Origin of the sequence: Streptomyces nogalater (genome assembly GCF_039532885.1) — a bacterium.
In the GTDB taxonomy this organism is placed as follows: Bacteria; Actinomycetota; Actinomycetes; order Streptomycetales; family Streptomycetaceae; genus Streptomyces; species Streptomyces nogalater.
This window is the reverse complement of sequence record NZ_BAAASM010000056.1, coordinates 1-56456: the sequence shown is the minus strand read 5'-3', so window position 1 is coordinate 56456 and position 56456 is coordinate 1. Positions and strand designations below refer to the sequence as shown.

At 70.6% G+C, this 56456-nt stretch carries 55 protein-coding genes and 1 pseudogene; 33 read left to right on the top strand and 23 right to left on the bottom strand.

Features of this window, described 5'->3' with window-relative positions; all coding sequences use genetic code 11:
• The first annotated feature begins 73 nt into the window (after positions 1 to 73).
• The 6 genes from ABD350_RS30880 (at position 74) to ABD350_RS30855 (ending at position 5341) form a co-directional block, all read left to right on the top strand.
• The gene (locus tag ABD350_RS30880) at positions 74 to 523 is read left to right on the top strand and encodes an ATP-binding protein (protein ID WP_344352224.1); all 450 of its coding nucleotides are present in this window, start codon (positions 74 to 76) and stop codon (positions 521 to 523) included.
• Positions 520 to 978 (top strand): hypothetical protein, encoded by a 459-nt coding sequence (locus ABD350_RS30875; RefSeq protein ID WP_344352223.1) that lies wholly within the window; start codon positions 520 to 522, stop codon positions 976 to 978. Before ABD350_RS30880 ends, ABD350_RS30875 begins: the two co-directional genes overlap by 4 nt.
• A gap of 30 nt (positions 979 to 1008) precedes the next feature.
• Complete coding sequence (locus ABD350_RS30870; RefSeq protein WP_344352222.1) at positions 1009 to 2223, top strand: phosphotransferase; 1215 nt, start codon at positions 1009 to 1011, stop codon at positions 2221 to 2223.
• Positions 2220 to 3155, top strand: a complete 936-nt coding sequence (locus tag ABD350_RS30865; RefSeq protein WP_344352221.1) for a lactate/malate family dehydrogenase — start codon at positions 2220 to 2222, stop codon at positions 3153 to 3155. The genes ABD350_RS30870 and ABD350_RS30865 overlap by 4 nt, the downstream gene beginning before the upstream one ends.
• Positions 3152 to 4282: a phosphoenolpyruvate carboxykinase (ATP) gene (locus ABD350_RS30860; RefSeq protein WP_344352220.1), complete on the top strand. Its 1131-nt coding sequence runs from the start codon at positions 3152 to 3154 to the stop codon at positions 4280 to 4282. Before ABD350_RS30865 ends, ABD350_RS30860 begins: the two co-directional genes overlap by 4 nt.
• A 168-nt stretch (positions 4283 to 4450) precedes the next feature.
• Positions 4451 to 5341: a DUF6602 domain-containing protein gene (locus ABD350_RS30855; protein WP_344352219.1), complete on the top strand. Its 891-nt coding sequence runs from the start codon at positions 4451 to 4453 to the stop codon at positions 5339 to 5341.
• Positions 5342 to 5454: 113 nt separating this feature from the next.
• On the opposite strand, the gene ABD350_RS30850 is transcribed toward ABD350_RS30855, so the two are convergent.
• Entirely contained in the window at positions 5455 to 5793 is a 339-nt protein-coding gene (locus ABD350_RS30850) for a hypothetical protein (protein WP_344352218.1), read from the bottom strand.
• Positions 5794 to 6007: 214 nt separating this feature from the next.
• On the opposite strand from ABD350_RS30850, the gene ABD350_RS30845 reads away from it, so the two are divergent.
• On the top strand, positions 6008 to 6685 hold the full coding sequence (locus ABD350_RS30845) for a YdcF family protein (RefSeq protein ID WP_344352217.1): 678 nt from the start codon (positions 6008 to 6010) through the stop codon (positions 6683 to 6685).
• Here ABD350_RS30845 and ABD350_RS30840 read toward each other — a convergent pair.
• The 3 genes from ABD350_RS30840 to ABD350_RS30830 form a co-directional block, all read right to left on the bottom strand.
• A complete protein-coding gene (locus ABD350_RS30840; RefSeq protein WP_344352216.1) occupies positions 6674 to 7315 on the bottom strand; it encodes a hypothetical protein in 642 nt (213 codons plus the stop codon). The genes ABD350_RS30845 and ABD350_RS30840 overlap by 12 nt on opposite strands.
• Before the next feature lie 92 nt (positions 7316 to 7407).
• Positions 7408 to 7800, bottom strand: coding sequence for a hypothetical protein (locus ABD350_RS30835; RefSeq protein WP_344352215.1), 393 nt, complete (start codon positions 7798 to 7800; stop codon positions 7408 to 7410).
• Positions 7797 to 8615 (bottom strand): GntR family transcriptional regulator, encoded by an 819-nt coding sequence (locus ABD350_RS30830; protein WP_344352214.1) that lies wholly within the window; start codon positions 8613 to 8615, stop codon positions 7797 to 7799. The genes ABD350_RS30835 and ABD350_RS30830 overlap by 4 nt, the downstream gene beginning before the upstream one ends.
• Positions 8616 to 8953: 338 nt before the next feature.
• Here ABD350_RS30830 and ABD350_RS30825 point away from each other — a divergent pair, with 338 nt between their 5' ends.
• The 17 genes from ABD350_RS30825 (at position 8954) to ABD350_RS30745 (ending at position 25125) form a co-directional block, all read left to right on the top strand.
• The gene (locus ABD350_RS30825; RefSeq protein ID WP_344352213.1) at positions 8954 to 9235 is read left to right on the top strand and encodes a WhiB family transcriptional regulator; all 282 of its coding nucleotides are present in this window, start codon (positions 8954 to 8956) and stop codon (positions 9233 to 9235) included.
• Positions 9232 to 9771 (top strand): hypothetical protein, encoded by a 540-nt coding sequence (locus ABD350_RS30820; RefSeq protein ID WP_344352212.1) that lies wholly within the window; start codon positions 9232 to 9234, stop codon positions 9769 to 9771. The genes ABD350_RS30825 and ABD350_RS30820 overlap by 4 nt, the downstream gene beginning before the upstream one ends.
• Positions 9771 to 9977 (top strand): hypothetical protein, encoded by a 207-nt coding sequence (locus tag ABD350_RS30815; protein WP_344352211.1) that lies wholly within the window; start codon positions 9771 to 9773, stop codon positions 9975 to 9977. Before ABD350_RS30820 ends, ABD350_RS30815 begins: the two co-directional genes overlap by 1 nt.
• The gene (locus ABD350_RS30810; protein WP_344352210.1) at positions 9974 to 10153 is read left to right on the top strand and encodes a hypothetical protein; all 180 of its coding nucleotides are present in this window, start codon (positions 9974 to 9976) and stop codon (positions 10151 to 10153) included. The genes ABD350_RS30815 and ABD350_RS30810 overlap by 4 nt, the downstream gene beginning before the upstream one ends.
• Positions 10150 to 11730 carry a hypothetical protein gene (locus ABD350_RS30805; protein ID WP_344352209.1) on the top strand — a complete coding sequence of 527 codons (1581 nt, stop codon included), beginning with the start codon at positions 10150 to 10152 and terminating at the stop codon, positions 11728 to 11730. Before ABD350_RS30810 ends, ABD350_RS30805 begins: the two co-directional genes overlap by 4 nt.
• The gene (locus tag ABD350_RS30800) at positions 11730 to 11930 is read left to right on the top strand and encodes a hypothetical protein (RefSeq protein ID WP_344352208.1); all 201 of its coding nucleotides are present in this window, start codon (positions 11730 to 11732) and stop codon (positions 11928 to 11930) included. Before ABD350_RS30805 ends, ABD350_RS30800 begins: the two co-directional genes overlap by 1 nt.
• Positions 11918 to 12610, top strand: a complete 693-nt coding sequence (locus tag ABD350_RS30795) for a hypothetical protein (RefSeq protein ID WP_344352207.1) — start codon at positions 11918 to 11920, stop codon at positions 12608 to 12610. The genes ABD350_RS30800 and ABD350_RS30795 overlap by 13 nt, the downstream gene beginning before the upstream one ends.
• Before the next feature lie 2 nt (positions 12611 to 12612).
• Positions 12613 to 13113, top strand: a complete 501-nt coding sequence (locus ABD350_RS30790; protein WP_344352206.1) for a hypothetical protein — start codon at positions 12613 to 12615, stop codon at positions 13111 to 13113.
• Positions 13114 to 13208: 95 nt separating this feature from the next.
• Positions 13209 to 15512, top strand: coding sequence for a hypothetical protein (locus ABD350_RS30785; RefSeq protein WP_344352205.1), 2304 nt, complete (start codon positions 13209 to 13211; stop codon positions 15510 to 15512).
• A gap of 222 nt (positions 15513 to 15734) precedes the next feature.
• Positions 15735 to 16184, top strand: a complete 450-nt coding sequence (locus ABD350_RS30780) for a hypothetical protein (protein WP_344352204.1) — start codon at positions 15735 to 15737, stop codon at positions 16182 to 16184.
• A gap of 6 nt (positions 16185 to 16190) precedes the next feature.
• Entirely contained in the window at positions 16191 to 16421 is a 231-nt protein-coding gene (locus ABD350_RS30775; protein ID WP_344352203.1) for a hypothetical protein, read from the top strand.
• Between the two features lie 103 nt (positions 16422 to 16524).
• A complete protein-coding gene (locus ABD350_RS30770) occupies positions 16525 to 17670 on the top strand; it encodes a hypothetical protein (protein WP_344352202.1) in 1146 nt (381 codons plus the stop codon).
• 66 nt (positions 17671 to 17736) lie between these two features.
• Positions 17737 to 19206, top strand: a complete 1470-nt coding sequence (locus ABD350_RS30765; RefSeq protein ID WP_344352201.1) for a site-specific integrase — start codon at positions 17737 to 17739, stop codon at positions 19204 to 19206.
• Positions 19203 to 21131 carry a hypothetical protein gene (locus ABD350_RS30760; protein WP_344352200.1) on the top strand — a complete coding sequence of 643 codons (1929 nt, stop codon included), beginning with the start codon at positions 19203 to 19205 and terminating at the stop codon, positions 21129 to 21131. The genes ABD350_RS30765 and ABD350_RS30760 overlap by 4 nt, the downstream gene beginning before the upstream one ends.
• Positions 21128 to 23230, top strand: coding sequence for a hypothetical protein (locus tag ABD350_RS30755; protein WP_344352199.1), 2103 nt, complete (start codon positions 21128 to 21130; stop codon positions 23228 to 23230). Before ABD350_RS30760 ends, ABD350_RS30755 begins: the two co-directional genes overlap by 4 nt.
• On the top strand, positions 23227 to 23628 hold the full coding sequence (locus ABD350_RS30750) for a hypothetical protein (RefSeq protein ID WP_344352197.1): 402 nt from the start codon (positions 23227 to 23229) through the stop codon (positions 23626 to 23628). The genes ABD350_RS30755 and ABD350_RS30750 overlap by 4 nt, the downstream gene beginning before the upstream one ends.
• Positions 23629 to 23787: 159 nt before the next feature.
• A complete protein-coding gene (locus ABD350_RS30745; RefSeq protein WP_344352195.1) occupies positions 23788 to 25125 on the top strand; it encodes a HEPN/Toprim-associated domain-containing protein in 1338 nt (445 codons plus the stop codon).
• A gap of 31 nt (positions 25126 to 25156) precedes the next feature.
• Here ABD350_RS30745 and ABD350_RS30740 read toward each other — a convergent pair whose 3' ends face one another.
• Complete coding sequence (locus ABD350_RS30740) at positions 25157 to 26248, bottom strand: ATP-binding protein (protein ID WP_344352194.1); 1092 nt, start codon at positions 26246 to 26248, stop codon at positions 25157 to 25159.
• Between the two features lie 608 nt (positions 26249 to 26856).
• On the opposite strand from ABD350_RS30740, the gene ABD350_RS30735 reads away from it, so the two are divergent.
• Positions 26857 to 28092, top strand: coding sequence for a hypothetical protein (locus ABD350_RS30735; protein WP_344352192.1), 1236 nt, complete (start codon positions 26857 to 26859; stop codon positions 28090 to 28092).
• 114 nt (positions 28093 to 28206) lie between these two features.
• Positions 28207 to 29208, top strand: a pseudogene (locus ABD350_RS30730) (DUF2637 domain-containing protein); the annotation flags it as partial.
• Between the two features lie 39 nt (positions 29209 to 29247).
• Here ABD350_RS30730 and ABD350_RS30725 read toward each other — a convergent pair.
• Both ABD350_RS30725 and lysS read right to left on the bottom strand, forming a co-directional pair.
• Complete coding sequence (locus ABD350_RS30725) at positions 29248 to 30285, bottom strand: alpha/beta hydrolase family protein (RefSeq protein WP_344352190.1); 1038 nt, start codon at positions 30283 to 30285, stop codon at positions 29248 to 29250.
• 106 nt (positions 30286 to 30391) lie between these two features.
• Positions 30392 to 32131, bottom strand: a complete 1740-nt coding sequence (gene lysS / locus ABD350_RS30720) for a lysine--tRNA ligase (RefSeq protein ID WP_344352189.1) — start codon at positions 32129 to 32131, stop codon at positions 30392 to 30394.
• A 126-nt stretch (positions 32132 to 32257) separates the two neighbouring features.
• Here lysS and argS point away from each other — a divergent pair, with 126 nt between their 5' ends.
• Together argS and ABD350_RS30710 are read left to right on the top strand one after the other, a co-directional pair.
• Positions 32258 to 34021, top strand: coding sequence for an arginine--tRNA ligase (gene argS, locus ABD350_RS30715; protein WP_344352187.1), 1764 nt, complete (start codon positions 32258 to 32260; stop codon positions 34019 to 34021).
• A gap of 425 nt (positions 34022 to 34446) precedes the next feature.
• Positions 34447 to 35271: a DUF4253 domain-containing protein gene (locus ABD350_RS30710; protein ID WP_344352185.1), complete on the top strand. Its 825-nt coding sequence runs from the start codon at positions 34447 to 34449 to the stop codon at positions 35269 to 35271.
• Between the two features lie 11 nt (positions 35272 to 35282).
• Here ABD350_RS30710 and ABD350_RS30705 read toward each other — a convergent pair whose 3' ends face one another.
• The gene (locus ABD350_RS30705) at positions 35283 to 36701 is read right to left on the bottom strand and encodes a helix-turn-helix domain-containing protein (protein ID WP_344352184.1); all 1419 of its coding nucleotides are present in this window, start codon (positions 36699 to 36701) and stop codon (positions 35283 to 35285) included.
• Between the two features lie 191 nt (positions 36702 to 36892).
• Between ABD350_RS30705 and ABD350_RS30700 the strand changes: the two genes are divergently transcribed.
• Positions 36893 to 37603: a DUF4232 domain-containing protein gene (locus tag ABD350_RS30700; RefSeq protein ID WP_344352182.1), complete on the top strand. Its 711-nt coding sequence runs from the start codon at positions 36893 to 36895 to the stop codon at positions 37601 to 37603.
• Between the two features lie 200 nt (positions 37604 to 37803).
• Positions 37804 to 38268 (top strand): RICIN domain-containing protein, encoded by a 465-nt coding sequence (locus ABD350_RS30695; RefSeq protein WP_344352180.1) that lies wholly within the window; start codon positions 37804 to 37806, stop codon positions 38266 to 38268.
• Between the two features lie 3 nt (positions 38269 to 38271).
• Here ABD350_RS30695 and hemB read toward each other — a convergent pair whose 3' ends face one another.
• The 6 genes from hemB to ABD350_RS30665 all read right to left on the bottom strand — a co-directional run bounded on the left by hemB (position 38272) and on the right by ABD350_RS30665 (position 45050).
• A complete protein-coding gene (hemB, locus tag ABD350_RS30690; protein WP_344352178.1) occupies positions 38272 to 39264 on the bottom strand; it encodes a porphobilinogen synthase in 993 nt (330 codons plus the stop codon).
• A 122-nt stretch (positions 39265 to 39386) separates the two neighbouring features.
• Positions 39387 to 41099 (bottom strand): bifunctional uroporphyrinogen-III C-methyltransferase/uroporphyrinogen-III synthase, encoded by a 1713-nt coding sequence (locus tag ABD350_RS30685; protein WP_344352176.1) that lies wholly within the window; start codon positions 41097 to 41099, stop codon positions 39387 to 39389.
• Positions 41096 to 42055, bottom strand: coding sequence for a hydroxymethylbilane synthase (gene hemC, locus ABD350_RS30680; RefSeq protein ID WP_344352174.1), 960 nt, complete (start codon positions 42053 to 42055; stop codon positions 41096 to 41098). The genes ABD350_RS30685 and hemC overlap by 4 nt, the downstream gene beginning before the upstream one ends.
• Positions 42048 to 43736 carry a glutamyl-tRNA reductase gene (locus ABD350_RS30675; RefSeq protein WP_344352172.1) on the bottom strand — a complete coding sequence of 563 codons (1689 nt, stop codon included), beginning with the start codon at positions 43734 to 43736 and terminating at the stop codon, positions 42048 to 42050. The genes hemC and ABD350_RS30675 overlap by 8 nt, the downstream gene beginning before the upstream one ends.
• Positions 43733 to 44497 (bottom strand): redox-sensing transcriptional repressor Rex, encoded by a 765-nt coding sequence (locus ABD350_RS30670; protein ID WP_344352170.1) that lies wholly within the window; start codon positions 44495 to 44497, stop codon positions 43733 to 43735. Before ABD350_RS30670 ends, ABD350_RS30675 begins: the two co-directional genes overlap by 4 nt.
• A 280-nt stretch (positions 44498 to 44777) precedes the next feature.
• Positions 44778 to 45050 carry a glutaredoxin family protein gene (locus ABD350_RS30665; RefSeq protein WP_382466875.1) on the bottom strand — a complete coding sequence of 91 codons (273 nt, stop codon included), beginning with the start codon at positions 45048 to 45050 and terminating at the stop codon, positions 44778 to 44780.
• Between the two features lie 102 nt (positions 45051 to 45152).
• Here ABD350_RS30665 and ABD350_RS30660 point away from each other — a divergent pair, with 102 nt between their 5' ends.
• From ABD350_RS30660 to ABD350_RS30650, 3 genes are all read left to right on the top strand, one after another.
• A complete protein-coding gene (locus ABD350_RS30660) occupies positions 45153 to 46067 on the top strand; it encodes an HAD family hydrolase (protein ID WP_344352166.1) in 915 nt (304 codons plus the stop codon).
• Between the two features lie 295 nt (positions 46068 to 46362).
• Positions 46363 to 47142, top strand: coding sequence for an ECF subfamily RNA polymerase sigma factor, BldN family (locus ABD350_RS30655; protein ID WP_344352164.1), 780 nt, complete (start codon positions 46363 to 46365; stop codon positions 47140 to 47142).
• Between the two features lie 235 nt (positions 47143 to 47377).
• A complete protein-coding gene (locus ABD350_RS30650) occupies positions 47378 to 48613 on the top strand; it encodes a DUF5667 domain-containing protein (protein ID WP_344352162.1) in 1236 nt (411 codons plus the stop codon).
• 90 nt (positions 48614 to 48703) lie between these two features.
• On the opposite strand, the gene ABD350_RS30645 is transcribed toward ABD350_RS30650, so the two are convergent.
• The 9 genes from ABD350_RS30645 to ABD350_RS30605 form a co-directional block, all read right to left on the bottom strand.
• Positions 48704 to 49768 carry a lysophospholipid acyltransferase family protein gene (locus ABD350_RS30645; protein ID WP_344352160.1) on the bottom strand — a complete coding sequence of 355 codons (1065 nt, stop codon included), beginning with the start codon at positions 49766 to 49768 and terminating at the stop codon, positions 48704 to 48706.
• A 12-nt stretch (positions 49769 to 49780) separates the two neighbouring features.
• Positions 49781 to 50842, bottom strand: coding sequence for an NAD-dependent epimerase/dehydratase family protein (locus ABD350_RS30640; protein WP_344352158.1), 1062 nt, complete (start codon positions 50840 to 50842; stop codon positions 49781 to 49783).
• A 261-nt stretch (positions 50843 to 51103) separates the two neighbouring features.
• On the bottom strand, positions 51104 to 51202 hold the full coding sequence (locus ABD350_RS30635) for a 30S ribosomal protein bS22 (RefSeq protein ID WP_003948845.1): 99 nt from the start codon (positions 51200 to 51202) through the stop codon (positions 51104 to 51106).
• Between the two features lie 136 nt (positions 51203 to 51338).
• Positions 51339 to 51551: a helix-turn-helix domain-containing protein gene (locus ABD350_RS30630; protein ID WP_157847082.1), complete on the bottom strand. Its 213-nt coding sequence runs from the start codon at positions 51549 to 51551 to the stop codon at positions 51339 to 51341.
• Between the two features lie 129 nt (positions 51552 to 51680).
• Positions 51681 to 52496, bottom strand: a complete 816-nt coding sequence (locus ABD350_RS30625; RefSeq protein WP_344352155.1) for a phosphatase — start codon at positions 52494 to 52496, stop codon at positions 51681 to 51683.
• Between the two features lie 143 nt (positions 52497 to 52639).
• Positions 52640 to 53812 carry an acetoin utilization protein AcuC gene (locus ABD350_RS30620; RefSeq protein WP_344352153.1) on the bottom strand — a complete coding sequence of 391 codons (1173 nt, stop codon included), beginning with the start codon at positions 53810 to 53812 and terminating at the stop codon, positions 52640 to 52642.
• Positions 53763 to 54986, bottom strand: coding sequence for an MFS transporter (locus tag ABD350_RS30615; protein WP_344352237.1), 1224 nt, complete (start codon positions 54984 to 54986; stop codon positions 53763 to 53765). Before ABD350_RS30615 ends, ABD350_RS30620 begins: the two co-directional genes overlap by 50 nt.
• 157 nt (positions 54987 to 55143) lie before the next feature.
• Positions 55144 to 55611 (bottom strand): VC0807 family protein, encoded by a 468-nt coding sequence (locus ABD350_RS30610; RefSeq protein ID WP_344352151.1) that lies wholly within the window; start codon positions 55609 to 55611, stop codon positions 55144 to 55146.
• Positions 55612 to 55703: 92 nt separating this feature from the next.
• Positions 55704 to 56348, bottom strand: coding sequence for an HAD family hydrolase (locus ABD350_RS30605; protein ID WP_344352149.1), 645 nt, complete (start codon positions 56346 to 56348; stop codon positions 55704 to 55706).
• Positions 56349 to 56456: the final 108 nt, after the last annotated feature.

The following is a 56456-nucleotide window of genomic DNA, read 5'->3' as shown; positions in this document are numbered from 1 at the left end:
CTCCGCTTCACTAGCGAACTTGGTTCGCGGTGTCGCCCGTTCCCGCCGACGTACCTCGGGGTGATGCAGCGTCATGCGTCTGACTACCCATACCGATCCAGGCCTGACACAGGCCGGTTCCTCCGCCGCCACGGTCCGGGCCCTGGAGATAAGCATCGCTGCGGACGGGGCGCTGGTCGCCGAGGTACGGCACTCGGTGCGGGCGACGCTGACGTCCTGGGGCGCAGGCGCCATCGCCGACGACATGGCGGTGGTGGCGTCCGAGCTGGCCTCCAACGCGCTCAAGCACGCCGGCAGTGACGCCACCGTGCGGTTGCAGCTGGTGGGGGGCCAGGCGCTGCTGGAGGTCGATGACAGCTCCATGCAGCGGCCGGTACCGCGCCGGGTCGGCGCGGAGGTCGAGGAAGGCCGCGGCCTGTTCCTGGTGCAGGCCCTGGCCGCCGAGTGGGGCTGGAGATATCGCAAGGGCGACGGCAAGACGGTGTGGGCGTCGCTTCCCGCACCCGCGGGGTGTGCGGCATGACGGCGTCTCCCCACGGCAGCGGGCCGCTGGCCGCCGCCGGCGCGCGGCCGGGGTTCTGGTGCGAGTGCCTGCTGACTTCGGCGGAGTCGGACAGCACGGTGCTGGTCGGTTCCTTCGACGCCTATGCCGCCCGCGATGCGGTGCGCTGGATCCGCATCGCCGTGCGCATGTTGGTCTCCGTGGTCGACGCGGCCGAGGCCGAGCCGGCCCACGAGTGGCTGCTGTTCGGTTCGAATCCCACCGCCGCCGCGCTGGAGCGCGGCGAGCCGTTCGCCATCGCGCTGCGGCACGAGCAGCTGCGGCTGGTCTGGAGTGCGCGGCCCGTCGGCTTCCTGCCGCTGGCCCACCGCACCGGCCGTGCACTGCCGCCGTGCGCGTCGGAGCGGGCCCAGCCCGCCGCGCTGCGGGCAGCCCTGACGGCTTCGCAGAACCCCCATCTGCCCGCACGCCGCTGACGCGGCCTGCCGAGTGCGAAGGAGTCATTCGTGAGCACAGCCGCAGCACATACCTCCCCAGGGCCGGTGCCGGACGTGGCCGAGGTCTTCGCCTTCGCCCAGGACGAGATCCGCTCGGCCGCCGCCGAACTGTGGCCCGGCGCCCGCGTGGAGCTGTCCTCCCACATCCCGAGCGTCACCGGCTACGTGCACCGCATCCGGGTGGGCGGCCGGGCGCTGTACGCCAAGCACTCCTTCCTCGGGATGTCGCTGGTGTCGATCCTGCGCGGCGTTGCCGGTGACTGGGCCGAGGTGCAGCGCGCCCAGGCCGTGTATGTCCAGCGGCCGGATGCGCTGCTGGCGCGGGAGGCCGCGCAGCTGCGGCTGCTGGCCGACCTGGGCAAGCCCCGGGTGTGCGAGGTCGCCGGCCTTGCGCGCGGGGTGCTGTTCACCGCGCCCGTGCCCGGGCCGACGCTGGCCGCCCTGCTGTTACGGGACCCGGCGAGCACGGCCGCGGTGTTCGAGTCTGTCTTCGCCGACCTGCACCGGCTGCACCGCTCGCGGACCGCCCAGCGGCTGGCACCGGCCGAGGCGATCTCCGAGCGGAGTGTGGCGGCGACGTTCCAGCGGAAGTTCAACGGCATCAGCGGCCAGACCTACCTCACCCGTCTGGGCGCTGAGCGGTGCACGGAGGCCGAGCGGGCCGAGGTGGCCGGGCTGCTGCGGGCGGTGGTCGCCCGGCTGCACCGGATGCGGCCAACCGTGCTCGCGCCGGGACAGGCCGTGCTGACGTATGGCGACCTCAAGCCCGAGCACCTGGTGTTCCCCGACGGACCCGGCGGACGCCCCGTGCTCATCGATCCCGGCCTGTTGAGGGCAAGGTCCTCGGTGGACGCCGCCAAGCTGACCAGCCGCACCGTGCTCCTGCTCGCCACTGCCCGCCCCGGTGCCGCGGTGGCCGAGCAGATCGCGGACGGGCTGGGGGTGTTCGCCGAGCAGCGGATGCGGCCAATGGCGCCCAAGGCAGCCCGCTCGTGGCTGCGCGAGCTGCTGATCGTGTGGCTGATGGACACCGTCAACATCCTCACCACCTTCCTGTCGGCCCCGGCCACGCTTCCCCTGCCGCCGCGCGGACGTCACCTGGTGGAGCGGGCCGTGGCGGTGTGCACCATGGCCGACCGCATCAGCACCGCCCTGGGCGGTGGGATGGACACGCACCGCGTGTGGGACACCGCACTCGGCGAGGCCAAGGCTGTGGCCGGATGAGCCGGACACCCGCCGTGGGCGCGGTCGGCATCGTCGGGGCGGGGGCGGTCGGTCAAGCCGTGGCCACCACGCTGTGCATGGCCGGCTTCTGCCGCCGCCTGCTGATCGCCAGCCGCACGGCGGAGCAGGCCGCCGCCCTGGCCGCGGACATCGACGACATGCGGCAGACCACTGCCTCACCCGTGCACCCCCGCGCCGGCCGAGTGGTCGACCTGGCCGACTGCCAGGCAGTGGTCATCGTCGTGCGCGCCTCCTTCACCAACACCCGGAACACCGACGTCCGCATGGGCGGCGCGGTCGCCAACGCGCCCGCGATCGGCCAGCTGGCTGCCGCGCTGCACGGCTACACCGGGACAGTGCTGGTGGTGACCAACCCGGTCGACGTGATGAGCAGGCTGTTCGCCGAACTCTCCGGCTGCGAGCGGGTGTTCGGCATCGGCTCCAACCTGGACAGCGCCCGCTACCGGGCCGCCCTCGCCCGCCACCTGCACGTCCCAGCCACCGCGGTGGCCGGGCACGTGATCGGTGAGCACGGGGACGCCGCCGTGGTGTGCGCGTCGGCCACCACGGTCAACGACCAGCGGGTCCCGCTGCCGCTGCAGCAGCTCCGTGACGAGCTCACCACGCGGGCCGGGCTCATCAGTGCGGGCATCGGCCGCACCCGCTCCGGGCCCGCCGGCGCCGTGCTCTCCGCCCTACACAAGACGCTGGCGGTGGACGACGGAATCGAGGAGCTCTCCGCCCCGTATGAGGGCGGCTGGCTTGGAATTCCGTTGCGTTTCACCCGGGGCCAGCCCGTAGCGTGCCTGCCCTCCCTCGACGCGGCCGAACAGCGGCAGTTCACCACGGCCGACACCAAGCTCCGCACCGCATACCAGGCCGTGCGGTCCCTGCCCGAACTGGAATCTCCTGACAGCGAAAGGGCTTCATGAACACCGTCACCGCGACGCGGCTGCATGCCGCGGACGTCAACATCACGATGATCAGCAACACCCCTGCGGTCACCGACTACGCTCGCCGCTACTTCGGCTCGTGGTGGAACGCCTTCGAGGTGCTGCCCGCCAGTGTGTGCGCCGAACCGGTGGTCTTCGCCGACATCGACGCCGACCAGTACGCCACGCTGCAAGCCCTGGTGGAGACGTGCCCGCATGAGAAGACCACCTACGCCAAGGCTGCCACGCTCGTGGCCCGCGACACCGAGGGCACGATCACTGCGGTCAGCCCCACGCAGCAGCTCGCCTACCGGCACGAGCCAGCCACCGGCCGCCTGTCCGTGATCGGCACCGAGAGTGAGCCCGTGGCGCTGGCCGCCGCGCGGATCGCCCGGGATGCCATGCGCGGCCTGCTGCTGCGGGACGGCTGGACGCTGCTGCACGCCTCCGCCGTAACCGACAACTGCCGCACCGTGCTGACCTTCGGCGAAAAGGGCGCGGGGAAGACCACAACCGCACTCGCCCTGGCGAACCTTGGCTGGCAGCTGCTGGCCAACGACCGGATCTTCGTCCGGCCGGACGAGGGCGGGCAGTTGCGCGTCCTGCCCTGGCCGTCGGCCGCCGCGATCGGCCTCGGCCTGCTGGACGCGCTGGGCTGGCACGACGTCGCCCGCAAGCGTCTTGAGGCTGGCGAGGCCCTCCACCCCACCCAGCACCCGGAGGTCACCGACGCTGTTCTGGCCGGGCGGCGCGAACCGCTGTGGGAGCCCGGCGGCAAGCGCGAGCGCAAGGTGCAGGTCTACCCCGACCAGTTCGCCCACTGGTTCGGCCTCAAGCTAGCCACCGGCGGCCTCGCCCAGGTCGTACTCTTCCCGCGGATCCGGCGAGACGCCACCCCGGCCGTCGAAGGCTGCCGCCGCACGCTCGGGGACGCCGACTTCATGCACGGCGCGACCGAGGACCGCTACTCCGACATCCTCGGCCTCGCCCCGGCCGGCGGAAGCGGAAGCAGCGACGCCCGGCAGAGCGTCGCCTACCACCTCGACAAGCTGCCCCAGCACACCGTGGTCCTCGGCCACGACCTGGCGGCAAATGCCGCCTTCCTGCACAGGCTGCTCAGCGAGTAGGCCGCAGGCACCCGCCGGGCGTTGACCTCCCCGCCCGGCGGGACGTACTCCACCGTTCCGTCGGGCATCGCGGAGAAATCGCTCCCCAGCGAGCCAACTGCGAAACTCATTGTCAGTGTGCGTGGTTACCCTCCCGACGGAATGTAGGCAGCATCTTCGGGAGAGGCAGTGCAGAGCACACTGGACATCCTGGACGGGTTCCTACGGGACGCCGTGCTCTTGAACGATACGTTCAAGGAGACCTCGGCGCTGCGGCACCCCACTGACCAGGGCAATGAACGGGAACACGCCTTCCGAACTGTGGTGGGCAAGTACATGAAGCGCCACGCCAAGGTATACAAGCGTGCCGGTGTTGAAGACTCCAGTACCAGGGAGTGGTTCCGCCAGCAGGATGTGGTGCTGGCCGACCCCAGGGTGGAGCCGCACCGGATCCTGAAGGATGACGGGCGGGTGTACATCGACCCGTCAGCTGTCCACACAGTCCTTGAGGTCAAAAGCGTCCTGAACAAGACCGTTCTGGAGACCGCGATGGAGTCGATCGCCGATGTCCAGACGGCGCCTCGCCGCAGGCAGGCGGATGTCCACCATGTGCGGTTCCCTATCAGCACCGGGCAGTTGGAATACATTCCCGTATCCGGCGGGGTGTTCGCCTATAGCTCCACGTCCAAGCGCACGAGGACCGTATCCCGGTGGATCGAGGCATGGTGCCAGGGACGCTCTCCGGAGCAGTGGCCTAAATTCGTCACCATCGCCGATCTCGGGCACTTTGAGTGGTGTGACCCCGAAACTGGATCTTGCGTGCCCTGGCCGTGCAAGGGCACCGAAGTCCTCATGTGTTTCCAGGCCAAGCGACCTCATCATCCGCTGGTTGCGATGTCCGCGCACCTGAACTACCTGTCCCGACTCTGGTGGGTTCCTGGCACGGAGTTCCGTCTGGGTGACGCCACCATCGCTCACGGCCTGAGCGTGGGAGAGCCGATCTATCCGAGCGGTGTCACGGCTCCGCCGGACACCTGTAATCATCCGTGCGTGGAGTGCCAACGCTTCGGACCGAGCTGAACTGCAGATTCGGACGAGACCACTGAGCCGGACCCGCCTACGAAAGTTGATCAATAATTCTGCGCCTCGCGGAACGACGCGCTTCAGCACGAGGCGGTGAAGGTACCCGGGGTTCAGCGCCCTCGCACATCCTGTGCAACCTCGTGCGCGCGGCGGAGCTGGTCGGTGAGGTTCGTGGCGGTGGTGGCGGCCTCGCCGATGACACGAGCCACGCTGGTGGCGTCGTCCCGGTCACGGGCCATCCGGTCCACCGCGGCGGAGGTCTGCAGCAGGATCTGAGGCAGGTGCTCGGCAAGCTCGTGGAGGTCGCGTAGGACGCGGGCCGCGCTGCGCGGGCTGTCGTACTCAGCCTTGCCGCTATCGAGGTCTTGGGCGATGTCGCGCAGCGTCTTCGCGGCGTCCCGTGACAGAGGGCTGGGGTCGTACGGCACCGGCTGGTTCCTCCCGATCACGGTGGGCAGAGTCTCATTCTGCCGCCGCTGACCTGCCCGTACAGCCGGATTCGCGAAGTTGGCGGGGCAGGAGGCGGGCTCGTGCCCGGCGCACCCTCCCCGCATGAGCGTTCACTAATGTACTCACCGAGGGGGTTCGGGCCCGCCGCCGATCACCATGCGGCGGCAGGATGCGCCGTACACCGGTAGCAGGATCGATCAGGGAGTGGCGGCCGTGGCAGACGCCGAAGGACAGCAGCACGTGATCTCCGCCCAGGAGTGGCGGGATGCGGAGCTGATCTGGGACTTCCACCAGATGCATCACGAGCTGCGCCCGTGCTCGGCGGGGATCGGGCTGGGCAGCCACGATCTGGGGGTCGCCTCGCGCACTGTGGATCTCTACCGGCAGGGCCTGTTCCCGGTGATGGTGTTCACCGGGGGCAACAGCCCGACGACGAAGGCACGTTTCCCACGGGGTGAGGCGGTGCACTACCGCGAGCACGCGCTGGAGCTCGGCGTCCCGGAGGGGGCGGTGCTGGTGGAGCCGAAGGCGGCGAACACCGGGCAGAACGCCATCTTCTCCCGCCAGGTGCTGGCCGAGGCCGACATCGTGCCGGAGTCGGTGCTGGTGGTGTGCAAGCCGTACGAGGAGCGCCGCTCGTACGCGACGTTCAAGAAAGTGTGGCCCGAGGTCGAGGTGCTGTGCGCTTCGGAGCCGGTAGGCCTCTCGGAGTACGCCAAGGGCATTGGGGACGCGAAGCTAGTCATCGACATGCTCGTGGGTGCGCTGCAGCGGGTCACGGAGTACCCCAAGCAGGGCTTCACCGTCCCCCAGGACGTCCCGGAAGAGGTGGCCGCGGCCTTCAAGCGGCTCGCCGACAGCGGCTTCGACAGCCGTCTCCTACCGCGCTGACCTGCCCAGAAAGGTCTGCAAGAGCGGACTGACCCCGCCGTCAGCGTCGGTGAGGCTTCGTTCGGCAGCCCATGGGTCGCGCAGGGGTGCCTCACCGTTGAGGTGCCGGCGGGCCACCCTGCTGAAGATGGCCATGGCCCGTATGACTCGGGTATCCGCCTCCCTGCTCTCGAAGGCGTCCAGGTTCATCTGCGTGAGCTCTTCGGTGCTGCCCGTGCCTATGACGGCGGCGTCATCGTGGACGGCGTGAGCGCGGCGGACGACCTCGCCGGCCACTGCCACCAGATGCGCCGGCCCTTCGAGGGTGACCACGATGTTCGTGAGGTGCAGAGTGCCGATGCTGACGCCGATCCGGAGTTCGGCGGCACGGCGATGGATGCGCTCGGTGTCCGGCGACGTTCCTGATTCGGTTAACTCGCGTTCGGCCCGGGCCACGCAGGACCGCCAGGAAGACAACCTACTGAAGTCATACGCCGCTTCGAGGAACTGGGCGTATGCATCGCGTTGGGCCTGGCGGCGTACGGCGTCGAGGCTGGCGCGTCCCTGTGCCTTCCCCGCAGCGTAGGCAGCTGCGGCGGCCAGAACAGCTGTCGGTGCGGAGACGAGTGCGGCGATGACGGCGGGATCCATGAGGGCTGATCATGCCGCACGACCGCAAATGGCCGGTGCCCCATGAAGGAAACATTCCTTCACAGGGCACCGGTACGTGCAGGCAGCGAGTGCTATCCGGCCAGTTGGAGAGCCTCGGCGCGGTCGGGCTCGTCGAGGCCTGCCGCCCAGGCGGTGTAGGCGACGCGGGCCTGTTCGACGGTGAGGCCGGCAGCCGTGGAGATATCGCTCCAGGTGCGGCCGTGCTGCAGGGCCTGGCGCATCAGGGGCGGCTGCTCGTCTCCGAGCTGCACGGTGATCGCGGTGCCCAGGACTAGGGCGGCGATCGCGTCGGAGCCGTCGGCGGTGGCGGTCTCCTGCGAGGGCAAGCCTCGGACGGTGCCCGCGAGACGGTCCTGGTGCCGCTGGCGGCGGTGAGCCATCTCGACCACGTCGGCGGCGGGCACATCCGCCGGGGTGGTGAGCTCGGCGGTGTCGAGCGCACGGGGCTTTCCTTCACTGGTCATGGTTCCTGCCTTTCGGCCTGGTCACGGGCGGAGTCGGGCATCTGAAAGCTGTAGCTCCAGCTGAAGCGGCTGGCGGCATGGACGCCGAGGGCGTACTCGATCACAGTCTCGTCGGCGGTGTAGGTGGTGCGTTTGAGGATCACGACCGGTTCGCCGGGCGGCAGCTCCAGCTGCTCTGTCTCGGCGGGGGTGGGCATGCGGGCCCGCAGTTCCTCGGTCATGTGGTCGGGTTCCAGGCCGAGTTCGTAGAACACGCGGAAGCCCCCGCCCTTTCCGGCCGGGCCGGGGGTGGGGTCGACCAGCCGGGTGCCCTCCACGTGGCTGGGCCGATAGTAGCTGGTCAGCGTGTGGGTGGGCTGGCCCTTCTCCTTGACCAGGCGGGCGCGTGCATAGACCTCCGAGCCCTCCGGGATGCCCAGGGCGGCGGCGATCTCGCGGGTGGCCGGCACCCGGCTGACGGTCTGGGTCTGGTCGGTGCGGTTGTACTCGCGGCCCGAGGCGACGCGATCGGCGATGAACGCCACCTCGTCGTTGTCGCGCCATTTCGCCTTGTCGTAGCGCTGGATCCCTAGCCGCTTGAGCGGAGGGTGGTCGCGGGCGTAGACGCCGCCGCCCTGCCTGCTGGTGACCAGTCCGGCGTTCTTCAGCCGGAGGATCGCCTGGCGCACGGTCTCACCCGTGACCTCGTACTTCGCTACCAGCTCGCGCGTGGTCGGGAGCTTTTCTCCCGGCTCGATGGCGCCGGATTCGATCTCTGCTCTGAGGTCGTCGGCGATCCGCTGCGCTCCGCGCGGCCTCGGGTCCTTTGCCGTCATGGGCTCAGCGTAGAGCACCTTCACTAGGCAAGTCATCACGGCTTCACTAGTGAAATCTTGACGGGGTTGCCGATCTCCGCCTACGGTCGATCTCACCAACTTCGCTAGTGAAGTCGGCGGGGTGTTGGGGCTGTTTTGCCCTGCCCCCGTAGCACTGCCTTGTCCGAAACGCGCAAAAGGACCCCTGATCTCCTTCCACCGATCTCAGGGGTCCTCGCGCGGAAGGCCCATCCGATTCGAGGAGTGACTTCCGCATGCCCAAGCCTACGAGTACGCCTGCCGCCGCGGCACGGCGTTCGCCCGGTTCATTACTGCGACTGCCGTTCGGTGCGTCGCCCGTGGCCGCGGAGGGCCGGGCCCGGGCCGCGTGCACGGGTCTGGACACGCAGATCTTCTTCGCCCGCCCGTCCGAGCTGGACCAGCAGCCGAACAAGGGCGAGCGGGCGGCGCTGGCCGTGTGCGTGGTGTGCCCGGCCCAGGTTCGTGCGGTGTGCCTGGAGCGGGACCTGGCCCAGTCGGAGATCACGCGTATCAACGGGGTCTTCGGCGGGGTGCGTCAGGAGGAGCGGCGGGAGATGTACCGGGCCCGCCAGCAGGCGCGGAGCGGGGGTGCGGCATGAACGCGCACAACCGTGAACTGCCGCAGCGCACCCGCATGTTGCCGGAGCCGGTGTTCCCGGAGCTGGCCGAGTACATGCGAATGGCGTGGAGCGGCCTGTCCGCCGCATCCCCGGCCACGCGCCGGGTCGAGGCCGCGGAAAGCGCCCGCGATCTGCTGGCGGAGGCCATCGCGCTGCCTCTGAAGGAGATGGACGCCGACGCGCTGGTGATGGCGATCCTGCAGCTGCGTGCGGGCCTGGCCCGGCTGCTGGCCGCCACCATCCCGGCCGCCGTCCCGCCAGCGCCGACCACCGGTGCCGTGCTGGACGATGCCAGCCTGGTCGCGCACCTGCTCGACTTGTTCAGCGACGCGGCCCCGCTGGACGCCGACGTCGCCGTCCACGTCGGACGCCCGCTGCCCGCCCCGCTCATCGACACCCTCGCCCAGGCCATCCATGCCCCCGGGCTGCGGCCCAGCGGCGACTACATGGAGGCCCGCGGCATCTGCGGCAACTCCACCATCCACCTCACCGCGATGACCAGCGGGGGTGCGTGATGGCGATCTTCGGACTCTTCGGCAACGACCGGCAGATGGCCGCCCCCACCTACGCGGGCAAGGAGTCGGCCAGCCAGAAGCGGCAGCGCGTGGAAGCTCAGCGGTCCGCGCGGCGCCGCGAGCGTCACCACCACAGCGCCACCCAGGCAGACCGCGACGGGTGGAAGTGGGCCGACAAGGAGCGCAAACGGCAGGAGGGCCGATGACCCGCGTACGCACCTGGCAGGCGGCCATCGGCCGGGCCGAGCAGGCCCGGCGGGCTGCCACCGACGCCGAGCAGGCCACCGCCCGCATGAAACAGGCCCTGAGCAGGACGGACGCGGCCCAGGCCGCTGACCGCCTCGCCACCACCTGGACACAGCAGGAAGAAGATCCCCGGTGATCGAGCACCATCGCGTACCGAACATCCCGGGTGCCCACCGCGCCCACATCATCGGCACCCCGGCCGCGGAGCCCAGGGCCGCCGACATCCTGGAGGCGGCCCACGCTGAGGCGGCCGACCTGCTGGCCGGTGTCCGCCGCGAAGCCCAAACCCTGCGGCGGGAGGCGGCCACTGCCGCCGCCCAGGCCGAGGCCGACGCCGACGGCGCCCAGCAGCGCAAACTCGTCGCCGACCTGCACACCCAGCAGTCCCACCAGGCAGCCGAGAAGCAGATCGCCGCCGCCCGGACGGTCCTGGACCAGGCCCGCCAGGCAGCCGAGGAGATGCTGGCCGACGCCCGCAGGACGGCCGCGCGGGTGCGGGAGGCCAGCCAGGAGGAGCTCCGCCGTATCGAGCAGGAAGCCGAGATACTCCGGGGGCAGGCCGATGCCCGGGCCCGCCGCCGTGAGCAGGACGCCGAATCCTTCCGCCAGGCCACGGAGGCGGAGGCCGCCCGGCTGCTTGAGGACGCCCGGCGCCAGGCCGAGGCCCTGGTGAACGACGCCCTGAAGCAGGCCGAGGTCACCGGCCGGAAGGCGGACGCCGCCTTGGCCCAGGCCCGCCGGGACAAGGAAGAGGCGGACGAGCTGCTGGAGCAGGCCCACATCGAGGCCGAGACGCGCCAGGAGCGCAGCGAGAAGCTGACGAAGAAGCTGCCGACCTTCGCGCTGTTCGCCGCGATCGGACTGACCGCCTCGGGCGAATGGTCCCTGGCCGTGCTGGTCGGCTTCCCGCTCCTGGTGGCACCGCTGCTGCCGATCGCGATCGACGTGTACGTGATCGCTGCCTTCCGGCGCCACCGCGACACGTTCACCGCCATCAGCCTGATGGTGATCGCGAACGTGCTGGTCCACCTCGCCGAGGCTGGGCTGTTCGGCGTCACCGGCACCGGTGACAACGTCCGGCCCACCTGGTGGCTGGTCGCCCTCGTCGTCTCTATTGGACCGTTCGTGCTGTGGCGGGTCCACGCGCTGCGCGACCACCCCGCCACCGCTGCCGCACCGGCCGCGCCCCCGGCGCCGGAGGAACCGGCGGCACCGGTCGCGCCCACGGCGGCACCGCCTGCTCTGCCGTCCGGTACCGGCACCGGCACCGGCACCGGTAACGAGACCGGTGAAGGCCCGCCTACCGGTAGCGGTAACTCCGCACCGGCTACCGGTATTGCGAGCGGTAACGGCAGCGGTAACGCCGCCGGGCCTGCAACCGGTAACCCCGCCTCCGCTACCGGCGGTGCCCCGCCGTCCGGCAAGCCCGGTGCGGCGGCCGGTGGCCGCCAGCGCCGTACCGAACGCCGGGCCTCGCGCAACGCCGGTGGCCGTGCGTCGCGCGGTACCGGGCGGGAGGAGCTGCGCGATGCGGTGCGCGAACGGATCACCGCTTTGCTCGCCGACGGCCAGACGCCGTCGCCTACCGAGCTCGGCCGCGAGTTCGGCGCGGACGCGGAGTGGGTCCGCAACCAGATCCGCGCGGTGAAGAAGAACCTCCCGGCGCAGCCCGCCACCGTTCCCTCCCGCCCCGCCACGGAAGAGGATGCCTGATGTTCTTCCGGCGCTCCCACCGCCCCAGCGCCCGGCTGATCCTGCCCCGCCGCTGCTCCCGGCCGCTGCCCCCGGTGCCGCCGCTGCCCGAGGGCTGGCAGCCCGAGCCGCTGGCCGGCGCCGAGCCGGACGCGGACGAGATCAAGGTGCGTGAGCGGCTGCTGGCCCTGCTCGGGGAGGCCGTGCGATGGCCCCGCTGAACAAGAACAACGCCGACGAGCCCTGGTGGGCCGACAGGCAGAGGGCCGAGCCGGCCCCGGTGGGCTGCTGTTCCGTCTGCCCGGTGGCCTCCGGCTGCCCGCTGCGCTCGCGGACCGCGGTGCGGTGCGCGGTGACCGGCGACCAGCCGCCCCCGCCGCCGCCCGTCATCACCCCGGACCTGGCCGAGGCCGTCGGTCAGGACCCCGCGGTGGCCATGGCCGAGACGGTGAGCTGGGCGGACGTCACCGCGGCCGTCGCCGAACGGGCCCCCAGCCGTGACGGCAACGGCAACGACCCGGACTGGGGACGGCTGCAGCCCGTCCGCAACCTGCTGTCCATCGCGGTGGTCAGCTTCCTGCCCGTCGGAGGCACGCCCGCCGCCCGCTGGGTCGCGGACAGCATCAGCAGCGGCGGCATCACCGCCCCCGTCCTCACCCCGCTCGGCGCCGTCCTCGCCGGCACCGGCGCCGTCTTCCTCGGCCAGCTCGTCCCGGGCTTCCCCGGCTTCGTCTGCGAACTGGCCTGGAAGGCGCTGGCCCTCACCGGCCGGGGCCTTGTGCGCCTCGTGCGCTCGCCCCGCGGCTGGATCATCACCCGCCCCGCGCTATGGGCCGCCGGAATCGGCGTCCTGATCGTCTCCTGGCGCGCTGCCACCCACTTCCTGACTGGAGCCTCCTGACCATGTTCGACAACTCCCCCGCCAACGCCGGTTTCGGCGCCCTGGTTTTCGGTGCCGTCGCCACCGTCGCGATCATCGCCGGGTTCAAGTACAAGCTGCTGCGCAACAAGAAGACGCTGATCCTCGTCGGCTTCTTCATGCTGCTGATCACCGTGAACTCCGGCGGCTTCCTCGGCGAGATCGCCGGTGCCCTGCGCCACGGCATGAACGTCGCCGGGCAGCAGGCCGTGGACAAGACCGCCGGAGCGACGGTGACCGCCAACCCGCCCCGCACCGCGGTCACCCCGGTCTCCGCCGGCGGCGCGGCCATCGGCCTGACCGGGATCACCTGGTACGTCATCAAGCTCATCGCGGCCCGCGGCAAGCCCAAGGACTGGAAGGAAATGGTCGGCGGCACGCTCGTGGCCGTCTGTTACGGCACCAGCCTCGGCTTCATGGGGTGGATCGTCAGCGCTACCACGCTGACCGGCAACAACATCGGCCTGTACGTCTTCGGCGCCTGATCTGTCAGGTCTCTCACAGCGCCCCCGCCGCGGGAACCTGTGGCCCCTTTTCCCCCGTTCTTGCCCTCCCCGCGCCCTTTCTGGAGTACCCCGCCATGACCAGCCACGACGAGAGTGGCCTCCTGCCCGAAGTCATCGTCTATCAAGGCGAGTTCGTCGACGACGATGAGCCGCAGCCGCACGCCGGACCGGCACCGGCGGCGGCCCCCCGCCGTGCGGCCCGGCGCATCGCCCACGCGGCGGCCACCGCCGCCCGCTTCACCGCCGCCCGCACCCTGCCGGGTCTGCGCAACGCCTGGGCCGTGACCGTGCACTGGGCCGCGCTGCGCTACATGACCGACGACGAGATCCGCCGCCGCATCGTCAAGAAGCAGTTCGACCACTTCACCGAGCGCCACGACGACGCCGTAACCGCCCGGAACACCACGCTCAAGCAGATGTCCAAGCTGGTGGACAAGGCGGCCGAGGACGGCCTGAGCGGCCCGGAGAAGAACCGGCTGCGTGCCCTCGGGACCGAGGCCGACCGCCGCCGCAACGGCCTGGCCGTCCTCAACGCCATGCCGTTCGCCCCGGACCAGCCGACCGCCGAGCAGATCAGCCGGTGGCGCGGGACACGCGGCGCCGTACGGTTCACCTGCGTCGTGGTGCCCTCCCTCGGTGCCCTGGTCACCGTCACCGCCACGGCGCCCGTGTCCGTGCTGATCACTGGCCTGGCCCTGCTCGGCGGTGGCTGGTGGCTGAGCCGCCACCCGATCCCGCTCACCGCCCGGCCGGTCCCCGCCGAGCTGCTCATCCCCGAACTCGACGCACCCGCCGACTACCAGCTCGCCGAACCCCGTTCCACCGCCGAGGGCAGGGACGCGCCCGCCGGACAGCGCCCGGCCGACGGCGCCGAGACGACCGCCGCCGATGAACAGGTTCCCGGCTCGCTTGCCGACGCGCGCACCGGGGAGCAGGCCGCCGCCGTGCTCGCCGGGGCCGTCCGCGCCGAGGGCCGGGACCTGGCCGAGGTCGCCAAGGCTGTCGAGGAGCCGTGGGGCTGGTCGTTCTACCTGCGGTTTTCCACCGGCAGCCCGGACGAGCTGAACAAGGACGACATCTACAAGGCCCTGATCACCCGGCTGCGACTGCGCCGCAACGGTCTGCTGATCGAAGGTGACCCGGAGGCCGGGGACAGCGCGTTCGTCCGCGCGCTGCTGCGTGACCCGTTCGCCCCGGACGTGGTCGGACCGCTGCCGTACCGGCCGCCGCTGTCGATGTCGATCGTGGACGCGGCCGACTTCGGCGTGGCCATGGACGGCACCCCGCTCGTCTTCTCCCTGGCCGGGCTGATGCTGCTGATGGTCGCCGACTCCGGCGGCGGCAAGTCCGGCGTGATGCTCGCGCTCGCCGAGGCCGTCACCGCCTGCCGGGACGCCGTGGCGTTCAACCTCGACCCGGTCGGCACCGGCGTCGGCGCCCTGGGCGAGGCGATCACGCTGTCGGCGTGCATGGACGACGAGCTGATCCAGGACGTCTTGGACTTCCTGCTGGCCCTGTGCTCGGCCCGCGCCCGCCAGCGTGTCCGCTACGGCTGGGGCAACAAGTGGCGCGTCAGTGAAGAGCACCCGGCCGTCGTGGTGTTCGTCGACGAGTGGCCGCAGCTGAGCGAGGAGGCCAAGGCGAAACTGGTGCGCGGGCTGCTGCTCGGCCGCAAAGAGGCCGTGTGGTTCGAGGCCGGCAGCCAGTTCGGCACCCGCGACTACCTCGGCCAGGCCATCGGCCCCAAGCTCTCCGCCCGCCTGCTGGGCGCCTGCCGCCGCGTGGACGTCACCGAACTCCTCGGCGGCGGCGCCATCGCCGAGGGCTACCGCGCCGACCTCCTCCAGGCCGCCACCCACACCCAGGTCAACGACGCCGGCCAGATCTACGCCCAGGGCCTGCCCGGCATGCCCAACCGGCCCATCCGCTACCAGGTCCGCGAGGTCACCGACGCCCATGCCGCCCAGCTCGGCGCCGAACGCGCCGCCGCCGGGCTGCCCGACCTGACCCACACCCTCACCGAGGCCGGGCTGTGGCAGCCGTACCAGGACCTGCTCACCCGCTGCCGCGCCGACAGCACGCCACCACCCGCGCCGCCCGCCATCCTGCTCACTCTGCGCGATGCCTTCCGCGCCGAGCAGGACCCCGACGCGCTGACCGTCGCCCAGCTCGCCGAGCACCTGATCGCCGACGACGCGGACCGATGGAGCCGGTGGGACGAACGCGTCGACCGGCTCGCCATGATCGGCCGCCACCTCCGCAAGGCCCTCACCGACGCCGGCGTGGAGCTGTCCTCCACCCGGCTGCGGCACCTGCCCGGCGAGCCCACCGGCTACCTCCTGGCCGACGTCAAAACGGCTCTGCAGGCGTTCTCGTGACCTGCCCGCGGCCTGCCGCCCTGGCACACCACTGGCAGGCCGGCGGCAGGCCGCCGTACAGAACCTGACCTGCGACGACAGGCCCCGCAGGCCGATCCGCCCCACCTCCGCCTCCGGCCGGTTTCAGCGGCCCCGGACCCATATCCGGGCCTGCCGTGACCGCCCGGCTCACCGGCCCACCACCCCCGCTCGACCAAGCCCCGTCCCCGCTCCGAGGAAACCGTGACCGACCACACCTCCACCGACACCGCGTACGCGACGTGGACGTCGCTCCAGCCCATCACCCGCCCCGGCGACGTACCGATCACCACGCCCATCGCGTGGATGGAGAACCACCGGGCCGATCACTCCCTGGCACTCCTGCTCAGCCGCCACGACCCCGACCGGCACGGCCCCACCGACGCCCTGGCCTGCCTCGCCCTCGGCGAGGCGATCCGCACCGAGCTGGGCCACTACCGCGGCTCGCTCGTCCACGACGCCCGACGCCGCGGCGCCAGCTGGCAGCAGATCGCCGACGCACTCGACACCGACATCCCCACCGCCCAGCAACTCCTGCGCGACTGGGCCGACGGCCAGCACCGCCTCTACCAGTCCGAGCCGCTCAGCGGCCACCGCCTCGGCCTGACCGCCACCGAGCATCAGGCCGTCCTGGACCTCATCCCCGACCACTGACCCCGGATGGAGAACACCGTGAACTCCCGCACCCTCGCCGCCTCTTCGGCCCCCGGCAGCGCCCAGCCGGTCGACGTCCGGCTCATGGGCGACGACCGCGCCGTCCGCGCCCTGGTCGCCGCCCTGAAGCAGGCCGCCGCCTGCGGCCCGGCCACCTACCGGCCCATGCGCGACAGCCACGGCACCCGCGCCTACCTGTCGGTCATCGTCCCCGTCGGCCCCGCACCGGCCACGTGACCCACAGACCGCCCACAGCCACCACCCAGGCCGCCCGGCGACCTTGGCCGGGCCAGCCAACCGCCCCAACCGCGGCATTTGCCGCCCAACGGAAAGGTCCACCATGTCCGAGAACACCACCGGACCCGTCGTCCGCTTCACCCCGATGACCGGCCGCGAACGTGCCTACGACTTCGCCCCGCTGCCCTGCCCGCCGCTGCACGCGCCGCTGGCCGCCGCCCTCACGGCCCGCCTCGCACCGGACACCGGCAGCATCCTCACGCTCGCTGCTGCGGACACCTACTTCGGCACTATCCGCCGTTTCCTGGCCTTCCTCAGCATGCAGGACCAGCCGCTGGCCAGCCTGGACGATGTACGTCCCGGCCACCTGTACACCTACCGGGACGTCGAGGGGGCCACCCGCTCGGCGGCAGGCATCGGGCGTGAACTCGCCCAGTTGTGCCGCCTGCTGCAGGACGCCCCCTACGGCTCGCTCCACTCCAGCGTCTGGGACCTGATCAAGGCACCCCGGAAGATCACCGGACCGCAGCCGCCCCGCACCGCGGTGCAGGTGTACTCGCATCGCGAGTACACCGCGCTGCTCCAGACGGCACGCACCGACGCGGCCGAGATCATCGCCCGCCTCACCGCCTCCGAGGAGCTGCTGGCCGCCTTCCGCGCCGCCGCGGACACGCTCAGCGAAGAAGACCAGGCCACGGCCCGGCTGCTGGACGTCATGGACCGCACCGGCCACATCCCCCACGTCGAAGGCCGGCGCAAGCAGGACACCGCCCGGCTGCTCTTCCTCACCCTGGCCGACGCGGCCCCGCTGTTCGTCTTGGCCCTGGCCCTCGGCCGACTGCGGGTCACCGAGACCGCCGATCTGCCCTCGCAGCACATGGTGAACCACGGCGACGTGGTCTTCCGCATCAACCAGCGCAAAGAGGGCACTGCACCGTGCCGGTGGGAGATCCGGGGCGAGGGCCACGACCCGCTGGAGAGCGCCAGTGACTTCTACCTCCTGCTGCACCGGCTCACCGAGCGCAGCCGCCGCTTCTCCGGCACACCGCAGCTTTGGAACCTGTGGACCGGCCGCAGCGCCAACCTCAGCGGCCACGCCCCGTTCTCTCGCCACGCCGCATCGCCGCTGCTGGCCACCTGGGCCCACCGGCACCACCTAACCGCCGACGACGGCCGCCCCCTCACCATCCAGATGCCTCGCCTACGGGCCACCGCCAAGGCCCAAGCCCAGGCCCAGCCCCGCACCTGACCAACGCGTGCCCGCCTGCGTAGCCCAACCGGCTCCGCTCTCCCGAACAACCCCACGACAGGAACCATGAACGACCTTGCCTGGCGGGTTTTCTACACCCGCTACGAACTGCCCCGGCCCCGCGCCGCCGACCCATTCATCGACACACTGGGCGACCTGGACCCCTGGCTGGACGAGCGCTCCGTTCCCGAAGGACAGCCCTACCTCATCTCGCCAACAGGCCACTACGACATCGAGCTCAACGCCTTCTTCAGTACCGAGTTGGCCTCCGCGCCCACGGACACGCTCAGGGCGTACGCCTCGGACCTGAAGCTGTGGCTGACGTTCTTGTGGGTCAGCCGTGGTCACAAGGACTGGCGGGACGCGGACTCCGACGACCGCGCCGCGTACAAGCGGTGGCGGACCGTCGATCAGCGGGGCCCGCACGTCCAGGCGGTGACCTGGGACAGGGAGGTCGGCACCGTCAATCAGTTCTACCGCTGGGCGCTGCGCAAGACGTACGCCCGCCAGAACCCGATCGTCCAGCGGGAGACTCGCGACCACCGCGGCCACGGGCCACGTTCCGTGCCCGCCGAGCTGTCGCACACCGGCTCCCGCAACCACCTGAAGTGGCTCACCCCCGCCATGTACTGCATGTGGCGTGATGTCGGAGTACGGGGCTTCACCCGGCAGGGTCTGGAGGACCCGTCGTTCCGGGGCCGCTTTGGATCGCGCAACAGGACGTACACGGATTTGATGATCCGCAGCGGGATGCGGCTGTGCGAGCAGACGTCTCTTTCGCTGTTCGAGGTGCCTCGCCCGGTCCCGGGCATGGTGAACGCCCGTTCCTGGCTGCCCGCCACAATCGCGAAGTACGGGTCAGCCCGCACCGTCTACTTCACGCACAGCGACTTGGCCGCCCTGTACGAGTACATCGAGGAGGAGCGAGCCGAGGCCATCGAGCTGGCCCGGAACCAGGGTGTCTACGAGCGCATCCGGAACCCGTTGATCATCACCGACATCAACAGGCCGCTCGTGGACGTCGGTGGCAGGCGGCTCGGCGTCGACCAGCTCGGGCACGCCGAGCGCCGCCGCCTGCTGATCGACACTCCTGACGGCCTGGAGCCCGCCGCGCTGTGGCTGAACGAGCACGGTCTGCCCAGCGCTCGTTCCTGCTGGCAGGCCGTGTTCACCACGGCCAACCAGCGGTGCGACAGGGTCGGCCTGGACGTGACCAGTCACGCCCACCAGCTGCGGCACTCCTTCGCCGTCATCACTCTCGAACTGCTCATGCGGGGTCACATCGCCAGCCTCGGCTCAATGAACCTGGAGCAGCGCGGCGCCTACCAGCGGATCTTCGGCGATCCCGTGAACTGGCTGCGCATTCGGCTCGGTCACAGGTCCCGGACGACCACGGAGAAGTACCTGCACACCCTGCAGGAACTGGAGTGGGAAACCCGCCAGGCACTCATCCCCGACGACTGGGACGCGGCGCACGTCCGCCCCGAAGAACTCGACGACCTCGTCCCCGCCGCCCCGGAGAGCGCTTCCGCATGACCGACGACACCACCGTCCCGTCCCGGCCCGCACGCGCCGGTCGAGGCCGTCCCTCCGTGATGCCCAGCGGACCGTACGAGTCCGAGCCGGCCGCCGAAAGAGCGGCCCGCACGCTGCTCGTGGCGTTCCATGGTGAGGACGGCCGCAGTAAGACCTTCGACTTCAGCAAGCTGCCCCTGCCCGCACTGCGTGCCGAGTTCGCCGTCGCCTTCGCCACCCGTACCGGTGTCGCAGGCGAGCTGCGGACCCTGAACAGCGCCAACTCCTCCTTCACCATTCTCCGACGCTTCCTCCTGTTCCTCGCAACGCTGAAGAACCCGCCCCACGACCTGGCCGCTCTCACCCCCCGTCACCTGGAGCGCCACCGCTTCCACCGTATGGAGGCCGTCAACGAGCACACAGCCGAGCGGGATCTCTCGGAGATCCGCAATCTGCTGCGCGTCATACAGCCTGACGTCCTCGGCTCTGAACTCCGTGACCACCTCACCCAGTACCGCCACAGCACCGGTCTGTGGAAGCGCCAGCACCGCGGCGGGGTCTCGGGATACTCAGACCGCGAGTTCCGAGATCTCATGACCGCTGCCCGCAGCGACGTCGCGGCCATCCGAGACCGGATCGATGCTGCCGAGCGCCTGTTGAACGCCTACCGGACCAACCCTGGCGCACTGAGCGAGGAAGAGCGCGAGCGCGGCGCCGTCCTGGACGCGATGGACCGCACGGCGGTCGTCCCCCGGGTCCATCGCGACCCCGGGTCGGGAAACTGGGACCACGCGGCCGAGACCGAGCTGGCGAGTCAACTCTTCCTGACTATCGCCGACCTGCCCCCGCTCGTCGTGCTGGCCGTCGGACTCAGCGGCCGGAACGTCGAGACCATCAAGGAGCTCGGCGCTGAGCACGAGATCCTTGATGGCCGCGCCGTCCGCGTGCACCTGACCAAGCGGCGCCGCGACAAGCAGCATGTTCACACGACGGTCCTGTGGGAGGTCGGCCCCCATCAGAGCCGCCAGCTGCACACGCCCGGTGGGTTCTATCTGCTGCTGCACCGGCTCACCGCACGAGGTCGGCGCTTCACCGGCGACACCCGGGTGTGGAGCATCTGGCGCGGTGCCGGGGCCCGCTCCGGTTCCTTGTGGGAGAAGACAGCCGCCGCCCATGGCCACCGTGATCCCTTCGCCGTCAGCCTCAAGGGCGGCTACGAACTGAAGGCGTGGGCTCGCCGCCACGGCCTGACGGCGGACGAGACAGATCCGGGAACCGGTGAACCGCTCCCTCTGCTGGTCAACGGCAACCGCATCAAGACCACGGTCGAAGTTCGGACAGTCAAGGCGCTCGGAGGGCACCTGCCGTCGGCCTCGCGGACCAACACCATCGATGTCAGCTTCGATCACTACCTGCGGGGCGACAAGACGGTCAAGGAGTGGGCGGAGAAGGTGCTGGACGCCGCTCTCGCCGACGCCGAGTCGAGCGCTCGCGCCTTCCACCTGCGCGTTCTCAGCGGCGAGATGGAGCAGGAAGCCGCTCGTGCTCCGGAAGTAGTGGCATCCGCGCTGGGCACGACCGCAGCGACGCTCAAGAGTGCCACGGCCGGCGAGCTGGACACCCTCGCCAGCTCGTGCCTGGACTTCGATCATCATCCGGACACCGGAGCCGAGTGCAACGTGTCCTTCCTGACCTGCCTCAGCTGCCCCAACGCCCTGGTCGCGGAACGGCACCTGCCCGCGCTCCTGGCACTGCTGGACGCACTGCAGACGGCATTGCAGGAGCTGACCGTGGACGCCTGGATCGCCCGCCACGGCCGCACCTGGCTGACCATCACCCGCCTGATCCTGCCCCGCTTCACCGACGGCCAACTGAAGAAGGCCGCCCACAACAAGCCCACGCTCCCGCCCCTCGACCTGCTCGACGGCCCGAAGGAACCCCAGTGACAACCGCCACCGCACTGCTCCCCGAACCGCTCGTCCCTAGCATCGCCCCGCACGCCCTTGTCCTGGCCGAACGCCCCCTGGTCCTCGATGCGGTCCTGCAGGAGACGAGTCGTTTCGCCGACGACGTGTGGAACCTGACACCCGCGGTCCACAAACGCCACCAGCGAGCCTGGAACCTGCACTTCGAGTCAATCCCCGACCGCTTCCGCCCCGTCGTCAAAGAACTGATCTACCGGTACTTGACCAACGACCTGCCGCACGGGGTCACCCCGTCGTCCATCGAGACGATCGTCGGCCGCTTCTACGAAGTGAAGGAGTTCATCAACTGGATCAGCCGGCGCGGCGCCGCCTTCCTCTCAGACCTCACCGCCGAGGACTTCGAGCAATGGGGCCAGTACGTCGACGCCCGGCACAAGAGCGACACCACCCGTACGAGCAAGCGATTCGCCGCACGCACTCTGTGGCTGTTCCGGACCAAACTTCCCAGCGGTGGGCTGGCTCTCGATCCCGTCGAGGTCTGGCACCAGGGCTACCGGCCGGCAGCACCCCGCGCCACCGGCGAGAACGCCACGGAGCGCATTCCCGAACAGGTTCTATCCCCGCTACTCATCTGGGCGCTGCGCTGGGTAGAAGACTTCTCCGAGGATGTCCTGCGTGCTCAACAGGAGTGGAACGAGCTGAAGGACCTCCCCGTGTACGGGAGGCAGTCGCCCGCTCCGCCGGGCACACCATCGACGTACGAGCGTTTGGAGGCTGTACTCGACCGCTACCGCGCTGCCGGCCGCAAGCTCCCCCTCGGCTGGAAGACGAACGGTCCCTACAACGACCGCCCACCTGTCAACCACGCCCACCTGGCGAGGCAGGCACAGTGCTTCCGCGGAACGCCTGCCAAGGGGATCTGCGCGGCACTCGTCGACGAGGCGGCGGAGGAACTCGGCATCGATGACGGCACTTACCTATGGACAGAGGTCCGCGGCCAACTCGACGGCCGCCAGTGGCTTCGCACGATCGCCTTCGACGACGTAAAGGTGCTGCTTCGGCTGCTGCATGCCGCCTGCTACATCGTCATCGCCAATCTGTCCGGCATGCGCGACAGCGAGGTCAAGCACATGCGCCGCGGCTGCCTCACGACCTGGCGTGACGACACCGGCCGCCCGGCCCGCCACTACGTGAAGAGCATGGCGTACAAGGGCGAGGACACGCCGACCGGCGTCGAGGCCACCTGGGTGGTCGCGCCCTCCGTCGCCCGCGCCGTCGAGGTCCTGGAAGCCACTCAACCGGCCGGGCAGGAGTACCTGTTCGCGTCCGTCTGGCACGAGCGGGACACTGTGCGCCTGACCGGCCTGACCAACAAGGACATGCGGGACTTCATGCGCTGGGTCAACACCTACTGCGCCGAACACAACCGTCCCGACTCCATCCCGGACGTCGACGGCAAGGCATGGAACATCAAGACCAGCCAGTTCCGCCGCACCCTGGCCTGGTTCATCGCACGCCAGGAGGGCGGCACCATCGCCGGGGCAATCCAGTACCGGCACCACAGTGTCCAGATGTTCGAAGGATATGCGGGCACCTCGGCGTCCGGCTTCCGCCAGGAGGTCGAGGCTGAACGAGCCATCGCCCGCGGAGAGAAGCTCGGCGACATCATCCTCACCGGAGAGTTCCGGCGGCTGACCGGCCCGGCGGGACGGGAAGCCGAGGAGCGTCTCACCCACCTGGAACACCACGTCCAGTTCCAGGGCAAGGTCATCCCCGACCGCAAACGCCTGGAACGCCACATGAAGCGCCACGACCCCCACATCTATCCCGGGGAATTCGTGACCTGCGTCCACAACCCCGACCGCGCCCTGTGCCGCAAGGACAAGAGCGACGGACCGTCCCTGCCCGACTGCCAGCCGCTGCAGTGCCGCAACGTCGCGCTCAGCCACGAGAACATCGACGCTTTCCACCGCTGGATCCGGCGCCTCGACCGGGCCGTGGAACACGGCATCGAACTCGCCCCGTACGTCCGCGCCCGCCTGGAGAAGAAGCGGATCGAGGTGGCCCGATTCCTCACCGCAAACGACATCCCAACCACAGATCTCAAGGAAGCCCAGTGACCCGCCAAGTCCCCAACGACGACGAAGTCCGCGCCGTCATGGACACCGTCCTGAAGGAGTCCGAAGAAGCCGGACGGCACCCCCGTATTTCGGCTGTGGAGAAGCGCCTCGTCATCCCGCACGCCACCTTCTACCGCAACTACCCACACCTCATCGAGGAGTTCAAACTCCGCACGGCAGAGAGCCGCAAGGACAGAGCTGTCACGGTCGACCTGCCACCAACGCCGGCGGAAACGATCGCCCGGCTCCGTCGCGAGAAGGAGGACGCCCGCAGGATCATCGCGGTGTACGCCGAGAGGATCCGGCAACTCACCCTGGAGAACGAGCAACTGCGGTCCCAGGTGCAGAAGCTTGAGGGGGTTACAGACCTCACCCGTCGCCGCACCAACCGCACTTGACCGAACGGCACGTCACGAAGGTGCGGGGCCCGCCTTGGCGGGCCCCGCACCTTCGCCCTCACGATCGTTGTATCACCGCACGAAGCAGTGGCCAGCGATGGAGCCAACGCAGAAGCATCACTGGGATCATCACTGTGATGGTGACGGCGTTGAGACGAGGTGCTCGTGGGAGACAAATGGCGGCTACTGCTGGAGGAGCGGCGGATCCTGTCCGGCAAGAACGAGATTCCGTCCCGGCTCATGACCATCTTCCAAGAAGAAGACAAGTACATGGATGCCGACTGGGCGCTCGGCATTGACCAGCTAAACAGTGTTCCCGCAGGACAAGAGGTCCCGCCGGAGCTACAGGCACTGGCGCAAGGGGACGACGATGACACAGACCCATCCGACCGCTTCGGCTATCGCACAACGGTCGGGACCGTCCTCACGCGGCTGAGGCTCATGGGCTTCACGCCTGAGGCCAGCAGACGGTCGATGGCAGAGATCCGCAGATCAGAGCTCAAGGACGACGGGCAAGAAGAGGACGTACTCCTCGTCAGCCCAGCGCAGGGGGTTCGCGGGACACCTCATCAGATGTCCTGCGAGCAAGTCATCGACACCGGCCTCGCAGCCCACATCAAGGCATGTACCCGCCACGGCTTCGATGACGAGCACCTCGATCTGGTTGAGAGGGCATGTCTGGACGAGTTGGAATTCTATTTCGAGGCCGGCACCGATGATCCGAGGTTCCTCCTTGCCGCACTTCTCTACGGCCAAGAACCGCAAAACACGCTGACGATGGACCTGTCAGATCTTCTGGCGGCCGACTACTGCAGCAGCTTTGAAGATTTGTCCGCTCAGGCGATCCACGAGCTAAGCCTCATGACCGCAAGCACGGGCCCGATCATTGTGATCACTGAAGGAAAGTTCGATGCGGAGGTGATACCGCGAGCACTCAGACTCGTCCGTCCCGAAATCGCCGGATACTTCAAATTCTGGGACCTTGAGACCACAAAGGCCGCTGGCGGCACCGATCAGGTCGTAAAGAACCTAAGGAGCTTTGCAGCCGCCGGAGTTATGAACCGAGTGATCGGAATCCTGGACAACGACACAGCGGGTCGCCAAGCCGAGAAACAGCTTGCCAGCACACCTCTCCCCGACCACTACGCGGTCTGCAAGCTCCCCGACCTGGACTACGCGCACTCCTACCCGGCCCTCGGTCCTTCAGGCACTTCAACTGACGATGTCACGGGTCGCGCCTGCTCCGTGGAGTTCTACTTCGGCCGACACTGTCTGCTCGGGCCAGATGGGAAGCTAGTCCCCGTCCGCTGGAAGAGCCACATCGACTCCATGAACGACTACCAAGGCGAACTTGCCAATAAACCCTACGTCCAGGAGCGCATCAAAGAGACGCTCCTGGAAGCCGAAACGGGTGAGAAGCCTCTCGGGAGTGAATGGGACCCAATGCGCCGCCTGGCCGAGACCCTCATCAGCTTGGCTGAGCCTGAGCCCGAGTAACGATCCGCCACCCAGGGACTGCCGGTGATGGTCACCCTAGATCCTTAGGTACTTCCCCACGCCGAAGAAGCGCACGGCCAGCCGCCAAAGTAGCGTGCACAGCTGGAGCGGTGATCGGGATCGATGATTCACCGCGACGTCGAACGACGCTGATGAAGGCGCCTTCAACCTTCCCATCCACTATCGCTCCGTGAACAAGGAATGGCTTGTGCTCCTCGGGCTGAGGCGGGATATGCAGAAGTACCAGGTTCCCTCCATCAGTTGACACTGCCTCGATGTCGAGATAGTCCGGCGGTGGATACAAATGCTGCTCGATGGCGGTCTGATACCTGCGGAGTGTTCGGCCATCCACCGGGACTGGACAGACGCTGCTAATGATCTCACCGCCGGGTACCTTCTTGCCGCGCATGCCGACCACGACGATCCCGCCGTGCTCAGCATTAGCGAAGCGGGCGACGGCTTGCGCGATGGAGATCTTCCCCGAGGGAGACTGGAGGTCGTAGTGGGCGCTTTTTACATCGAGCCAAGGGCCCTCCTCCTGTCCGATCAAAACCTGCGCATTACCAGAACGAAGTAGGTCGAGGGTCGTCTCTCGGGTCAACTCTCCGCTCTCAAATGCCTGCAGGAGAGCGAGGGCACCTTTGCCAATCTGGAAAAAGTCCGCCATATCCCGCCCACGCGGCGAGCACGATATCTCGATATTCCAAACAAGCGGATGGACATAGTGTGAATCCATCTCCACCTTCGCCACCGAGGCTCGGCAACGCTTCAGGTAGGGGCTCAGGAGTGATGAAAACGCTGTGGCCGCCGTTTCATCGTCATCATAGTCATCAGAAGCATGACCAACTGAGACTTTCAGTTGGCCCGCAAGAAACCTGAAGGAGATGGGTTCCGCAACGGAATACTCCTCATCGACGCTATCGTCGTAAGTGACATTAACCACGACCTCGCCGCCGTCCGCTACCCGCTGCAGAGCGCCCTTGAGATCGGTGGGGCGCATACCCTTCAGGTCATCGGAGTGGACAAGGAAGTCATCGAAATCGACTCCACGACGGGACTCACCATTCGCCAGGATCAGCTTGTGCCGATCCCGGTCGAACACCACTGACTCGATTGCGGCCACGCGACGCATCCCCCTCCTGCTCCAACCAGAGCACACCCCACCGCCATTTCTCAATGGTAATCACTTCCAGATTCACCCAAGAGTGACAGCTGTGTGAGCGATGTCGTTGATCCAGTCGGGGGCGCGTGCAAGGGGCTACGTCGCGGACCTCGATGAGGAGATCGACACCCTTGAGCTTAGGAGATGAGCCCGGGCGAGGTCGTAGGACCTGGCGCCCGGTCATGCACATCATGGGTGCCGCTGCCGTCGCAGCTGGCTCCGAACAGGCCGTCCAAGCGGCCATCACAGTCACCCCTACTACTTCTGGACCCACCACACGAGCGCGGAGACAGCAGTGGCTCCGAGGCCACTGAAGACGCCGTGGACGATGCCGCGGCGGGCGTCAGCCAGATGCGCGCGGATCAACTGCTTGGCCCGGTCACTGAGGTCACGAAGTGCGCCCCTGACTCGTTCGGCGAGCCCCTGTCCCATGTTTCTGGTCCTTCCGGGTTGTTGGAGGACCCCAGCTTCGGATCGGGTCGGGATGTTGCGCCCGGCGCACCGTGTTGACATTGGCCCGCAACACCTCGCCTGGACGCGTTCCTGCAGGTACAAACGTTCCCGTGTCTATGACTACGAATGCAGGGGGAGACACCCCAGACAGTTCGGCGCAGGTTGAGCTGGCGGAAGCGTTGTGCGCCCTGTTCGCGGAACTCGGCTGCTCTCAACGGGAGTTCAGCGCCCGCATCCATATGGACCACACGGGAGTGAACCGGTACCTGCGCGGCGAGCGACTGCCGCCGCGACCGTTCATCGAAGCGCTGCTCCGCGAAGTGCGAAAACTCCCTGGAGCCACCGTCACGGCCGAACTCGAGACGCGCATCTTCGCCCTTCACCGACAAGCCTTGATGGACCGTGAGGGCTGGTCGGCGTTGATGAAGATGGTCCATCGGGAGGCCGACGTACTGCGGCGTGATCGTGATGCAGCCCTCTCTCGGGCGCAACTGGCCGAGTCCCGACTGCAAGTCATGGAGTTGGTCTCGTCGCAAGGGCGCTGGTCTGCGTTCACGACGTTCCTGACCGATCGCGGAGCTCCTGAGATGCAGATGGAGATGCTGGACAGGGTCTGCTGGCGTGCGGTGGCGGGCTTGGCCCCTCCCACAGCGGAGCGCGCTCAGCGATCCAGTGGGGTTGTGTTGGCGCCACCAGGTACGGGCAAGACACTGATCGCGGCAGGAGTCATCGCGCAGGCGCTGGACGCCGGCTACCGCTTGGTGATCGTCCTGAGCGGCCTGATGAACATGTACCGGATGCAGACCCAGCAGGTGCTCGACGAAGCCCTCGACGACGGGTACAACAGCACGTCAGCGGAAGTGGCACCGCGTGGACAGCCAATCCTCCGCCTCACCACGCAGACTTCAGAGTTCCGGCCGCCACCGATCAAAAGCAGCCTTCAGTTCGAGAAGGTCAATCCAAATCTGCCGCTCTACGACGCTCGAAATCTGCATCGGTCGATTCCCCGACTGCTGGTCATGAAGCAGAACGCAGTGGTCCTGAAGCGACTAAGGGACACGCTCCGGTACATAGAGTTGCCTCTGGAGGAGGTCCCTGCTCTCATCATCGACCTGGAACCGGCGTCTGTCAGCGTGAGCACGAGCAACATCACCAAGTCGGTGACTGAGCAGCTCAGATCGGAGATCGTGGAGTTGCTCCCTCGGGCCCAGTTGCTGCGGTTCGAGAACATGGTGAGGCCTGAGGACACCTACTCGCCCTGGATGCCGGAGCACGTCGCGACCTCCCTGTGGGAGCAGGTCCCCGACTTCATCGTGCCTGTTTCGTTCCGCCGAGACACCGACGCAGAGTAACCAGAGAGGCCAGCTCCCCAATTGCCCTAATGTCCTCACTCGCTGGTGCCAAGCATGGAATGCACGGAGCAGAACACACTCAGAGCATCACCGGACAAGTCCGCGATTGCATAAGCCGCCGCCTGGCCCGACCCGCTGGGCGTGGGCATGCACGCGGTGATCCCGGTGCTGTTCGTGGTGTCGGTGGAGGCGGCCCGGCACGCGGTCGGCCGCATCGCCGACATCACGGCGGACAAGCACATGGAGGGCGTCCGCCTCACCCGCTGGCTGCTCTCCCCGCTCCCGACGTTCCTGCTGTGGCGCCGCATGAAGCTGTGGGAGCTGCGCTCCTACGACCAGGTCATCAAGCTGGAGCAGGAACGTCTCGTCTACCAGGCCCGGCTGCGCTCCCGCTTCGGCCGCGCCTGGCGCCGCAAGGCCCCGGTGGAGTCCCTGATGCCGCTGCGCCTGGCGCGCTACGGCGTCCCGCTCGCGAAGACCGCCCCGGCGGGCCTGGCCGCGGCCGGCATCGACCCGGTCCTGCTGCCCGCGGCCCCGCAGCCGCAGGCCCTCGCCCCCGCTCCCGCCTCCGCCTCCGCCGACAGTGCCGCCCCGGCCGACCGCGCCGCCGCGGCGGCCCCGGCCCGGCAGCGGCCGGCCCCCGCCGCCGGACAGCGGCCCGCCGAGACGCCCCCGGCGGACGAGGAGAGCCCCTGGTTCCAGGCCCCGCGCGAGGTCGAGTACCACGGCGGCTACGACCCCACCTACGACCCGATGCTCCAGGAACCCCAGTACGCCCCCGAGGAGCAGTACGAGGGCTGGTATGAGGAGCAGGCCCCGGAGGACTTCCAGCAGCCCTCCCCCGAGGAGACGGGCAGCTTCCCGATCCCGGTGAGCCCGACCCGCACCCGTGAACTCGGCGAGGGCGGCGGCGGCCCGGAGCCGAACCCGACGGAGGAGGAGTACTACCAGGTCTTCCGCAAGTCGATCGACGGCAGCTTCCCCACCCCGCACCAGTACGGCGAGGCGGTCGAGGCGACGTACGGCATCACGCTCGCCCCGCGCGACGCCGACCGCATGGTCAACCGCTTCACCAACCGCTTCAACGCGGAACTGGAGGAGGACCACATCGCCTAGCTCCGGAGCGTCCCGCCGGCCGGCGGGATGCTCCGGGGCTCAGGCGCCGGTGGTCAGCTCCGCCACCAGCGCGTCGAGTACCTCGCGGGTGAAGGGGCCGTAGGTCCGCGTGCCGTCCGCGGCCCGCAGGGACATCAGGTGCCCCAGGCCCGGGTGGAGCCGGACGCGCACGTCGAGGCCTTCCCGGGCGGCCTGCCGGAACAGCCAGGCCTGCCGCGGCGGAGTCGTCCAGTCGTCGTCGCCGACGTGCACCCGGACCGTCCCGCGCACGCCGGTGATCCGCTCGAAGGCGTGCGGCTGCCCGCACCAGTCCCGCCAGTACGCGGCGGGCGCGTCCGCGTCGCCCCGCGCGCACGCCTCGGTGACGATCTCCTGATGACGGGCGACCAGCAGGGCCCGCACCTCCTCCAGGGCGGCGGCGGGACCGAGCCGCTCGTGCAGGTCGAAGTCGTCCCACCAGCCGGACCGGCCCACCCGGTCGGCGGCCGCCGCGGCCAGGTCCGTCCGGCCGTCGGCGCCGACCAGGCCCCGCAGCGTCAGCCACTCGGTGCGCCGCTCCACGTTCAGCCAGCGCCAGCGCACCGGGTAGTGCTCGGCGACCGGCGCCACCAGCAGCAGGGTGTGCTCACCGCCGAGCCGCTCGGCCGCCGCGACGGCCACCTCGGTGCCCAGCGAGACGCCGAGGAAGGCGACCCGGCCGGCGTCGACGGCCGGATGGGCGCGGACGGCGGCGAAAGCCGTCCGCGCGTCGTCCACCAGTCCCCGGAAGGTGACCCGCTCCGGGTCCCAGCCGGTCCCGTCCCGGCCGGTGACGAACCGGCAGTCGAACCGGGCGACGGCCACCCCGGCGGCGGTGAACGCCCGCTCCAGGTCCACGAAGAGACGTACGTGCCCGGTGCCGGTCGCCTCCGGCGGCAGGCTGCCGTCGCGGTCCCACGCCCCGAACGGGTGCAGCAGGACGACGGCGGGCACCGGGCCGGTGCGGCCGGCGGGCAGGGTCAGCGTCCCCGGGAGCCCGCCCGTCGGGTCGAGCGGCTCCCGCAGGGCCGCGTCCGCCTCGCCACTCGCCTCGGACATGTGCCGGACCATGGTTTCCTTTCCCCCGCTCGCAAGCGTCCTCGCCGTGGCGGGCACCCGAAAAGGGGCCCCCTCCTTTCGGAGAAGGCCCCTTTTCCCCTACGGGTTACTCCCCGAGCAGCGTCCGTACCCGCTCCTGGCCCACGGCCAGCAGCAGGGTGGGCAGGCGGGGACCGGTGTCGCGGCCGACGAGCAGGTGGTACAGCAGGGCGAAGAACGCCCGCTGGGCCGTCTTGATCTCCGGCGGCAGCTCCTTCGGCGTGGCGTCGGCGGAGAACCCGGCCTGCACCTTCGGCACGCCGTACACGAGGTGGGTCAGCCCGTCGAGGGACCAGTGGTCGGCCAGCCCGTCCAGCAGCAGCCGTACGGACTGCCGGGACGCCTCGTCCAGGGACTTCAGCAGCTCGGCGTCGGGCTCCTCGCGCACGATGGTCCGCTGGTCGGCGGGCACGTACGTGTTGATCCACGCCTCGGCCCGGTCGTAGCGCGGGCGCGCCTCGTCCAGCGAGGCCAGCGGCTGCTCCGGGTCCAGCTCGGACAGGATCCGCAGCGCCTGGTCCTCGTGGCCGGCGGTGATGTCGGCGACGGAGGCCAGCGTGCGGTACGGCAGCGGGCGGGGCGTCTTCGGCAGCTCACCGGCGGCGGTGCCGACGGCGCGGGTGTAGGCGGCGACATCGGCCGGCAGCGCGGAGCCGTCGGCGACCTTCGCGGCCAGCTTGTCCCACTCGTCGTAGAGCCGCTGGATCTCCTGGTCGAAGGCGATCTTGAAGGACTGGTTGGGCTTGCGGCGGGCGTACAGCCAGCGCAGCAGCTGCGGCTCCATGATCTTCAGCGCGTCCGACGGGGTGGGCACGCCACCGCGCGAGGACGACATCTTCGCCATGCCGGAGATGCCCACGAACGCGTACATCGGACCGATGGGCTGCTTGCCGCCGAAGATCGGCACGATCTGCCCGCCGACCTGGAAGCTGGAGCCGGGCGAGGAGTGGTCCACACCGCTGGGCTCGAAGACCACGCCCTCGTACGCCCAGCGCATCGGCCAGTCGACCTTCCACACCAGCTTGCCGCGGTCGAACTCGCTGAGCCGGACGGTCTCGGCGAAGCCGCAGGCGGTGCAGGTGTACGACAGCTCGGTGGTGTCGTCGTCGTAGGAGGTGACGGTCGTCAGGTCCTTCCCGCAGCCGCCGCAGTACGGCTTGTACGGGAAGTACCCGGCGGAGCCGGAGCTGCCGTCGTCCTCGGACGCGGCGCCGGAGCCCTCCTCGGCCTCCAGCTCGGCCTCGTCCACCGCCTTCTGCTGCTGCTTCTTCGGCGCCTTCTTCGTCCGGTACTGGGCGAGGATCGCGTCGATGTCGTTCCGGTGCTTCATGGCGTGCAGGATCTGCTCGCGGTAGGCGCCGGAGGTGTACTGCGCGGTCTGGCTGATCCCGTCGAACTCCACACCGAGCTGGGCCAGCGCCTCGACCATGGCGGCCTTGAAGTGCTCGGCCCAGTTCGGGTACGACGACCCCTTCGGCGCCGGGACCGAGGTCAGCGGCTTGCCGATGTGCTCCGCCCAGGACTCGTCCACACCGGGGACGCCGGCCGGCACCTTGCGGTAGCGGTCGTAGTCGTCCCAGGAGATCAGATGCCGGACCTCGCGGCCGCGGCGGCGGATCTCGTCGGCGACCAGGTGCGGGGTCATGACCTCGCGGAGGTTGCCGAGGTGGATCGGGCCCGAGGGGGAGAGGCCGGACGCGACGACGACCGGTTTGCCCGGGGCCCGGCGCTCCGACTCCTCGATGACCTCATCCGCGAAACGGGAGACCCAGTCGGTGGTCTCGGTGCTCTGAGCCACGATCGGCACGTCCTTCTTTCTGAACGGGGTGAGACTCCATTCTCACAGACCGCCCGTCGGCCGGGAAAACGGCTTTACCCCCCATGGGATACTGGGCGGGTCTATCCATCCACGAGGAGAACGGCACCCACACCCATGGCCTCGGTCACGTCCCTCAGCGACAACGTCCAGCAGCACCTCGCGTCCGCCCTGACGGCCACCCTGCCCGAGGCCGCCGGCGCGGACCCGCTGCTGCGACGAAGCGACCGGGCCGACTTCCAGGCCAACGGCATCCTGGCCCTGGCCAAGAAGGCGAAGGCGAACCCCCGGGAGCTGGCGACCCAGGTCGTCGAGCGGGTGGTGACGGGTGACGTGATCCAGGACGTCGAGGTCTCCGGCCCCGGCTTCCTCAACATCACGGTGGCGGACAAGGCGATCACCGAGAACCTGGCCGCGCGGTACGCGGACGACACCGGCCGCCTCGGCGTGCCCACCACCGCCGACCCGGGCACGACGGTGATCGACTACGCCCAGCCGAACGTGGCCAAGGAGATGCACGTCGGCCACCTGCGCTCGGCGGTGATCGGCGACTCGGTCGTCCAGCTGCTGGAGTTCACCGGCGAGAACGTGATCCGGCGCCACCACATCGGCGACTGGGGCACCCAGTTCGGCATGCTCATCCAGTACCTGGACGAGCACCCGCACGAGCTGGACCACAAGGACGACCGGGTGACGGGCGAGGAGGCGATGTCCAACCTCGACCGCCTCTACAAGGCCGCGCGGAAGCTGTTCGACTCCGACGAGGAGTTCAAGACACGGGCCCGCCGCCGGGTGGTCGACCTCCAGGCCGGCGACCCGCACACCCTCGCCATCTGGCAGAAGTTCGTGGACGAGTCGAAGATCTACTTCTTCTCCGTCTTCGAGAAGCTGGACATGGAGATCCGGGACGCGGACATCGTCGGCGAGTCCGGCTACAACGACATGCTCGCGGAGACCTGCCGCCTGCTGGAGGAGTCGGGCGTCGCGGTCCGCTCCGAGGGCGCGCTCTGCGTGTTCTTCGACGACATCAAGGGCCCGGACGGCAAGCCGGTCCCGCTGATCGTGCAGAAGTCGGACGGCGGCTACGGCTACGCGGCGACCGACCTGTCCGCGATCCGCGACCGCGTCTTCAACCTCAAGGCGGACACCCTGCTGTACGTGGTGGACGCCCGGCAGGCCCTGCACTTCAGGATGGTCTTCGAGACCGCGCGCCGGGCCGGCTGGCTGGGCGACGACGTCACGGCGACCCAGCTCGCCTTCGGCACGGTCCTCGGCAAGGACGGCAAGCCGTTCAAGACCCGCGCGGGTGAGACGGTCCGCCTGGTCGACCTGCTGGACGAGGCGATCGAGCGGGCGTCGGCCGTGGTCCGGGAGAAGGCACAGGACCTGTCCGAGGAGGAGATCGCCGAGCGGGGCGCCCAGGTGGGCGTCGGCGCGGTGAAGTACGCGGACCTGTCCACGTCGGCGAACCGGGACTACAAGTTCGACCTGGACCAGATGGTCTCGCTGAACGGCGACACGTCCGTCTACCTCCAGTACGCCTACGCCCGTATCCAGTCCATCCTCCGCAAGGCGGGCGAGGTCCGCCCGGCGGCCCACCCCGGGCTGCCCCTGGCGGACGCCGAGCGCGCCCTCGGCCTCCACCTGGACTCCTTCGCGGAGACGGTCCGGGAGGCGGCCGCCGAGTACGCCCCGCACAAGCTGGCGGCGTACCTGTACCAGCTGGCCTCGCTGTTCACGACGTTCTACGACAAGTGCCCGGTGCTGCGCGCCGAGACGCCGGAGCAGGTGAAGAACCGCCTCTTCCTCTCCGACCTCACGGCCCGCACCCTCCACCAGGGCATGACCCTCCTGGGCATCCGCACCCCCGAAAAGCTCTGACACCCACCCCTCGGGGTCTCACGAGACGCCGTCGAGTGCGACGCGAGGTACGTCTGGGACTGCGCGGAGGCGAGGGAGAACGGCGACGCCGCCGTCGGCGAGGGGGCGCACCCGCGCCTCGCCGGCATGCCGGGCCGGTTCGGCGGCCTGCGGGTGGTCCCGGCCCCCGGTGCCCCTCCTTCTGCACCACCCATTCCAAAACAACCTTCCTCACCTCCCGGCCCCACCGGGCCGCAAGCCGCTAAGCCCACCCGGCGTGCGGGCGAGGCGCGAGCGCGCATCCCCGAACCCACGATGCGAACGCAGCCGACGGTAGGGGCCAAGGAACCTGAGCCGGCCACTTTCTCCGGGCGGCCCCACGGCCACCCGGACAACCCCGGCCCGGCCGGGCGCCGTTGTCAGTGCCTGCCCCTACAGTCGGCGGCATGGCGACTCTTCCCAACCCGCTGCCCAGACTGGCCACCGATCCCAGCGGGCGTTCCCTGGGCCTTCAACTGCCGCCCGGCAGGCTGGTGGACGCGACGGACGACGGCCCCTGGCACCAACCTCTCCTGTGGCACGCGGAGAAGCCCTCCTCCCCCGGCACCTGGAAGGCCCTGGGCGCACCAGCGGCCCGTACGGGGCTGTTGCCGGTTCTCGTGGACCTGGCCGGCTGCCGGGTCGGCGTGGACGACTGGGGACTGCTGCCGGGCGACGCCTCGTACCCGGGGGATCACCTGGCCGACGACGTGCTCTCCGAGTACTGGGAGGAGGAGACCGACGGGCATGCCGGCAAGGAGATCGAGCCGTTCGGCACCGAGTGGCCGGGGCTCGCCTCCCCCGGCACGCCGAACGCCGATCCCGATACCCGGGCCGCGACCGTCGCCGACGCCTTGCACCGGGATCCGGCGCGGTGGTCGGAGTGGATAGAGGAACCCCACCTCGCCCTCGTCCCGGCGCGCCGGTCCGCCGACATACCGGCGGCCATCGGCTGGACCGGGGCCCTGAACTACGACCACGACGTGGCCCGTGTCTGCGCCGTCCTGCGGTCCTGGGAGGACCGGTTCGGCATCCGGGTCGTGGCGCTCGGGCTGGACGCCCTCGTGGTGTCCGTCGCCGCCCCGCCCGCCACGCTCGCCGACGCCGAGGTCCTCGCCGCCGAGCACTACGCCCTGTGCCCGCACGCCGTCGTACAGAGCGGTCCGGGGAGCGTGCGGGCATACGCCGAGACGCTGCTCGGTGCCACCAGCTGGGCCCTCTGGTGGGATTGAGACGGGCGGCGTCACTCGAACTCTGACGCCGGTTTCCACGCCTTACCGCCCAGCGGGAACGCGTACGCCGGCCGGCTGTTGTTGCCGCTGGTGCGGAACGGGTGGCCGGCGTCGTCGATCACCAGCGTGCCGTGGCGGCCGCCACTGGACCACGTGAGCTCCAGGAACCAGCTGACGTCGTACGCCGACGCGTCCGCCGTGACGTAGAAGACCTCCGGGTCCGACTGGCTCACCTTGAAGGGGAAGTTGTCGCTCCCGGCCTCCGGGACGGGTGACGGGCGCATCGCGTCCAGGGAGACCGTGAAGGAATGCGTCGGCACGCCACCGCCGCAGCCGACACCCGGGTAGCCCATGGCGTAGTCGTTCCAGGGGAGCGGCGAACGCTTGCCCGCCATGTGGACCGACAGCCGCTCCAGGACGACCGTCTGGTTTCCGGTGCCCTGAACGGTGAACGTGATGAACTGCTCCCCCGCCGACACCGCCTTGTTGACGGCCACCCACGCGGGCGCCTGCTGCTCCGTCGGCGGCGGGCCCACGGCGGTCGGCGGCCGGTCGATCAGGTAGTGCTGCGAGCAGGGACTCAGCCAGCTGTAGGGGTTGGTGTTGACCGTCAACGGCGCTGCTCCGGACGCTTCGTGGCGCGCGGTCGCCGACGGCTTCCCCGTGTGCTTCCCGTCGGTGGTGTCGGGGGCCAGGTCCCGCGCCTCGGCGGATGCGGAGGCGGAGGCGGAAGGGGAGGCCGAACGAGTGGCCGACGGGCTCGGGCTCCCGGACTTCGACGGCCGGGGGGCGGCGCTGTCCTGGACGAGCGCGGAGCCGACGGTGGCTGTCGCGGCCTTCGCGTCGTCCCGCCGCTCGCCCTCGTCCGACGGCCGGTTGAGGGCGAACACCGTGCCTCCGACGACCAGCGCGGTGACCGTGACGGCCGCCAGGAGGGCGGTGCGGCGGCCCGCGATCAGGGACCGGCTCCGCCGCCACCGGCTCGCCGGTGAGGATTCGGGTTCGGGTACGGATACAGGTACGGGCACGGGTGCCGCCCTCGGCTCCGGTTCCGGCACGGGTGCCGCCCTCGGCTCCGGTTCCGGCCCAGCCGCCGCCACCGCCTCCGGGGCCGCCTGAGCCGCCGCCACCGGCTCCGGGGCCGCCTCCGGTACTCCGGCAGGCTCCGCTCCCTTCCGTCCCCGCCCCGCGTCCGCCAGGACCCACCGGCGGTGCAGTTCCACCAGTTCCCCGGGCGTGGCCTTGCAGAGCCGGGCGAGCCGCTCCACGGGGGCGTAGTCCGTCGGTACGGCGTCCCCGTTGCAGTAGCGGTGGAGTGTCGACGTACTCATGTGGAGCCGCTTGGCGAGCGTGCCGTAGCTGTGCCCGGAGCGATTCTTCAACTCCCGCAGCAGCTCGGCGAAACCGCTTTCAGGGATGCCCTCAGACACCGTTCCTCCAGTCCCCCTCGTCCCACCCCGGCGTTCCAGGGAGGTGTTGTTTCCGCAGGTCAAAGCCGGTTCCAGCGTTCCAGCATCCCGGATTGGCGGCCAACGCTGGCCACCGGGACGAGTCCGCCCACAGGCTGTTGGTCATCCAAGCACGACAACCGGCCCAGCCCGAAAGAGGACTTGCCATGCGTATGCGCCACATTCGTCTGATCGCCGCTACCGGAACCGCCGTCGCCGCCCTCGCCCTCACCGCGTGCGGCAACGGCACGGGCACCGAGGACGAGGGTGCCGCCAGCCCGAAGGCGACGGTGGCGGCGGCGGAGACGGACGTATCGAAGTCGCCCGAGAGCAGCTCCCCGGCGAAGGAAGCCACCGGCGGCGGCACCACCGACGCCTCCCCCCTGTCCCGTACCGACGCGTCCAGCGCCAAGTCGGCCGCCCCCACCACCCGCAAGGGGCAGAGCACCGGACGCTCCGTGGTGCTGTGCAACGGCACCAACACCGCCGTCACCGCCCAGCCGCTCAACCGGCCGCTGAACCACATGCTGCTGACGGTGAAGAACACCGGGAGCAAGAGCTGCGACCTGCCGTACTACCCGGTCCTGCGCTTCGACCAGATGCAGTGGGTGCCGCAGGCCGACGAGGGCACCGAGCCGCAGTCCGTGGTCTCGCTGGCACCCGGGGAGTCGGGGTACGCGGGTGTGCTGCTGTCGGCCGCCGACGGCAGCGGCAGTGGCGGGATGACCGCACACAAGCTGACGGTGGGCTTCCAGGGAATGACCCCGAACAGCGACGGCGGCCCGTCCGCGACGCCGGCCCTGCCCGCCAAGGGCGTCTACTACGACAGCACGCTGAAGGTGACGTACTGGCAGCGGGACCTGGACGCCATCTCCAACTGGTGAAGAAAACCGGTGATATGACCGTAGGTCCGGAATGGCAACGCTTTCACCCGCGTATCACCTGTACAGGCGGTTTGCCGCATCGGGGGGCGGGGCCGGGGAAAGCCTCCCGGCGCATGCCCCCAGGGAGTCCCCGGCCGATGTCGTCGCACGGCGGCACGGCCCCGGTCTCCACGACTCGCAGGATGAAAGGCGACCCCTTCATGGCTTTCGCGTTCCGCAAGTCCCTCGGCGTCCTCGCCCTCGCGCTGACGGCGGCCGTCCTCCCGACGGCCACCGCCACGGCCGCACCGGACTCCAGCGCCTCCAAGATCGGCAACTACTGCCTGTCGAACACCTGGGGGACGCCCGAGGTCCGCACCAGGGTGTGCGCCAACGAGTCCGGGCAGCGGTGGAAGGTCGTCGGCGAGCACGTGGTGCTGGCCGCCGACCCCCACTACTGTCTGGCCAACACCTGGGGCACCCCCGAGGTCCGCACCAGGGTCTGCGCCAACGAGCCCGGACAGCGCTGGAAGGCCGTCGGCGACCACTTCGTGCTGGCCGCCGACCCCCACTACTGCCTGGCCAACACCTGGGGCACCCCCGAGATCCGCACCAGGGTCTGCGCCAACGAGCCCGGACAGCGCTGGGCCGTGCCGGGTGACCACATCACCCTGACCCAGGCCTGAGGGCTAGCGGAGCTTCTGGGCCACCTCGGTGGCCCAGTAGGTGAGGATGTTCCGGGCGCCGGCCCGCTTGATGCCCGTCAGGGTCTCGAAGATGGCCCGGTCCCGGTCCACCCAGCCCTTCTCGGCGGCGGCCTCGATCATCGCGTACTCGCCGGAGATCTGGTACGCGGCCACCGGCACGTCCACGGCGTCCGCGACCCGGGCGAGGATGTCGAGGTAGGGGCCGGCCGGCTTGACCATCACCATGTCGGCGCCCTCGGCGAGGTCCAGCTCCAGCTCGCGCAGGGACTCGCGCCAGTTGGCCGGGTCCTGCTGGTAGGTCTTGCGGTCGCCCTGCAGCGAGGAGGCGACGGCCTCGCGGAAGGGGCCGTAGAACGCCGAGGAGTACTTGGCGGTGTAGGCGAGGATCGCCACGTCCTCGCGGCCGATCTGGTCGAGCGCGTCGCGGATGACACCGATCTGGCCGTCCATCATCCCGCTGGGACCCACGACATGGGCGCCGGCGTCGGCCTGGACCTGCGCCATCTCGGCGTACCGCTCCAGGGTGGCGTCGTTGTCGACCCGGCCCCCGGCGTCCAGCACCCCGCAGTGGCCGTGGTCGGTGAACTCGTCCAGGCACAGGTCGGACATGACGAGCAGGTCGTCGCCGACCTCGGCACGCACGTCCCGGAGGGCGACCTGGAGGATCCCGTCCGGGTCGGTGCCGACCGTGCCCCGGGCGTCCTTCTTCGACTCCTCCGGCACGCCGAACAGCATGATCCCGGAGATCCCGGCCTCCACCGCCTCCAGCGCGGCCTTCTTCAGGCTGTCCCGGGTGTGCTGCACGACCCCCGGCATGGAGCCGATCGGCACCGGCTCGCTCACGCCCTCCCGGACGAACGCCGGGAGGATCAGGTCGGCGGGGTGCAGCCTCGTCTCGGCGACCATCCGCCGCATGACGGGCGAGGTCCGCAGCCGCCGGGGACGCGTACCGGGAAAGGATCCGTACTTCGTCATGCCTCCTACGCTACGCCCGCCCCACCCATGCCTTTGCCGACGCCGAGTCGGCCCGACGACAAGCGGCAGGACGGCCGGGGGCCGGCGGGACTTCCCGCCGGCCCCCGGCCGTCCTGCCGTCCTCAGGTCGTCGAGCGCCGCCTGCGTGCCCCCGGGCGGCGTTCGCTCGGCCGGGTCACCGGGTCGCCCGCCTCCAGCGCGGCGGCGCGGCGCTTCATGCCGAAGGCGGCCAGGGCCTCCGCCAGCTTGTGGACGGACGGCTCGGGAGCCATGACGTCGACGCGCAGGCCGTGTTCCTCGGCGGTCTTGGCCGTGGCCGGGCCGATGCAGGCGATCACCGTCACGTTGTGCGGCTTGCCCGCGATGCCGACCAGGTTGCGGACCGTGGAGGAGGAGGTGAACAGGACCGCGTCGAAGCCGCCGCCCTTGATCGCCTCACGGGTCTCCGCCGGCGGCGGCGAGGCGCGCACGGTGCGGTAGGCCGTGACGTCGTCCACCTCCCAGCCCAGCTCGATCAGCCCGGCCACCAGGGTCTCGGTGGCGATGTCGGCGCGGGGCAGGAAGACGCGGTCGATCGGGTCGAACACCGGGTCGTAGGGGGGCCAGTCCTCCAGCAGGCCGGCCGCCGACTGCTCGCCGCTCGGCACCAGGTCCGGCTTCACGCCGAAGGCGACCAGCGCCTTGGCGGTCTGCTCGCCCACCGCGGCCACCTTGATGCCCGCGAAGGCACGGGCGTCGAGACCGTACTCCTCGAACTTCTCCCGGACCGCCTTCACCGCGTTGACGGACGTGAACGCGATCCACTCGTACCGGCCGGTGACCAGTCCCTTGACCGCCCGCTCCATCTGCTGCGGGGTGCGCGGCGGCTCCACCGCGATCGTCGGGACCTCGTGCGGCACGGCGCCGTAGGACCGCAGCTGGTCGGAGAGCGAGGCCGCCTGCTCCTTGGTGCGCGGCACGAGCACCTTCCAGCCGAACAGCGGCTTGGACTCGAACCACGACAGCTGGTCGCGCCGGGCCGCGGCGGAACGCTCGCCGACCACGGCTATCACCGGCCGGCCGCCGTCCGGCGACGGCAGCACCTTGGCCTGCTTCAGCGTCTGCGCGATCGTGCCGAGCGTCGCCGTCCAGGTGCGCTGGCGGGTCGTCGTACCGGCGATCGTCACCGACAGCGGGGTGTCCGGCTTGCGGCCCGCCGAGACCAGTTCGGCCGCCGCGGCGGCCACGGCGTCCAGCGTCGTGGAGACGACCACCGTGCCGTCCGACGTGCCGACCTCCGACCAGCACCGCTCGGAGGCGGTACGGGCGTCCACGAAGCGGACGTCCGCGCCGTCGGCGTCACGCAGCGGCACACCGGCGTACGCGGGCACGCCGACCGCCGCCGCGACCCCGGGGACGACCTCGAAAGGCACCCCGGCCGCGGCGCACGCGAGCATCTCCTCCGCCGCGTACGTATCCAGTCCCGGGTCCCCGGACACCGCACGGACGACCCGCCTGCCGCCCCGCGCGGCCTCCATGACAAGATGAGCGGCATCCCGGGCAGCACCCGGGACAGCGGCGGGTGTTGACGTGCCGTCAACTACCGTCAGCTGGGGCGTGCCCGTGCCCGGCGGCGAGACCGAAGAGGGATCGGCGTCCGTCTGCACGACGGAGACGCCCTGTCGGGCGTGCGTCCGGATGACGTCGAGCACCTCGTGCTCGGCGACCAGGACGTCCGCGCTCGACAGCGCCTCCACGGCGCGCAGAGTCAGCAGTCCCGGATCCCCGGGTCCGGCACCCAGAAAGGTGACGTGCCCGTGTTCCGGACCGGCGGCAGGAAGGGTGGTGGGGCTCAATGTGCTCGCTCCCCCATCAGACCGGCCGCGCCCTGGGCGAGCATCTCGGTGGCGAGTTCGCGACCGAGTGCCCACGCCTGGTCGTGCGTCTGGGGCACGGGACCGGTGGTGGACAGCTGCACCATGCGGGTGCCGTCGGTCGTGCCGACGACGCCGCGCAGGCGCATTTCCTTGACAATCTGCCCGTCGGCCAGAAGGTCGGCCAGCGCCCCCACGGGTGCGCTGCAACCGGCCTCCAGGGCGGCGAGCAGTGACCGCTCGGCGGTGACGGCGGCCCGCGTGAACGGGTCGTCCAGCGCGCCGAGCGCGGCGATCAGTTCCGCGTTGTCCGCGGCGCACTCGATCGCCAGGGCCCCCTGGCCGGGGGCGGGCAGAACCGTGTCGACCGACAGGAAGTCGGTCACCTCGTCGATGCGGCCGATCCGGTTGAGGCCGGCGGCGGCCAGGACGACCGCGTCCAGCTCGCCGTCGCGGACGTACCGGATGCGGGTGTCGACGTTGCCGCGGATCGGGACCGTCTCGATGTCCAGTCCGTGCGCGCGGGCGTACGCGTTCAGCTGCGCCATACGGCGCGGCGCGCCGGTGCCGATGCGGGCGCCGCGCGGCAGGTCGGTGAACTTCAGCGCGTCGCGCGCGACGATGACGTCCCGCGGGTCCTCGCGCACCGGTACGGCGGCCAGGACCAGCTCCTCGGGCTGCGCGGTGGGGAGGTCCTTGAGCGAATGAACCGCGAAGTCGACCTCGCCCTTGAGCAGCGCGTCCCGCAGCGCGGTGACGAACACACCGGTGCCGCCGATCTGGGCCAGCGCCTCCCGGGACACATCGCCGTACGTGGTGATCTCGACCAGCTCGACGGGCCGGCCGGTCACCTCGCGGACGGTCTCGGCCACCTGCCCGGACTGGGCCATGGCGAGCTTGCTCCGCCTGGTCCCCAGCCGCAGTGCCTTCTCACTCATGCTGGCCCTCGGTTCTTGTTCCGCGTGCTGTCCCGGCCCCGGAGACGGCGGCGGCCGTCTCGGGGTCGAGGTCGAACAGGGTGCGCAGCGCGTCCGCGTACCCGGTGCCGCCGGGCTCGGCCGCGAGCTGCTTGACCCGTACGGTCGGCGCGTGCAGCAGCTTGTCGACGACCCGGTGCACGGTCTGCCGGATCTCGCCGCGCTGGCGTTCGTCCAGGTCGGGCAGGCGGCCGTGGAGGCGGGCCAGCTCACTGGCGACGACGTCGGCGGCCATGGTGCGCAGCGCGACCACGGTCGGCGTGATGTGCGCCGCCCGCAGGGCGGCGCCGAAGGCCGCGACCTCGTCGGCGACGATGCGCCGGACCTGGTCCACGTCGGCGGCCATCGGCGCGTCGGCGGAGGCGTCCGCCAGCGACTCGATGTCCACCAGACGGACCCCGGCCAGCCGGTGCACGGCCGCGTCGATGTCGCGGGGCATGGCCAGGTCGAGCAGGAAGAAGAAGGGCGCGGGGCGCTCGGCCACCGGCTCCGGCCGGCGCCGCTCGGGGATCCGGCCGACGGTGGCGGCGGTCGCGGCGAGCGCGGTGATCAGCTCGGCGTCCGCCTCGGGGCTGCGCCGCTCCCGGCGGTCGGCCGTGCTGCCGCCGGCGACCCAGGCCGCGTGCTGCTCCAGGGTGGCCGCGTCCATGCCGGCCACGGCGGCCTCGCCCATGACGGAGAAGCCGGGCTGTACGGCGGCCAGGTCCAGCGGGCAGTTGTCGTCGGCGCCGAGGGGGGTGTGGCGCTGCGGGGCCGCGGGCTTCACGGCCGGGGCGCCGGTGTCGGCGACGGGGTGCCCGGTGCGGCCCTCGACCGCGTGCGCGACCGCCTCCGCCGTGAGCACCAGGCCCGTCGCCCCGGTACAGGAGACGACGACGTCGGCACGGGTCAGCTCGTCGGCGACGGCGTCCATGGGCACCGCGCGGGCGGTGACCGCGTTGTCGTCGGCCTCCAGCAGGATCCGGGCGAGCCGCTCGGCGCGCTCGAAGGTGCGGTTGGCGACGACGACCTCGGCGACCCCGGCGCGCGCCAGCGTGGCGGCGGCCAGGGACGACATCGATCCGGCGCCGATGACCAGCGCCTTCTTGCCGCGGGCCCAGTCCGGCACGGCCGCGCCCACGGCCAGCTGCTCCAGGCCGAAGGTGACCAGGGACTGGCCGGCACGGTCGATGCCGGTCTCGGAGTGGGCGCGCTTGCCGACCCGCAGGGCCTGCTGGAACAGGTCGTTCAGCAGCTTGCCGGCGGTCCCCAGCTCCTGGGCACGGGCCAGGGAGTCTTTGATCTGGCCGAGGATCTGGCCCTCGCCGACGACCATCGAGTCCAGCCCGCAGGCCACCGAGAACAGGTGGTGGACGGCCCGGTCCTCGTAGTGCACGTAGAGGTACGGCGTCAGTTCCTCCAGGCCGACCCCGCTGTGCTGGGCGAGCAGCGTGGACAGCTCGGCGACACCGGCGTGGAACTTGTCCACGTCGGCGTACAGCTCGATGCGGTTGCAGGTGGCGAGCACCGCGGCCTCGGTGGCGGGCTCGGCGGCGACCGTGTCCTGGGCCAGCTTGACCTGGGCGTCCGCGCTCAGCGCGGCCCGCTCCAGCACGCTGACCGGGGCACTGCGGTGGCTGAGGCCTACGACGAGGAGGCTCATGCCGGCATCACGGCGGGGACGTCCCCGTCGGGCCCTTGGTCGGCGGAGGTCTGGCGGGGGGTGGCGGCGGGCAGGGCGCCGTCGCCCGCGGGGGTCTCCTCGCCGGCCTTGCGCTGCTCGTGGAAGGCGAGGATCTGCAGCTCGATGGAGAGGTCCACCTTGCGCACGTCCACGCCGTCCGGGACGGACAGCACGGTCGGCGCGAAGTTCAGGATGGAGGTCACGCCGGCGGCCACGAGCCGGTCGCAGACCTGCTGGGCGGCGCCCGCCGGGGTGGCGATGACGCCGATGGAGACCCCGTTGTCCTTGATGATCTTCTCAAGCTCGTCGGTGTGCTGCACCGGGATGCCCGCGACCGGCTTGCCGGCCATCGCCGGGTCGGCGTCGATCAGCGCGGCGACCCGGAAGCCACGGGAGGCGAACCCGCCGTAGTTGGCCAGGGCGGCGCCGAGGTTGCCGATGCCGACGATCACAACCGGCCAGTCCTGGGTCAGGCCGAGTTCGCGGGAGATCTGGTAGACGAGATACTCCACGTCGTAGCCGACGCCACGCGTTCCGTAGGAGCCCAGGTACGAGAAATCCTTGCGCAGCTTTGCGGAGTTGACCCCCGCCGCCGCGGCCAGCTCCTCGGAGGAGACCGTGGGGACCGAGCGCTCCGACAGTGCGGTCAGGGCTCGGAGGTACAGCGGAAGCCGGGCGACGGTGGCCTCGGGAATCCCTCGGCTACGGGTCGCCGGTCGGTGTGTTCGGCCAGTTGCCACGGTGCTCCTGCGGGTAGAGCGGGGCTGTAGGCGGTCATACGTCCCCAGACCGCCCCGTCGACAGCAGGCTATGTCTTTGTGAACGCGTGCACAAAGATGGTGTCCGATTTGCCCGGCAGAAGTGACCGGGGTCACGCCGGTTTCACGCCCGGAGCGGGAACCAGCGCACACGCACCGCCGCTCCTTCGTTACTGGGGGCAAAACCGCACACACTCCTCACGAATCCCGCCCCCGAGACCAAACCGCCGTCGATCCTAAGCGACTTTCCGTCCGGTTTGGACTACTCGGTCAGTGCCCGGCGCAGCCGCTCCTCGTTCACGCGCCAGAAGGTGTGCTGCTCACCGTCGACCAGCACGACGGGGATCTGCTCCCAGTAGCGGTCGTGGAGGTCGGGATCCCGCGTGATGTCCTTGGGCTCCCACGGCACTCCGAGGTCGCCGCACACCCTCTCCACCACCACCTGCGCGTCGTCGCACAGATGGCAGCCGGGCTTGCGGATCAGCGTCACCAGCCGCGCTCGCGGCTCTGCCTTGCGTCGGAAGAGCGGACTCATACCGGCCATTCTCGCGCGCCCCGGCGAGCCCTTCGCCCGGCGTTCACACCACGCCAACCTCTCGACTCCGGAACCTTCGGACACAGTGGCTATGCTCGCGTCATGGCCGCTCTCGGATGGCTCACTCCCCGTAGGCGCTCCGCCACGGCGCGGAGCGTGTTGGCAGGCGAGGCTTCGGCGGAGGCCGCCCGCAAGTCCTCGCAGGAGACCGCCACGCCCGCGGAACCGCAGTTCCCGGTGATCGGCGACGTCGAGGCCGCCGCCTTCTTCGACCTGGACAACACGGTGATGCAGGGCGCCGCGCTCTTCCACTTCGGCCGGGGGCTGTACAAGCGGAAGTTCTTCGAGACCCGCGACCTCGCCCGGTTCGCCTGGCAGCAGGCCTGGTTCCGGCTGGCCGGCGTCGAGGACCCCGAGCACATGCAGGACGCCCGGGACTCGGCACTGTCGATCGTCAAGGGCCACCGCGTCGCCGAGCTGGAGTCGATCGGCGAGGAGATCTACGACGAGTACATGGCCGACCGCATCTGGCCCGGCACCCGCGCCCTGGCCCAGGCCCACCTGGACGCGGGCCAGAAGGTGTGGCTGGTCACCGCGGCCCCGGTGGAGATCGCGCAGGTGATCGCGCGCCGCCTCGGCCTGACCGGCGCCCTCGGCACGGTGGCCGAGTCGGTCGACGGCGTCTACACCGGCCGGCTGGTCGGCGAGCCGCTGCACGGGCCCGCCAAGGCGGAGGCGGTGCGCGCGCTGGCCGCCGCCGAGGGGCTGGACCTCTCCCGCTGCGCGGCCTACAGCGACAGCCACAACGACATCCCGATGCTGTCCCTGGTCGGCCACCCCTACGCCATCAACCCGGACGCCAAGCTGCGCCGGCACGCCCGCGAGCAGGACTGGCGGCTGCGGGACTACCGCACGGGCCGCAAGGCGGCGAAGGTCGGCATCCCGGCGGCTGCGGGCGTCGGCGCGGTGGCCGGCGGCACGGCGGCCGCGATCGCCCTGAGCCGTCGGCGCCGGTAGCCGCGACCCGTCACGGAACCCCCGTCCGCGCGCACGAGTATGCCGCGGCCATTTCAACACGCCTCCTACTTCACCGAAACACGCCTCTTTTCGTTCAACAACCGATCAATTTCATGCACGCGATCCGGCATCAAACAGCAAGAGAAGCGACGCAATCGACGATTTGAGCAACTCGGCGTAGCAGCGCCTATACGAAGCGTTATTCTCCTCAGACGCAAACCGGTACCCCTCCGTCGCTACGACGGGTGAACGGTCCCGCACTGCACGTGATGGAAGCTCTGCCTCTGGGAGTCCCGTGTACCCACACGTCGGGGTTGACGCCTCGGGCCTGGCTACGCTGCGCGCAACGGTCGCGACGGTCAAGGAAACACTGCGCGGCTTCGTCCCCACCGCGTACGCCGTCCCCGCCTTCGCAGCCGCCGCGCCCACAGGCCCGTGCTACGCACTGGCCGACGGCAGCGCCGCCGTCGGCAGACGGGGGCGTGCCACCGGCCCGGCCACCGCCCGCCGGCCGGCCGCCGACAGCGACAGCGCCCGCATGATGGACCTCGTCGAACGCGCCCAGTCCGGCGAGGCCGAGGCCTTCGGGCGCCTCTACGACCAGTACAGCGACACCGTCTACCGGTACATCTACTACCGCGTCGGTGGCCGGGCCACCGCCGAGGACCTCACCAGCGAGACCTTCCTGCGGGCACTGCGCAGGATCGGCACCTTCACCTGGCAGGGCCGCGACTTCGGCGCCTGGCTGGTCACCATCGCCCGGAACCTGGTCGCCGACCACTTCAAGTCCAGCCGCTTCCGGCTGGAGGTCACCACCGGCGAGATGCTCGACGCCAACGAGGTCGAACGCTCCCCGGAGGACTCCGTCCTGGAGTCCCTGTCCAACGCCGCCCTGCTGGACGCCGTACGACGGCTCAACCCACAGCAGCAGGAGTGCGTGACGCTCCGCTTCCTCCAGGGCCTCTCGGTCGCCGAGACCGCCCGGGTCATGGGCAAGAACGAGGGCGCCATCAAAACCCTCCAGTACCGCGCCGTGCGCACCCTCGCCCGGCTGCTGCCCGACGACGCCCGCTGACCGGGACGACGGCGGGCGAGGCCCAACTCACGCTCCGTGACAGCGTGTTGCCTTTTCTAACCGTCCGCCCGCCGTCCGTAACCCAAGTGCCGTGCCAGTCGTTGTGCGGGATACAGGCTCCCTGTGGTCACGTCCCGGCCCTCCCCGATCACCCGATCCGGGGAACCGGCCGTGGGCGTGCAACCCTCAGGACCCCCTGGGGAGTCGACCGTCATGACGAGAGGAGGTGCCGCCAGTGATCGCGAACGTATCGGCGCACCGGCGGGCGAACGCCTTCGCCCAGGCCCTGGAGGAGCAGTCCGACCGGGACACGGCGGCCGAGCAGTCCGAAGACCCGGCGGGTTCCCCGCCGACCGCCGAGGAACCGACCGGACAGGGCGAGCTGCTGGCCCTGGCGGCGGGACTCGGCGCGCTGCCCAGGCCACAGCTCGACCCGGAGGTCAAGGCCGTCCAGCGGGCCCAACTGGTGGCCGCGATGGAGGCCATGCTCCAGGAGGGGACCGGGGCGGCGGCCACGTCCGTACCGGAACAGCGTTCCCACCGGGCCAGGGGCGAGCACCGGGCGGGCCCGCTCGGCAAGCTCCGCCCACGCACCCGGCTGACCAAGGGACTCGCGGCCGGCGGGCTCAGCGTCGGCGTGGCCGCCGGGGCCTTCGGCGGAGTCGCCGCCGCCAGCTCCGACGCCCTGCCCGGCGACTCGCTGTACGGCCTGAAGCGCGGCATCGAGGACTTCAAGCTCAACTACCTGACCGACGGCGACGACCAGCGCGGCCAGACCTACCTCGACCAGGCCTCCACCCGGCTCGGCGAGGTCCGCCGGCTGCTGGAGCGCGGCCGGGGCGACCACCTGGACCACGAGTCCATCGGCGAGATCCGCCGCACCCTGTCCGGGATGCGGCACGACGTCACCGAGGGCCACCGGCTGCTGCACGCGGCCTATGAGGCCGACCCGGACTCCCTGGGCCCCATCCAGGCACTGGACGCCTTCTCCCGGTCCCACCGCGAGGCGTGGAGCGCGCTCAGCGACAAGCTGCCCGTCCAGCTCGGCGACGTCAAACAGGAGGTGTCGTCGGTCTTCGACGCCATAGACGAAGAGGTCGCCCCGCTGCAGTCCCTGCTCCCGCGACAGCCGGCCCGGCCCGGCGAGAACGGACACCGGGGCGGCTCCGGCCCGTCGTCCACCGGCTCCGCCGACACCGGCCGGACGGCACCGCCCGGCACCGGCGGCCACACCCCCTCCCCCGGCCGGCACTCCGGCACCGACGCGCCGAGCGACCCGGCCACCGGCAGCGGCGGCGAGGGCCTCCTCGGCGGCGACACCGGCGGCCTGCTCGACCCGCCCAAGAGCGGCACCACCGGCAGCAGCCCGTCCGCCGGCAAGTCGCCGTCGGACCAGCCGGACGTCACCATCCCGCCGCTCATCCCGGACCTGCTCCCCGGCCTCGGCATCGACGGCGAGAACGCGGACTAGCCCGGGTGCGGCCACGGCCGTGGGGGCGCCTCTTTCCGAGCAGGGGCGCCCCCACGGCCGTACGTCTCCTCGAAGCCGGCGTAAGGCTTGTCAGAAGAACACCGACCGCCGCTGCACCAGCAGCTTGTACAGCGTGTGCTGGATCTGCTCGCGCACCTGGTCGGTCAGGTTGAACATCAGCATCGGGTCCTCGGCGGCCTCCGGCGGATAGCCGTCCGTCGGGATCGGCTCGCCGAACTGGATCGTCCACTTCGTCGGCAGCGGGATCGCGCCCAGCGGACCCAGCCAGGGAAACGTCGGCGTCAGCGGGAAGTACGGGATGCCCAGCACCCGGGCCAGCGTCTTGGCGTTGCCGATCATCGGGTAGATCTCCTCCGCCCCGACGATCGAGCACGGCACGATCGGCACGCCCTGGCGCAGCGCCGTGGAGACGAAGCCGCCCCGGCCGAACCGCTGGAGCTTGTAGCGCTCGCCGAAAGGTTTCCCGATGCCCTTGAAGCCCTCCGGCATCACCCCGACCAGCTCGCCCTGGCCCAGCAGCCGTTCGGCGTCCTCCGCGCAGGCGAGGGTGTGGCCCAGCTTGCGGGCCAGCTCGTTGACCACCGGCAGCACGAAGACCAGGTCGGCCGCCAGCAGCCGCAGGTGCCGGCCGGCGGGATGGTGGTCGTGCACCGCCACCTGCATCATCAGGCCGTCCAGCGGCAGCGTCCCGGAGTGGTTGGCGACGATCAGCGCCCCGCCCTCCGCCGGGATGTTCTCGACGCCCTTCACCTCGACCCGGAAGTACTTCTCGTACACCGGCCGCAGCAGCGACATCAGGACCTGGTCGGTCAGCTCCTCGTCGTAGCCGAAGTCGTCGACCTCGTAGTCCCCGGTGAGCCGGCGCCGCAGGAAGGCCAGCCCGGCCGCCACCTGCCGCTCCAGGCCACCGCCCGGCCCGTCACCCCGCTCCTCGTCCTGCCCGTCGGCCCCCGGCGGCTCCACCGGCTCGTCCTGCCCTGCCGACTCGCGGCCCGGCAGCGGCTGGACCGCGCCCATCCCGCCCGGCTCCCCGGGCGCGCCGCGCCGCCCGCCCCCGCGCCGGCGCGCCTGGCGCTGTGCGGCACTCCCCCGGGACCGGTCGTCATCGAACGGAATGACCTTGGCGTCCGCCATCGTTGCCGCTCCTCAGTTGGCGCTGTGCGTCTGGGGGTGGCCGGCCGCTCTCGCGGACAGCTCGGCGACCCGGTCGACGGCCCCGGCGAGGGTCTGAGGCGGCAGCAGCCCCGGGCCCAGCGCGTGCGCGAAGTCCGCGAACGTCTCGGCCGTCGTGTAGCGGGGGGTAAAGCCCAGCGTCTCGCGCATCTGGCCGGTGTCCACCACCCGCCCATGGGTGAGCAGCCGGATCTGCTCCGGCGAGAAGTCCGTCATACCGAGCGTACGCACCAGGGACCCGGCCCAGGTGACGGCGGGCAGCAGCAGCGGCACGGTGGGCCGCCCCAGCCGCCGGGAGCACTGCGAGAGGAGCAGCACACCGTCCCCGGCGATGTTGAAGGTGCCGCTGTTGAGGCTGCCCCGGCGCGGCTCGTGCGAGGCGATCCGCAGCACCTCGATCACGTCGTCCTCGTGCACGAACTGCAGCCGTGGGTCGTAGCCGAACACGGTCGGCAGGACGGGCAGCGCGAAGTAGGAGGCGAGCGGGGTGTCCACGGTGGGACCGAGGATGTTGGCGAACCGCAGCACGCACACGGCGACGTCCGGCCGCCGCCGCGCGAACCCGCGCACATACCCCTCCACCTCGACGGTGTCCTTGGCGAAGCCGCCGCTGGGCAGCGACTTGGGCGGGGTCGTCTCGGTGAACACGGCCGGATCGCGCGGCGCCGAGCCGTAGACGTTGGTGCTGGACTTCACCACCAGCCGGCGCACGGCCGGCGACTTCTGGCAGGCGCCGAGCAGCTGCATGGTGCCGATGACATTGGTCTCCTTGACCGTGGCCCGGCTGCCGCCGCCCAGCGCGGTGCCGGTCACGTCCAGGTGGACGACCGTGTCGGCGCCGGACTCGGCGAGTACACGGGCGATGGTCGGCTGCCGGATGTCGGTCTGGACGAAGTCGGCGCCGCCCAGATGGTGCTCGGGCGGCACGGCGTCCACGGCGATCACCCGGTCCACCTCCGGGCCCCGCAGGATCCGCCGCACGAACCGGCCGCCCAGCTGCCGGGCCACTCCGGTGACGAGCACGACCCTTCCCAAGACCGGCCCCTCCTTCCGCGTATCCGGTATCCCGCGTTCCCCGTGTGCGGCCAACCTAGCCGGTCGGCGGCGCGGTGTGAGGACCCCGATGGCGCGGAGGGACGGATTTTCCCCCGTCGGCTCCCCGCCGGCACCTGTCCGGCTCGCCCGTCGGCTCCTGTCCGGAACATGCCTGTGGCCCCCCACCACTGCTGGTGGGAGGCCACAGGTGCCACGCTCTCGCGGCGTCGCTCGCGGACACCCCGCTTGCGCGGGGACCGCTTACTTCTTGTTGCGACGCTGAACGCGCGTGCGCTTGAGCAGCTTGCGGTGCTTCTTCTTGGCCATCCGCTTGCGCCGCTTCTTGATAACAGAGCCCACGACTACCCTCGCTCACTTCTCATCACTCGGTTGTTTGGGCGCCATGGGCCCACACGACCTACGAGGGGCTAGCCTACCCAACCGAGCGCCGAGGTCGTAATCGAGGGGGTCTCCCCCGGTCACCCGGGGGTCGCCGTCAGGCCGTCTCCACCCCCACATAGCTGTCGCGGAGGTACTCGTGTACCGCTTGTTCCGGGACGCGGAAGGACCGCCCCACCCGGATCGCGGGCAGATGACCGCTGTGCACCAGGCGGTACACGGTCATCTTGGACACTCGCATCACCGCGGCGACTTCCGCCACGGTCAGGAACTGAACCTCGTTCAGAGGCCTCTCGCCAGCTGCAGCCATGACACACCTGAACCTTCCGCACTCGACGGCCACCGGCTTCCCCTTCCGGTGACTCTTCGTCGTTGCGTGCTCACTCCCCAGACTAGGGGCGGGTGATGCGAGTGGGGAAGAGGTGCACCCATCGGCGGCCTACTGTGACAGACAGGCCCGATTGAGCACGTAGCGGGTCAGCGGCCGGTAGTGACCAGACCGCACTGCGTCATCAACCGGAACGACGACGGCCACCCGTCCCTCGGCCTCCCCGACGAACGGCGCCGGGTCGTCGGTGTCGGCCAGCCCGATGGCCTCGAACCCCAGCTGACCTGCGCCGCAGACCCATCCGTGATCACCGACGACCAGCTCGGGCAGCGGTCCGCCGGCCCCCGCCGCGGCCTCCAGCGCGACCCGAACCGGCAGCGGCGAATGGCTGTGGGCACCCGGCTCACAACCGGGGCGCCCGCTCGCCGGTTCCCGCATCAGGGCAACCCCTCGTACGTAGTCGAGGCGATGGGGACGTAGGCCGAACCGGGTCAATATGTCGACACAATGACCCTGCGCCGGGGTGAGGACCTCACATCCCGCCGTTGACAGCGCGTCCGCCAGAGCGGCGTAGAAACCCAGCAGCCGCCGCGGGTGCCCGGTACCCAGCAGCACGGGCGCGCCGCGCCGGGCCGCCTCCCGGAGCCGCCCGGCGAAGGCGTCCAGCGCGGCGAGCGTCCGCTCCGGATCGATCACGTCGGGTCCGCTCGTGTGGCGCGGGTCGGCCGAGACCCCGCACGTCCGCGCCATCAGGGCGAGCAGGTCGGGGAACTCCCAGGCGCCCTCGGGATCGATTCCGATCAGCACGCGCGGATCCCGGGCCGCGAACAGCCGGTAACTGCGCAGGCTTTCCTCCCGCGAGGTCGCCACCACCCCGGCCAGCCGGGCGGCCACCAGGTGGGCGCGGAGCCGGGCGGAAGACGACACGGATGCGATGGTGGCCCATCGGGGACGGGGACGGGGCGAAAACGACGGGATTCGCGCGGATGGCCTAACAACTCCCCACGCGGCCGCGGAAAGTCGCGCCGCCGGGGGCGGGCGCCCCTTCCGGCCGACCGCGGCGGGCCGCGCTACGGCAGCAGCCCCCGCAGGGGGAACACCGCCCGGCGGGTGGCCAGTACGGCCTGGTCGATCCGGTCGGCGGGGTCGTAACCCGCCTCCCACTCGCCGTACTCCACCGGCCACCGCCCGTCCGTCATCCGCCGCGGGCCCGGTTGCCGGGTCCGGGCGTACACGTCCCGTCGCCAGCCCTCGGGGACCTCCGCCTCCGGTGCCACCGGCCGGCCCGCCACGATGCCCACCAGATGCGTCCACGAGCGCGGCACGACGTCCACGACCGCGTATCCGCCCCCGCCGAGCGCGACCCACTTGCCGTCCGCGTACGCGTGCGCCAGCTCGTGGCACGCCAGCTGTACGGCCCGCTGCGCGTCCAGCGAGACGGCCAGGTGGGCAAGCGGGTCCTCGAAGTGGGTGTCGGCACCGTGCTGGGAGACCAGGACCTGCGGCCGGAAGCCGGCGAGCAGTTCCGGTACGACGGCGTGGAACGCCCGCAGCCACCCCGCGTCCCCCGTGCCGGCGGGCAGCGCCACGTTCACCGCGGCGCCCTCCCCCGCGCCCGCGCCCGTCTCCTGCGGCCACCCGGTCCCCGGGAACAGCGTGCCGGGGTGCTCGTGCAGCGAGATCGTCAGCACCCGCGGGTCCTCCCAGAACGCGGCCTGCACCCCGTCCCCGTGGTGCACGTCGACGTCCACGTAGGCGACCCGCTCGGCGCCCAGCTCCAGCAGCCGCGCGATCGCCAGCGCCGCGTCGTTGTACACGCAGAACCCCGACGCGCCGCCCGGCATCGCGTGGTGCAGCCCGCCCGCGAAGTTCACCGCGTGCTCGGCATCCCCCCGCCACACCGCCTCGGCGGCCCCCACCGACTGCCCCGCGATCAGCGCGGACACCTCGTGCATCCCGGCGAACGCCGGATCGTCGAGCGTGCCGAGCCCGTACGACCCGTCGGCCCCCGCCGGGTCCTCCGACGCGGCCTTCACCGCGTCGATGTAGTCCTCCCGGTGGACCAGCCGGAGCGTCGACTCGCCGGCCGGTTTGGCCGCGACGACCGCCAGTTGCCGGTCGAGCCCGAAGGAGCCGACCAGCCGGTGGGTCAGCTCCAGCCTGACCGGATCCATCGGGTGGCCCGGACCGAAGTCATAGCCCGTCACTGCCTGGTCCCACATCAGCTGTGCGCGGCCGCTCATGCCCGCCACCGTATCGGTCCGGTTGAGCCGCGAACGACCTGGCGTACGCCAGGGTCACCAGTATCAGCACCATCGGCACGAGCATCGCGCCCCGGTGGTTCCAGGCGTCCCCCAGCGCGCCCACGAGCGGCGAACCGATGAGGAAACCCACGTAGTTGAAGAGGTTCAGCCGCGCGATCGCCGCGTCCGAGGCCCCGGGACCGTGCCGTTCGAAGGCGTGCCGGCCGGCCGCCGCGAAGGTCTGCGGCACCAGCGCACACAGCCCCAGCCCCACCAGCGTGAACCCGAGCATCCCCACCCACGCGCCGGGCGCCAGCGCCACCACCGCGAACCCGCCGGCCGCCACCAGCGCCCCGAGCCGGACGACCGTCACCGCCCCGAACCGCCGCACCCCGAGGTCCCCGACCGCCCGCCCGGCCAGTGTGGTCACCATGTACACGTTGTACGGCACGGTCGCCAACTGCTCCGAGCCGCCCAGCACGTCCTTCAGGTACTTCGCGCTCCAGTTGGAGACGGTGGAGTCCCCGATGTAGGTGAAGGTCATCACCAGGCACAGCGGCAGCAGCAGCGTGGAGGCGGCCCCGCCGCCGTCCCCCGGGACGTCCCGCACCGGCGCCGGCTCCCCGTCGACGTACCACCGGCTCCCCAGCAGCCCCGCCGGCAGCAGCACGGCCACCACCGGCAGGTACGACGCCCACAGCGCGAGCTGCCAGTGCGCCCCGGCCCAGGCCAGCGAGGCTCCCACGATCCCGCCCAGGCTGTAGACGGCGTGGAAGCCCAGCATGATGCTGCGCCCGTAGGACCGCTGGAGGCTGACGCCGAGCATGTTCATGGACGCGTCCAGCGCGCCCACCGCCAGGCCGAAGACGCCCAGCGCCACCGCCGGCGCGGCCACCTGCCCGGCTCCGCCCGCCCCGGCCCCGAGCAGCGCCAGCAGCACCACCGGCTGGGACCAGCGCAGCACCCGGCTCGGCCGCACCCGCCTCACCAGCCGCCCGGTGGCCACGCTGCCGACCCCGGCGAGGACCGGTACGGCGGCCAGGAAGACCGGGAGCAGCGCGTCGGAGACGCCGTACCGGTCCTGGACGGCCGGGATGCGCGTGACCAGCAGGGCGAAGGCTGCGCCCTGCGCGAAGAAGGCGAACGCCAGCGAGGCCCTGCCGCGCCGCAGCACATCGGTCATGGCGGCGAGGGTAGGGGCCCGGACTACCTGTGGGTAGATCCGGCCAAAGGTGAATTCGCTTCAGCTTCGGTCCCCCGGGCAGCCACCGACCGCCTGGCGGTGGCTGCCCGCCGGGCGGCGACCGCGGCGGCCTCGGTCTCGGCGGTGATCAGCCGGCCCATCGGTACCGCGGCCAGACCGCCGCCCCACAGCAGGGAGAACAGCCGTTCTTTGCGCCGGAACCGCTCCGAGCCGACCGCCGCGCCCGAGCCGAGTCGCGCCCAGGCGGCCTCGCGGGCCGGGTCGCCCTTGACCAGGAAGGCTTCACGACGGTGCTCATCATGGGCCTGCCGAGCAGTACGGAGACGAGGATGCCGACCGCCACCGTGCTGCTGACCGCGCCGTCCTTGGCGAGCATCAGCCGCGGGTCGCCGGAGACGCAACTCAGCACCAGCGAGACGGCGTTGACGGCGAGGATCAGCACGGCGAGCGCGTTGATCCGCCGCTCCCGGACCACACCGGACACGGTCCGCGCGGCTGGTAGGCGCCGAGCGGCGCGGCGATGTCGATGAAACAGCGGCTTGACATGGTCCGCCGCGCCCGGTCGCCGGTCCTGGGTCCCCGTGGTCTTCGTCATGTGCTCAGCTTCGCCGCCGGGCGGGGTCCGGCGGTAGAAACGATCGTCCGGAGGCCCGGGTGACAAATGTCAGCCCGGCCCGCCGACGAGGGTCACATCAGCAGGGCGGCCAACTCCTCCATGCGGGCGAAGAGTTGCCCGGCGCCGACGAGCCGCTCCGGCGGTGTCATCGCGGTGAACCCGTACACGTCCATCCCGGCCGCGACGGCGGCCTGGACGCCGAGCGGGGAGTCCTCCACGACCACGCACCGCCCGGGGGCCACCCCCATCCGCTTCGCCGCGTACTGGAACAGGTCCGGCGCCGGCTTGCCCCGGCCGACGTCCTCCGAGCTGAAGATCCGCTCGTCGGTGAACCACCGGTCGAGCCCGGTCGTGCGGTGTCCCACCCGTATCCGCTCGTGGCTGCCGGAGGAGGCCACGCAGTACGGCACCCCGTCAGCGGCCAGCTTCTCCAGTACGTCCGTCACCCCGGGCACGGGCCGCAACTCCCGCTCGAACGCGGCGAACACCCGCGCGTGGAAGACCTCGTCGAAGTCGTCCGGCAGCCGCCGGCCCGTGCGCTCCAGCACCAGATCGTGGACGCGGTGCATCGCCGAACCCATGTAGTCGCGGATGGAGTCCTCGTACGACGTCGGGTGCCCCAGCTCGGTGAGATAGCCGGCCAGGAGCCGGTTGGATATCGGCTCGCTGTCCACGAGGACACCGTCGTTGTCGAAGATGACGAGGTCATAGCGCATGCGGTAGACCCTAATCGACCCTCATGGGCCCTGATGGACCCGTGACGCAGAAAACCCCCGCACCATACGATGCGGGGGTTTTCCCTAAAAATTGTTCGGCGGCGTCCT

What these genes read in the sequence shown, in the direction of transcription:
- ABD350_RS30710 (WP_344352185.1), top strand. Translation starts at nt 34,447, where the DNA reads ATGGCGACTCTTCCCAACCCGCTGCCCAGACTGGCCACCGATCCCAGC.
- ABD350_RS30795 (WP_344352207.1), top strand. Translation starts at nt 11,918, where the DNA reads ATGGCCCCGCTGAACAAGAACAACGCCGACGAGCCCTGGTGGGCCGAC.
- ABD350_RS30865 (WP_344352221.1), top strand. Translation starts at nt 2,220, where the DNA reads ATGAGCCGGACACCCGCCGTGGGCGCGGTCGGCATCGTCGGGGCGGGG.
- ABD350_RS30665 (WP_382466875.1), bottom strand. Translation starts at nt 45,050, where the DNA reads ATGAGTCCGCTCTTCCGACGCAAGGCAGAGCCGCGAGCGCGGCTGGTG.
- ABD350_RS30835 (WP_344352215.1), bottom strand. Translation starts at nt 7,800, where the DNA reads ATGACCAGTGAAGGAAAGCCCCGTGCGCTCGACACCGCCGAGCTCACC.
- ABD350_RS30695 (WP_344352180.1), top strand. Translation starts at nt 37,804, where the DNA reads ATGGCTTTCGCGTTCCGCAAGTCCCTCGGCGTCCTCGCCCTCGCGCTG.
- ABD350_RS30810 (WP_344352210.1), top strand. Translation starts at nt 9,974, where the DNA reads ATGACCCGCGTACGCACCTGGCAGGCGGCCATCGGCCGGGCCGAGCAG.
- ABD350_RS30725 (WP_344352190.1), bottom strand. Translation starts at nt 30,285, where the DNA reads ATGTCCGAGGCGAGTGGCGAGGCGGACGCGGCCCTGCGGGAGCCGCTC.
- ABD350_RS30645 (WP_344352160.1), bottom strand. Translation starts at nt 49,768, where the DNA reads ATGGCGGACGCCAAGGTCATTCCGTTCGATGACGACCGGTCCCGGGGG.
- hemC (WP_344352174.1), bottom strand. Translation starts at nt 42,055, where the DNA reads ATGAGTGAGAAGGCACTGCGGCTGGGGACCAGGCGGAGCAAGCTCGCC.
- ABD350_RS30735 (WP_344352192.1), top strand. Translation starts at nt 26,857, where the DNA reads ATGACTACGAATGCAGGGGGAGACACCCCAGACAGTTCGGCGCAGGTT.
- ABD350_RS30620 (WP_344352153.1), bottom strand. Translation starts at nt 53,812, where the DNA reads ATGAGCGGCCGCGCACAGCTGATGTGGGACCAGGCAGTGACGGGCTAT.
- ABD350_RS30605 (WP_344352149.1), bottom strand. Translation starts at nt 56,348, where the DNA reads ATGCGCTATGACCTCGTCATCTTCGACAACGACGGTGTCCTCGTGGAC.
- ABD350_RS30700 (WP_344352182.1), top strand. Translation starts at nt 36,893, where the DNA reads ATGCGCCACATTCGTCTGATCGCCGCTACCGGAACCGCCGTCGCCGCC.
- ABD350_RS30860 (WP_344352220.1), top strand. Translation starts at nt 3,152, where the DNA reads ATGAACACCGTCACCGCGACGCGGCTGCATGCCGCGGACGTCAACATC.
- ABD350_RS30610 (WP_344352151.1), bottom strand. Translation starts at nt 55,611, where the DNA reads ATGACGAAGACCACGGGGACCCAGGACCGGCGACCGGGCGCGGCGGAC.
- ABD350_RS30775 (WP_344352203.1), top strand. Translation starts at nt 16,191, where the DNA reads ATGGAGAACACCGTGAACTCCCGCACCCTCGCCGCCTCTTCGGCCCCC.
- ABD350_RS30765 (WP_344352201.1), top strand. Translation starts at nt 17,737, where the DNA reads ATGAACGACCTTGCCTGGCGGGTTTTCTACACCCGCTACGAACTGCCC.
- ABD350_RS30785 (WP_344352205.1), top strand. Translation starts at nt 13,209, where the DNA reads ATGACCAGCCACGACGAGAGTGGCCTCCTGCCCGAAGTCATCGTCTAT.
- ABD350_RS30820 (WP_344352212.1), top strand. Translation starts at nt 9,232, where the DNA reads ATGAACGCGCACAACCGTGAACTGCCGCAGCGCACCCGCATGTTGCCG.
- ABD350_RS30760 (WP_344352200.1), top strand. Translation starts at nt 19,203, where the DNA reads ATGACCGACGACACCACCGTCCCGTCCCGGCCCGCACGCGCCGGTCGA.
- ABD350_RS30630 (WP_157847082.1), bottom strand. Translation starts at nt 51,551, where the DNA reads ATGGCTGCAGCTGGCGAGAGGCCTCTGAACGAGGTTCAGTTCCTGACC.
- ABD350_RS30770 (WP_344352202.1), top strand. Translation starts at nt 16,525, where the DNA reads ATGTCCGAGAACACCACCGGACCCGTCGTCCGCTTCACCCCGATGACC.
- ABD350_RS30880 (WP_344352224.1), top strand. Translation starts at nt 74, where the DNA reads ATGCGTCTGACTACCCATACCGATCCAGGCCTGACACAGGCCGGTTCC.
- ABD350_RS30790 (WP_344352206.1), top strand. Translation starts at nt 12,613, where the DNA reads ATGTTCGACAACTCCCCCGCCAACGCCGGTTTCGGCGCCCTGGTTTTC.
- ABD350_RS30660 (WP_344352166.1), top strand. Translation starts at nt 45,153, where the DNA reads ATGGCCGCTCTCGGATGGCTCACTCCCCGTAGGCGCTCCGCCACGGCG.
- ABD350_RS30815 (WP_344352211.1), top strand. Translation starts at nt 9,771, where the DNA reads ATGGCGATCTTCGGACTCTTCGGCAACGACCGGCAGATGGCCGCCCCC.
- argS (WP_344352187.1), top strand. Translation starts at nt 32,258, where the DNA reads ATGGCCTCGGTCACGTCCCTCAGCGACAACGTCCAGCAGCACCTCGCG.
- ABD350_RS30675 (WP_344352172.1), bottom strand. Translation starts at nt 43,736, where the DNA reads ATGAGCCTCCTCGTCGTAGGCCTCAGCCACCGCAGTGCCCCGGTCAGC.
- ABD350_RS30830 (WP_344352214.1), bottom strand. Translation starts at nt 8,615, where the DNA reads ATGACGGCAAAGGACCCGAGGCCGCGCGGAGCGCAGCGGATCGCCGAC.
- ABD350_RS30875 (WP_344352223.1), top strand. Translation starts at nt 520, where the DNA reads ATGACGGCGTCTCCCCACGGCAGCGGGCCGCTGGCCGCCGCCGGCGCG.
- ABD350_RS30840 (WP_344352216.1), bottom strand. Translation starts at nt 7,315, where the DNA reads ATGGATCCCGCCGTCATCGCCGCACTCGTCTCCGCACCGACAGCTGTT.
- hemB (WP_344352178.1), bottom strand. Translation starts at nt 39,264, where the DNA reads ATGACGAAGTACGGATCCTTTCCCGGTACGCGTCCCCGGCGGCTGCGG.
- ABD350_RS30800 (WP_344352208.1), top strand. Translation starts at nt 11,730, where the DNA reads ATGTTCTTCCGGCGCTCCCACCGCCCCAGCGCCCGGCTGATCCTGCCC.